Origin of the sequence: Amycolatopsis sp. NPDC048633 (assembly GCF_040650695.1) — a bacterium.
In the GTDB taxonomy this organism is placed as follows: Bacteria; Actinomycetota; Actinomycetes; order Mycobacteriales; family Pseudonocardiaceae; genus Amycolatopsis.
Genome location: NZ_JBEZHS010000005.1, coordinates 346,030 through 402,243, shown reverse-complemented (window position 1 = coordinate 402,243; position 56,214 = coordinate 346,030). Strand labels below are relative to the sequence as shown.

Genomic DNA, 56,214 nt, shown 5'->3' with positions numbered 1-56,214 from the left:
TCGAAACCCTATGCCCGGCGGGCGCTCCTTGACAGCGCCGCGTTCGCGGGTGTTGTCTTAATGTCGTAAGACAATAGGAAGGTGCCGGGTGATCGAGTTCGTCCTGGACGGCCGCTCGCGGGTCGCCACGTACATGCAGCTCGTCGTCCAGGTGAAGCAGGCGCTGCGGGTCGGCCTGCTGCGCCCCGGCGACCAGCTGCCGAAGGTGCGGGATGTGGCCCAGGCGCTGGCGATCAACCCGAACACCGTGCTCAAGGCCTACCGCGAGCTGGTCCTGGAGGGGCTCGCGGAAGGCCGGCCGGGGGTGGGCACGTTCGTCACCGGCAGCCTGGCCGGGCCGTCGCTGGGCAGCCAGGGGCGGCTGCGCGACGAGCTGCTGGCCTGGCTGGAGCGGGCCGAAGCCGCGGGCATGACGGCGGACGACATCGCCGCACTGATCGAGACCACGTTGCGCGGTGCCCCGGTGCCGCACGACCTGTCATAGGGAGTTCCGTGATGGAGCTGGCCGTGCAGACCCAGGGGCTGGGCAAGCGGTACGGGCGGGCCTGGGCGTTGCAGGACTGCGCGCTGGAGGTACCCGCCGGGCGGATCGCCGCGCTGGTGGGCCCGAACGGCGCGGGCAAGACGACGCTGCTGCACCTGGCCGTCGGGCTGCTGCGGCCCGACGCGGGGGAGGTGCGGGTGTTCGGCCGCGACCCGCGGGCCGGCACCTCGGTGCTCGCCGACATCGGGTTCGTCGCGCAGGACACGCCGGTGTACCGGGACTTCACCGCGGCGGAGCTGATCACCATGGGCGGCAAGCTGAACCGCCGCCGCTGGGACGCCGCGCTGGCCCGCGAACGGCTCGCCGCGCTCGGCATCCCGCCGGACAAGCCGGCCGGCAAGCTCTCCGGTGGGCAGCGGGCGCAGGTCGCGCTCGCGCTGGCGCTGGCCAAGCGCCCGCGGCTGCTGCTGCTCGACGAGCCGATCGCGAGCCTGGACCCGCTGGCACGCCGCGAGTTCATGCAGGCGCTGATGGGCGCGGTGGCCGAGAGCGAGACGACCGTGCTGCTGTCCTCGCACCTGCTCGCCGACCTCGAACGCAGCTGTGACTACCTCGTGGTCCTGCAGCAGTCCCGGGTCCAGCTGACCGGACCGGTCGACGAGCTCCTCGAAACGCACCGCACGCTCGTCGGCCCGCGGGCGGGGAGCGAGGCCGTCGCGGGTGTCGCGAAGGTGGTCCGCGCCAGCCACACCGAACGCCAGTCGACGTTGCTGGTCCAGCGCGGCGACGGCCCGATCGATCCACTGTGGACGGAGCACGAAGTGACGCTGGAGGACCTGGTGCTGGCCCACCTCGCCGAGGCCGACGCCCGCGTGACGGCCGAAGCGTGGGGGGTGCCGGCATGATCTGGCTGACCTGGCGCCAGCACCGCAAGCAGGCGCTGTTCACGCTCGTGGCCCTCGGCGTGCTCGCCGCGATCATGGTGCCCACCGGCTTGGCGATGCACGCGAAGTACGACAGCCTCGGCCTGGCCGCCTGCCGGGCCGCGCTCGGCGGCGCGTCGATGATCACGCAGACCGAGCCGGTGTCGCACTGCGCGAGCCTGGCGCACCAGTTCGAGCAGCAGTTCGGCGGCATGGTGTTCGTCGCGGTCCTGTTCGTCGTCCTGCCGGTGCTGGTCGGCGTGTTCTTCGGGGCGCCGCTGATCTCCCGCGAGGTCGAGCAGGGCACCCACCGTCTCGTGTGGACGCAGGGCGTGAGCCGCCTGCACTGGGTGCTGGTGAAGTTCGGCCTGGTCGGCGGGATCACCGCGGTGCTGGCGGTCGGGTACGCGCTGGGCGTGTCGTGGTGGTTCCGGCCGCTTGTCTCGGCGAGCACCGGCCGGCTGGGGTACATCTCGTTCGACGTCCAGGGTGTCGTGCCGATCGCGTACACGCTGTTCGCGCTGGCACTGGGCGTCTTCGCCGGGGCGTTCTGGCACCGGGTCCTGCCCGCCATGGGGATCGCGCTGGTCGGCTTCACGGTGGTCCGCATCGCGATCGAGGTCCTGGCCCGGCCGCGGTACCTGCCGGCGCAGACCCTCACGTTCTCCCCGGACGGCGACCAGACCCCCAACCTGGCCTCGGGGGACTGGGTGCTTTCGCGGGGCGTCCGCAACGCGGCGGGGGAGATGGTGTCGCCGGGCGCCGAGATCGGGCCCTGCGGCCCCGGCGGCTGTGGCAACAACGAGGCCGGTCCCGGCTCCTACAACTGGATGCAGTACCAGCCGGGCGACCGGTTCTGGACGTTCCAGAGCATCGAGACGGGACTCTTCGTCCTGCTGGCGGCGGCTCTCGTGTTCTTCGCGCTGCGCCGGGTGCGCACGATCGCCTGACCATTTTCCACCGGGCATCCCGCCGGGTGGTGAGTTGCTCACGACGGTGTCGGCGCCCTGCGGCCGTTCGGGTGGTCTGCCGAGGGAAGCGGGCGAACGGGGCCCGGAGTGCCGGCGAGCCGCCGTAAGGTCGCTCACGGTGAGGGAGCACAACGGATACTTTTCCGCTGGGCGCGCGGGGGATTCGGAACCGTGGCGGGTGTGCCTGCTGGACTCGTCGGGCCGGGCACTGGGTGCCGGCATGCTGCTGGGCGAATCCACGGTCCTGACCTGCGCGCACGTCGTGCGGGCCGCCGGGGAGGAAGCGCTTTCGCCCACCGACGTCCCGGCCGGTCAGCTCGTCGTCCGCTTCGTCGGCCTGCCCGGGATGCCGGAGGCGTACGCCGGCGTCCGGCCGGAGTGCTGGGTGCCGCCGCTGACCGACGGCCGTGGGGACATCGCGCTGCTGGAGCTGAGCGAGGCGTTCCCCGGCGTGCCGGGCGCGCCGCTGGTGCGCCTCGGCGCCGTCCGCGACCGGGTGGTCCACACCTACGGTTTCCCGCCGCCGCACCGGCACGGCGTGTGGGTGAACGACGCCGAGCTGGCCGGCCCGGCCGGTGCGGGCAGTGAGTGGATCCAGCTGAACTCGAAGCTGCCCGGGGAGCGCGTACGCCGCGGGTTCAGCGGCGCCGGGGTGATCGACAAGGCCACCGGCGCGGTGCTCGGCATGGTCGTCACCGAATACACCGACGAACGGCTCGGGCTCGCCTACCTGATCCCCGTCGAGACGATCGTCCGGCACGTCCCGGAGGTCGCGCGGTGGGTGGGCGAGCCACCGCGGCCGCCGTCCGGCCCGCTGGTCGTCGTGATCGGCGACCGCGACTCGGCGGTGGTCCGGGACTTCCTGGCCCAGGTCCGGCGCGAGCGCCGCGGGTCCCCGCCGGGCCGGGGCGAGCGGCTCGCCGCGATCGTCGACGCCACCGGGAAGACCGCCGACGAGGTCGCCGAGAACGTCAGCGCCGGCATCAGCACCGAGGAGGTCACCACGGTGCTCGCGACCAACCCGGAGGACGTCGCCGTCGCGGTGGCCGGGGTCGACGCCTCACGCGCGCCGGAGGAGGTCCTGACCGGCGCGGTGAAACCGTTGATGGACAAGGGAGCCACCGTGCTCGTCCAGTTCAGCGGGCCGGACTCGCCCGGCGTGCACCTGGCCCGCCGCTGGGAGACCGAGCGGAACGCGCGGCGGCTGGACCGGCTGGCGCTGCTGGTCGAGATGGTGGAGCACGAGGAAGAACGGACGCGGGAACGCGCCACTCAGGTCGGCACGCGCGCCCACCCGGCGGCCGAGGTGCCCGGCCCCGCCGCGGACCTGCGCCTGCGGCTGGCCGCTCTGCGCTCAGCGGGCGAGCGCATCGACCCCGGCCGGGTCCGGCGCGCGCTGACGGTGACCGAGCGCGACGCCGAGGCGGCCCGCCGGGCGCTCGTCCGGCTGTACGCCGACCTCGACGCGCACGCGGCCCGGCACGACGAGCTGCACGGACGGCTGCGTGGCTACAACGCGAAAGCGACCGAGGCGGGCTTGATGGAGGACGAGGAGCTGGCGGAGTCGTACCGCCCGGCGATGGCGGCGCTCACCGTGGTGCCCGGCGACCTGGAGGCCGCCGCGGAACTGGTCGAGCGTTACGTGCGTGCGGTCCGCCAGCGGCTGGCGGGCTCATGACCGCCGAGCCGGTGTGGTGTCACGGGCAGCCCGTCGGGCCGACGGGGTTCTGCGAGGTGTGCGGCCACCGAAGAGTGCCGGTCGAAGCGCCTTCAGCCGCGCTGAGCACGCCCGCTCCGGAGAGCACCCGGCGCAGCGTCGAGCTCTGGGGTGGTGAGGCCGACTTCCAGTCGCTGCCCGCGGTCGAGGTGCCGGATCCCGAGAAGCTCGTCCTCGCCGATCCGGACTACCCCGAGCAGCACCGGTTCTGCGGCCGCTGCGGGGAACCCGTCGGCCGCGCCTACGCCGGCGAACCCGCGTTCGCCGAAGGGTTCTGCGAGAACTGCGGCGAGCGGTTCTCCTTCCTGCCCAAGCTTTCCCGCCAGGAGCGCGTCGGCGACCGCTACGAGGTCCTCGGCTGCTTCGCCCGCGGCGGGCTCGGCTGGGTGTACCTGGCCGCCGACACCGCACTCGGCGGCCAGCACGTCGTGCTCAAGGGCGTGATCAACAGTGAGAGCGCGGTGCTGCGCGCGCTCGCGCGGGTCGAGCGGGACGTGCTGATCCGGCTCGACCACCCGAACATCGTGCGGATCAGCGACTTCGTCGAGCACGTCCCGCCCGGCGGCGGCGAGCCGGACACCTACCTGGTGATGGAGTACGTCGGCGGCCGGTCGTTGCGCGACCTCCTCGTCAAGGGCCCGCCGCCGCACGTCGAGCACGTCATCGTCTACGGCAGGGCGATCCTCGGCGCGCTGGACTACCTCCACGGCGAGGGCCTGCTGTACTGCGACATGAAGCCGGAGAACGTGATCCACGGCGACAAGCGCGTCAAGGTCATCGACCTCGGCGCGGCCCGCGCGATCGACGACCCGGCCGGCCCGAGCGTCGGGACCGAAGGGTTCCAGGTGGCGGCGCACGAGCTCACCCGGCACGGCCTGACCGTCCGGTCCGACCTGCACACCGTGGGCCGGACGCTGCAGGTCATGCTGGACGCCGCGGGCGAGGCCACCGACCCGGACCGCGTCGCCGGCGGCGTCGACTCCCTGCGCCGGGTCCTCGAGCGCGCGGTCGCGCCGTTCGAACGGCGGTTCGCCACCGCGTCCGAAATGGCCGAGCAGCTCGACGGCGTGCGCCGGGAAATCCTTTCGCTGCGCGACGAACGGCCGCGCCCGATGCCGTCGGCGCTGTTCGAGGACACCGCCGAACTGCTCGACGACGGCCTCGGGGCGGTGCCCGGCCTCGACCGCTGGGTCAGCGCCGCGCCCCGTGGCGAAGAGCCGGCCTTCGGGCTGCCGCGCGCCGCCGACGGGGCCGGCCGGCTGCCGATCCCGCGGGTCGCGCCGGACGACCCGGCAGCGGAGTTCATCGCCGCCGCGGGTGCGCCCGGACCGCACCGCTGGCTGGACAAGCTCGCGTTCTTCGGCGAACGCTCGGTCGAGATCGAGTTCGCCCGGATGCGGGCGCTCGTCGCGGTGGGCGACTCCGACCGCGCGGCCATGACCTTGTCGATGGCCGAAGAGTTGCTCGGGGCCGAGGCCGCGCGCGACTGGCGGGCGGCGTGGCACCACGGGCTGCTGGCGCTCGTCCGCGGCGACGCCGAGCCGGCCACGGCCGCGTTCGACCGGGTGCACCGCGCGTGGCCGGGCGAGCTCGCGCCGAAGCTCGCGCTCGGCTTCTGCGCCGAACTGCGCGGCGACACCCGGCAGGCCGAGCGCTGCTACCGCTCGGTGTGGCACCGCGACCACGGCCAGGTCAGCGCCGCCTTCGGCCTGGCCCGCAGCCACCTGCGGGATCGGGGCCGCGACGGCGCGGTCACCCTGCTGGACGCCGTCCCGCCGATCTCCCGCCACTACGACGCCGCGCGGATCGCCGCCGTGCGGATCCGGGTGGCGCGCCTGCCGTACGGGTCGCCGAGCCAGGACGACCTCGCCGACGCGGCGCGGCGGCTGCCCGAGCTCTACCTCGACGGCGAGGCCCAGGACCGGCTGGAGACGCTCGTCCGCGAGGCCGCGCTGGACGCGCTGGGCACCGGCGGCGAACCGGGCTGGCACGGCGGTGCGCTGCTCGGCGAGCGCGTCACCGACCGCGGGCTGCGCACCCTGCTGGAACAGTCCCTGCGCCGGCTCGCCGAGCGGGCTCGGGACCGCGACGAACACGGCGTGCTCGTCGACCTCGCCAACTCCGTCCGGCCGAAGACGAGAAGGTGATCGGATGCCCGAGACCCCGTCGTTCGCACTCCAGCTGAGCCAGAACAAGTACCTGGCTCCCTCGGACGAGCGGATGGACGCCGTCCTCACCGTGCGGGTGGGCGACGCCGGGGCGACGGCGGCAGCCGATCCGCCGCGATCCGCCGAACTGCTGCTGGTGGACTGTTCCAGCTCGATGGACTGGCCGCCCACGAAGATCGAGGCGGCGCGGCACGCCTGCCGGGTGGCCGTCGACTCCCTGCGCGACGGCGTGCTGTTCGGGGTGGTGGAGTGCACCGCGCACGCCCGGCTGGTCTACCCGGCGACAGCGGAGCTGGCCGTGGCCGGCGACCGGACCCGGCACGAGGCGAAGACGGCGGTCTCCGGGCTCATCGCCGGCGGCGGCACCGCGATGAGCCAGTGGCTGGACCTGGCCCGGGAGCTGTTCGACCGCAGTCCCGTGGCGATCCGGCACGCCGTGCTGCTCACCGACGGCAAGAACGAGTCCGACCGGATGGGCGCGCTGGACGCCGCGCTCGACCGCTGCCGGGGCGAGTTCGCTTGCGACGCCCGGGGAATCGGTGACGACTGGGAGCCGCGGGACCTGCAGCGAATCGCGGCCGCGCTGCGCGGCAGTGCCGACGCGGTGCTGGAGGACACCGAGCTGGCCGGGGACTTCCGGTGGCTGGTCGAGCAGGCGATGGGGCGGACCGTGCCCGACCTGCGGTTGCGGCTGACCACGATGCCCTACAGCCGGCTGCGGTTCGTCAAGCAGGTCTTCCCGACCGAAGTGGACCTCACCGCGCAGTGCCGCGCCGCCGGCCGGGTGCTCGAGCTGCCCACCGGCGCGTGGGGCGACGAGCAGCGCGAGTACCACCTCTGCCTCGACGTCGAAGCGGCGGAGCTGACCCGGCACGAAGACCGGCTGCTGGGCACGGTCACCCTGCTCGAGGGCGCGGACGCCGTGGTGAGCGAGCAGCTCCCGGTCGTCGGCTACCTGACCGACGACCTGGCGCTGTCGAGCGTGCCGGACGAGAACGTCGCCCGCATCACCGGGCAGGCCGAGCTGGGCCGGGCGGTCCGCGCGGGCTGGGACGCCTTCGAGCGCGAAGACCGGGCGGAGGCGGCGCGCGAATGGGGCACCGCGTACCGGCTGGCGTCCGACCTCGGCAACGCGGAGATCCTTAAGCGCCTGGGCCGGCTGATCGACGTCCGCGACGACGGCGCCGTCGCGATCAAGGAGGGCGTCCGCCCGCGCGACGGGTTCTCGCTCGTACTCGGGTCGACCATCTCGACCTACACCGCCGAACCCGTCGCCGCGGTGGCACGGGCCGACGAGGGGGGCGCGCCGCGCGTGTGCGTCCATTGTGGACACAAGGCGCGGCCCGCGGCGAAACGCTGCGGGCGATGCGGCGAACCGTTCGAGGATCCGTCGTGAGCACCACGCGGAAGACCCTGTGGTGGCTGCGGTTCGGGCTGATGGCCGGCAGCGCCGTGGTGCTGGTGACCGCGCTGGCCACCTTCCTCGGGGTGCGGGCCAGCATCGCCGAGGTGCGCGAGCGGACCGCGCCTGCCGTGCTCGAGGTGTCGCTGGCCAAGGAGGCGCTCGTGGCCGCCCACGGAGCCGCGGTGACCGCCTTCGAGCGCGACCAGGTGCGTCTGACCGGCCCCAGCGAGCAGTACGAGGACGAGATCGCACTGGCCAGCCAGCAGCTCGCCCATGTCGCGGAGCACAACGCGGCCGGCGAGCAGGGCAGCCAGACGCTGCAGCTGATCGAAGGGCTGGTGCCCGCGTACAACAGCTTCATCGGGCAGGCCGACGCCCACTTCCGCCAGGACGACGGCCGCCCGCTCGCCGCGAGCAACCTGCAGTCCGCGTCCGACCTGCTGACCGCCGAGGAGAACGGCATCCTCGCGCGGCTCGACACCCTGGCGGCCGCCCAGCGCGCCGCGCTGGACGAGCAGCTCGGCACCGACTGGCTGGATCCGGCGATCACGCTGCTGTGGGCGCTGCCGCTGCTGCTTCTGCTCGCACTGCTGGTGTGGACCCAGCGGTTCCTCGCCCGGCGCTTCCGGCGGACGGTGAACTCGGCGCTGTTCGCCGCGACGGCGGCCCTGGTGCTGCTGGGCGCGGGGACGGCGCTGCTGCTCGGGGTGCAGTCCGATGCCCGGGACAGCGGTGTCGCGCTGGAACAGACGGTGGATGCGCGCTCCGCCGCGACGACGGCCGTCGCGGCCCGGGCCCAGTCGACGCTCGCCCGGGTGCTGGTCGCCTCGTGCAGTACGAGGGGAGCGGGCGCCTGCGGCGACACGGTGACCGCGTTCGCCGCGGCGACGGCCTCGCCGCCCGCCGTCCCGCCCGCGGCTCTGGCCGACGTCGACGAGGCGGCGCTGCTGGGTGCGGGACTCACGGAACCGGGCTGGAACGGGCTGCTCGGCTACGGGATTCCCGTGCTGGCCGTGGGAATCGGGGCGCTGGTCGTGGGCGGCCTGCAACCCCGGCTCGACGAATACCGGTTCCGGGGAGCGAGAATTCGATGAGGAGACGCTTCGCCGTCGTCGCGCTGGCCGCCGCTTTGCTCGTCGGGGTGCCCGCGTGCTCGACCGGGTCCGGCGCGGAGGTCGTGACCGTGCTCGGGTCGTGGACCGGCGACGAGCAGGCCGCGTTCCAGCGCGTGCTCGACGGCTTCACCCGGGAGACCGGGATTCCGACGCGGTACCAGGGCACCCGCGCGCAGAACCAGGTGCTGCGCGGCGACCTGCAGCAGGGCACCCCGCCGGACGTGGCGGTGCTGTCCAACCCGGCCGAGCTCGCCGGGTACGCGCGCTCGGGCGACCTGAAGCCGCTGGACGCCGTCCTCGGCGCGGAGGCGGCCGAGACGTACAGCCCGTCGTGGCTGAAGCTGCAGCAGCTCGGGCTCGGCGCGATGTACGCGGTCGCGGTCAAGGCCGACCTCAAGAGCATCGTCTGGTACACGCCGAAGACGTTCACCGGGCCGGAACCGGCGACGTGGGACCAGCTCCTGACGACATCGCGGCAGCTTGCCGCGAGCGGGCAGCGTCCGTGGTGCCTTGGCATGGGTGCCCCGCCGAACTCCGGGTTCCCGGGCACCGACTGGATCGAGGACATCCTGCTGCACAGCGCCGGCCCGAAGGTCTACAGAGACTGGGCCGCGGGCGAGCTGCCGTGGACCGACAAGGCGATGTGGGCCGCGTGGCAGAGCTGGGGCGACCTGGTCCTGGCGCCGGACGCGGTCCGCGGCGGCAGCACGGCGGCGTTGCTGACCTCGTTCGCCGACGCCGGGAAAGCGATGTTCGCCGACCCGCCGGGCTGCGCGTGGGAGCACCTCGGCTCGTTCGCGATCGGCGGGTACTCCGCGCTCCCGGGGCCGCCGGTGCCCGACCGCGACTTCCGGTTCTTCCCGTTCCCGGGCGCGGGTGCGGCCGGCCCGTCCGAGGTCTCGGCCGACCTCGCCGGGCTGTTCCACGACACCCCGGCCGCGCGCAAGCTGATGGTGTACCTGGCCAGTGAGGCGGGCCAGCGGATCTGGCCGTCGGGCGGGACGACCTTTTCGGTGCACCGGAAGCTCGTGGACCAGGACGTCTACCGCAGCGACGTCACCAACCGGATCGCGACGACCCTCGCGCGGGGCACCGACCTGTGCTTCGACGCGTCGGACCTGATGCCGTCGGCGATGAGCAGCGCTTTCTACCAGGCGGTGCTGGAGTTCCTGGCTCACCCGGACCGGCTGGACGTGCTGCTCGGCGAGCTGGAACAGGTGCGGTTGGGCATCGCCCGGGAGCAGTGGCTGGATTTGAGTTGTTGATCTTCGTCCAAGGAGGTTTTCGGTGCCGGACTTCGTGCGTTTCCCGCTGGCCGACGGCGGATCGGTGGTCGTCGAGGTGGAGGCGGAGCCGGGCCTGGAGCACGCGTCGGCGCCCTCGGGCGTGCTCCGCAAGGCAACAACGACGTTCGAGCACGCGCTGAACGAAGTCCGCGCGGCGGCGGGCGCGGCCCTGGCCCAGTTCCGCGACCTGGGCCCGGACGAGGTCGAGCTCAAGTTCGGCGTGAAGCTCGACGCCCAGGCGGGCGCGGTGATCGCGCGCACGGGGCTGCAGGGCCAGTTCGAGGTGAAGCTGAAGTGGGTGCGCGGGGAGGCGTCCACTGAGGACAGTGTGGAGGAGGAACCGGCCAAGCCGGCTAGCGGTCCCGCTCCTGGCTCGGCGGGCGACCCGGCGGCGAGTGGAGCCGACCCGGTCTCGCCGAACGTGCCGTAGCCCGCCCGCGTGCTCGACCCGACTGCCTGGCCTTTTCGGCCGCTCCGACGAACGGCGGATTTACAACGTTGTATCCACTAAGTAGAACGGACCTTTACAACGTTGTAAAGACGAGCGGAGGCCATCCCGTGTCGCTGAGCCGCAGGCAGTTCGTCACCGGAGCCGGAGTCGCCGCCGCCAGCGTGCTGGCCGGTGCCCACGCACCCGCAGCCCAGGCCGCCGCCGCGCCAGGTGGCCTCTACACGCCGAACGCCGCTCCGCTGAAGCCTGCCGCCTTCCTCAAGCTGCCGCCCGGGGCCGTCACCGCCCGGGGCTGGCTCGCCGGTCAGCTGAAACTGCAGCTCGACGGCCTCTGCGGGCACTACGCCGAGACCTCGCACTTCCTCGACTTCGCCACCAGCGGCTGGGTCCACCCCGAGCGCGCCGGCTGGGAAGAGGTGCCTTACTGGCTGCGCGGCTACGTCGACCTTGCCGCCGTCACCGGCGACGCCACCGCGAAAGCCACCGCCGCCAAGTGGGTCGACGCCATCCTCGCCACCCAGCAGTCCGACGGCTTCTTCGGACCCACCGCCCTGCGCACCGCGCTCAACAACGGTCCCGACTTCTGGCCGTACCTCCCGCTCCTGCAAGCCTTGCGCTCCTGGCAGGAGTACACCGGCGACACCCGCGTCATCCCGTTCCTGACCCGGTTCCTCCGCTACATGAACGCCCAGGGCAAGAGCGCGTTCGACTCCAGCTGGGTGTCCGTGCGCTGGGGCGACGGCCTCGACAGCGTCTTCTGGCTCTTCAACCGCACCGGGGACGCCTTCCTGCTCGACCTCGCCGACAAGATCCACGCCTACGGCGCCAACTGGGTCGGCACCCTGCCCAGCCTGCACAACGTCAACATCGCCCAGGGCTTCCGGGAGCCGGCGCAATACGCGCTGCGCTCCGGCGAAGCGCGCCTGACCCAGGCCACCTACCAGGACTACGACACGGTCATGGCCACCTACGGCCAGTTCGCCGGCGGTGGCTTCGCCGGGGACGAGAACGCGCGGCCCGGCTTCGGCGACCCGCGGCAGGGCTTCGAGACCTGCGGGATCGTCGAGTTCATGGCGAGCCACCAGCTGCTCACCCGGCTGACCGGCGACCCCGTCTGGGCCGACCGCTGCGAGGACCTCGCCTTCAACTCCCTGCCCGCGTCGCTCGACCCGGCCGGGCGCGCGATCCACTACATCACCAGCGCGAACAGCGTCGACCTCGACAACGTGCCCAAGAGCGAAGGCCAGTTCCAGAACGGCTTCGCGATGCAGGCCTACCTGCCGGGCGTCGACCAGTACCGCTGCTGCCCGCACAACTACGGCATGGGCTGGCCGTACTTCACCGAGGAACTCTGGCTGGCCACCCCGGACAACGGCCTCGCCGCCGCGATGTACTCCGCCAGCAGCGTCACGGCGAAGGTCGGCGACGGCACGTCGGTGACCATCACCGAGGACACCACCTACCCCTTCTCCGAGACGGTCACCTTCACCGTCCGGACGCCGAAGCAGCTGGCGTTCCCGCTGTATTTCCGGATTCCCGCGTGGTGCGCCGCGCCGCGGCTGGTCGTGGCCGGTGCGGCGGTCGCGGCGACGGCCGGGCCGTCGTTCGTGAAGGTCGACCGGACCTGGGCGAACGGCGACGTCGTCACGCTCACCCTGCCCCAGCGCACGACGACGCGGACCTGGTCGGCGAACCACGGCTCCGTGTCGGTCGACCACGGCCCGCTGACCTACTCGCTGAAGATCGGCGAGAACCACCAGCAGATCGGCGGAACCGCGCAGTTCCCGGAGTACGCGGTGCACGCGACGACGCCGTGGAACTACGGCCTCACCCCCGGCGCCGCGCTGACCTTCTCGGCGGTCGGCGGCGCGTTGCCTGCCAACCCGTTTACGCCCGACACCGCGCCGGTGAAGATCACCGCGCCCGCCCGGAAGATCGCCGAGTGGACCGCCGACGACCAGCACGTCGTCACGCCGCTGCAGGCGTCACCGGCGCGCAGCGAGGCGCCGGTCGAAACGGTCACGCTGATCCCGATGGGCGCAGCCCGCCTGCGCGTCACGTCGTTCCCGACGGCCGACCCGAACGGCCAACAATGGTCACCGGGTGGCGGGGGAGCGGGCTTCCGGATCGTGAACCGCAACTCCGGCAAGGTGCTCGGTGTCGATCAGATGTCCACTGCGGACGGTGCGCGGGTGGTGCAGTTCGCGGACAACGGCACCGACGACCACGTCTGGCACCTCGTCGCGAACGGCGACGGCTGGTACCGGATCCGCAACCACCACTCCGGCAAGGTGCTCGGTGTCGATCAGATGTCCACTGCGGACGGTGCGAAGGTCGTGCAGTTCACCGACAACGGCACCGCGGACCACCTCTGGCAGCTGGTCGACAACGGCGACGGCTGGTGGCGGCTGAAGAACCGCAACTCCGGCAAGGTCCTCGGCGTCGATCGGATGTCCACTGCGGACAGCGCGCAGGTGGTGCAGTTCGCGGACAGCGGCACCGCGGACCACTTGTGGCGGCTGCGGTGAAGAGCGCTAGCGCTTGACGCCGACGATCCCGGCCACGCACTTCGCCGAGCCCGACAGGGGCGTGAGCCGGGGGCCGTCCGGCCACCACTCGTCGCACACCGCCAGGCCGGGCTCGGAAGTCGCGTTCGGCTGGAGGGGCTCCAGGCCCGGCAGCATGGCTTCGATCTCCACCCGGGTGCGGAACCGGCCGGCGCCGAGCGGGCCCTGGGTCAGGATGTTCTCGATGCGCTTGGCGATCGGGGTCAGCTCCGGCACCTCGGGGTCGAAGAAGTGCGACAGCACCACGTACGAGCCCGGGGCCAGCGCGTCGATGTACTCCCGCATGATCTCGGCCGCGCCGTCGCCCTCGAAGTGGTGCATCGTGCCGACGTGCAGCAGCGCGACCGGCTCCGAGAAGTCGACGTGCCGGCGCACTTCCTCGTGGCCGAGCACCGCGTCCGGCTTGAAGATGTCCGCCTCGACCATGTGCGTGAAGTCGTTCTCCACGAGCAACGCCCGGCCGTGCGCGAGGACCACGGGGTCGTTGTCGATGTAGACGACCGTGTTGTCCTTGTCGATGCGCTGGACGATCTGGTGCGTGTTCTCCGCCGTCGGCAGCCCGGACCCGCAGTCGACGAACTGCCGGATCTTGGTCTGGCTCGCCAGCATGCGCAGCGCGCGGTTGTGGAAGCCGCGGTTGCCGCGGGCGATGTCGACCGCTTCCGGGACCGCCGCGCGGATCTTCTCCATGACCACGCGGTCGACTTCGTAGAAGTTGTGGCCGCCGAGGAACCCGTCGTAGATCCGCGCGATGCTCGGCCGCTCGGGGTCGAGGCCCACCGGCTTCTGGCTCGGCGACAGTGCGGACGGGGAGTCGGACATGGCGACCTCGCAGGACTTCGGCGGGTGGCGTGGGACAACCCAGCGTAGTAGTCCGCGTCCGGGCGGTGAACCCGAGGTCAGCCGCTCGGGCGAAGGCGCTGGTCAGGAATGTCGTCCCGGGCGCGCTCGGCGCGTTCACGGCGCAGCCGGGCGAGGTGCTGCTCGATCCGGCGGTCGAGGTCCCGTGCGGCCTCGGACAGTTCCGTCAGGTCGCGACGGGACGCCGGGTGGCCGACGGCCCCCGTGTCCACTTCGTCCCCTGTCCTGTCCACTACCGGCACCTCCCGGGTCGGATCGGCTCTGACCTCGTCGAAGCGTTACTGCCCCAACCGCGGCTCGCCAAAACAACCACAGCAGTGAGCCTGCGCACGGCCGGTGCCGCCGTCCGGTGGACCGGCGGGGAAATCCCTGGTGTCAATTTTGACCAAGTGGTAGAAATTCAAGGAACCCCGTGACCTCCAGGAGCTGGTGATGAGCGAGCTTTCCGTGCAGCTGTATTCGGTCCGTGACGCCTTCGCGGCCGATCCCGCCGACACCCTGCGGCGCCTCGCCGCCCTCGGCTTCACGCAGGTGGAGCCCTACGGCGTCGTCGAGAACGTCGAGGCGCTGCGGGTCGGGCTGCCCGCGAACGGGCTGACCGCCCCGACCGCGCACGCCCGCCTGATCGGCGCCGACCAGGCGGCCGTCTTCTCCGCGGCGGCCGAGCTGGGCATCGGCCTGGTCATCGACCCGCTGGTCAAGCCGGAGCAGTGGCAGGACCCCGCCGACATCGCCGCCACGGCGGACGCGCTCAACGCCGCCGCCAAGGTCGCGGCCGAACACGGCGTGCAGGTCGGTTACCACAACCACTGGTGGGAGCTGGAGTCCCGGATCGACGGCCGCAGCGCGTTCGAGGTGTTCGCCGACCAGCTCGACCCGGCCGTCGCGCTGGAGGTCGACACGTACTGGGCGACTGCGGGCGGCGAAGACGCGCCCGCCCTGCTGGGCCGCCTCGGCGACCGCGTCAAGGCGATCCACGTCAAGGACGGCGGCCTCGCCACCGACGCCACCGGCCAGGTCCCGGCCGGGCAGGGTCGCGTGCCCGTCGCCGACGTGCTCGCCGCCGCGCCGGCCGCGCTGCGTGTCATCGAGTTCGACGCCTACGACGGCGACCTCTTCGAGGCCATCGCCGCCAGCCGCGCCTTCCTGACCGGCGCCGGCCGATGACCGGCGGGCCGGTCGGCGTCGGGATCGTCGGCGCCGGCGTCATCAGCGGCACCTACCTCGAGAACCTGACGAGCTTCCCGGACGTCCGCGTGCTGCGGGTCGCCGACCTCGACACCGAGCGCGCCGCGGCCCGCGCGGCCGAGTACGGCGTCCCGCACTCGGGCACGGTGGCCGAGCTGCTCGACGACGCCGAGGTCGAGCTCGTCGTCAACCTGACCATCCCCGCCTCGCACGTCGACGTCGGGCTCGCCGCCCTCGAAGCGGGCAAGCACGTCTGGGCGGAGAAGCCCCTCGCGCTCGACCGCCAGACCGGCCGCAAGCTCCTCGATCGCGCACGGGAGAAGAACCTGCGCGTGGCCAGCGCGCCCGACACCGTCCTCGGCGCCGGGCTCCAGACGGCGCGCCAGGCCGTCGACGCGGGCCGGATCGGGCAGCCGCTCACCGCGCTGGCCCTGTTCCAGGTGCCGGGGCCGGAGAGCTGGCACCCGGCGCCGGAGTTCCTCTTCCAGGCCGGCGGCGGGCCGCTGCTGGACATGGGCCCGTACTACCTGACGACACTGGTGCAGCTGCTCGGCCCGATCCGGCGCGTCACCGGTGCCGGCGGGCGGGCGCGCGACACCCGCGTCATCGGGTCCGGGCCGCGGGCCGGCACGGAGTTCCCGGTGACGGTGCCGACCACGGTCACCGCGCTCGTCGAGTTCGAGACGGGCGGCTCCGCCCAGCTCGTGCTGAGCTTCGACTCGGCGCTCAAGCGCGTCGGGTTCGTCGAGCTGACCGGCACGCTCGGCACCGCCGTGCTCCCGGACCCGAACCGGTTCGACGGCTCGACGGCGTTGCACCTGCTGGGGCACGACGAACCGGAAGAGCTGACGCCGCAGGGACACGCGGCTTCGCGGGGCACCGGCGCGCTCGAGCTGGCGCGGGCGATCCGCGCCGGCGTGCCCGAACGCGCGTCCGGTGAGCTGGCCTACCACGTGCTCGACGCGATGCTGGCGATCGACGAGTCCCTGACCCGGGGACAGACCGTCGAGGTCGCGAGCACCGTCGACGTCCCGCCCGCGCTGCCGGCGGCCTGGGACCCGTACGCGAAGACCCTCTAGAACGGGACGGTGAGCAGGTTCTGCAGGTAGAAGCGCAGCGATCCGACCAGGTCCACCTCGCCGGGGACCGTCAGCCATTGCACCTGCAGGCCGTCCATCAGCGCGATGAACGTCAGGGTCGCCAGCCGGGGGTCGACGCCGTCCCGCAGCTCGCCGCGGGCGGCCAGGACCGCGAACGACTCGTGCACGCCTTCGCGCGCGGCCCGGTAGTGGCGCACGAAGTACTCGTGCGCCGGGTGGTCCGGGGCGACGGCCTCGGCGGCGAGCCGGGAGTAGAGGTCGACGATCCCGGGGTGGCGGACGTTGTGCTCGGCGAGCGCGACGAAGTGGCGCAGGACTTCGAGGCCGGGCGGCACCGTCAGCTGCTCGCGCTCGGAGTCCTCGGTGTCGCGCCGCTCGAGCACGGCGGCGAGCAGCGCTTCCTTGGTGGGGAAGTAGTACAGGAGGCCGGCGTGCGAAATCCCGACGCGCTTGGCGATCTCGCGCAGCGACGAGCCCTGGTAGCCGAGCTCGCCGTACGCCGCGGCCGCCGCCGTGATGATGTCCTCGCGGCGGATCCGGCCTTTCAGGTAGCCCCCGGTCACGGGGTCGTGGTGGTCTCGGCGGCGTGCACGGCACCATCATGCCGCAGCGGGGTTTCGCACAAACGACGTGAGCGGACGAACAAATCGGTTGTGCGAATGTTCCCGGCTTGCGAGTATCGCGGCGTGAAGAGTGCGGAGCGGCAACGGATCATCGTGGAGCGGCTGCGCGACGCCGACCTGGTGGCCGTCGCGGACCTGGCGTCGGCGACCGGCGCGTCGGAGATGACCGTGCGCCGCGACCTCGACCACCTGGCCGCGAGCGGGGTCCTGCGGCGGGTGCACGGGGGAGCCGTCCCGGCGGCGCCGTCCGGGATCGAGCCGCCGTTCGCCGCCCGCGCGACGGCCGAGGTCGCGGCGAAGCGGGCCATCGCGACCGCCGCGGCCGAGCTGATCCGCGACGGCGAGACGATCGTCCTCGACAGCGGCACGACCGCCCTGGAACTGGCGCGGCTCCTGCGCGGGCGCGCGGTCACCGTGATGCCGCTTTCCCTGCACGCGGCCCACGAGCTGGCCGACGACCCGGACGTCCGGCTGCTGCTGCCCGGCGGCGAGCCGAGGCCGGGGGAGCAGGCCCTGGTGGGCCCGCTGACGCTGGCGTCGCTGCGGGCCCTGCGGTTCGACGTCGCCGTGCTGAGCCCCTGCGCGTTCGGCCTCGACGCCGGGCTGACCGCTTTCGACCTGGGCGACGCCGAGGTCAAGCGGGCGGCCCTCGACGTCGCCACCCGGGCGATCGTGCTCGCCGACGGCGCCAAGTGGGGCCGCGCCGCGCTCGCCCACGTCTGTCCCGCCGACCGCGCGGACGTAGTGATCACCGACCCGGGCGCGCCCGAGGACCAGCGCGCGGCGCTGGCCGCCCTCGGTGTGCTCGTGCACGTCGCCGTCCCCTTGGAGAACCGATGACGACCGCTCCGCCCCGCCCGCGCGCCGCGCGGTTCGCGACCTTCATGTTCTTCGGCCTCAACGGGTTCGCGATGGGCATGTGGGTCGTGCACATCCCGAACGTCGAGCGCGCGACCGGCATCTCGCACAGCACGCTGGGCGCTTTGCTGCTGGTGCTCGGCGGCGCGGCGTTCGCGGGCATGCAGATCTCCGGCCCGCTCGTCGACCGGCTCGGCCACCGCCGCCTGGTCCCGGCGGCCGGGGTGCTGCTCGGGCTGGCCGTGTGCGCCCCGGGGTTCGCGAACTCGTGGTGGACGCTGGGGCTTTCGCTGATCCTGTTCGGCTTCGGCAACGGCGCGATCGACGTCGGGATGAACTCGCACGCGGTGGTGGTGGAGCGGGCCTACCCGCGCCCGATCATGGCGGCGTTCCACGCGATGTGGTCGATCGGCGGCGCGTTCGCCGCGGTCATCGGCGCGGCGACGCTCGGTGCCGCCGTGCCGACCGGCGTGACGCTCACCTGCACCGGCCTGCTGTGCGTGCTGCTTTCCCTGGCGTCCGCACGGTTCCTGATGGAGCCGTCTGACGCGCCTGCCGCCGTCACGGACGCGGCCGAGGCCGCTCCTGGCCGCCGCCGCACCCCGGGTCGCGTGGTCTGGCTGCTCGGCCTGCTGGCGCTGGCGCTGATGCTGTCGGAGGGCGTGGCGAACGACTGGGCCGCGCTGCACATGGAGAAGGTCCTGGGCACGTCGTCCTCGACGGCGGCGCTGGCGTACGGCGCGTTCGCGGTGGCGATGACGACCGGCCGGTTCCTGACCGACCGCGTCGCGGCCTGGGCGGGCCCGGCGGCGATCGTCCGCTACGGCGCGGCACTGGCGGCGGTCGGCCTGTCCATCGCGGCGGCGGCCCCGTGGGTGCCGCTGTCGCTGGTGGGCTGGGCGCTGTTCGGGCTGGGTCTCTCGGGCGGCGTCCCGCAGCTGTTCACGGCGGCGGGCAACCTGGACACGCGGGCGTCGGGCGCGCTGATGGCCCGGGTGGTCGGGCTGGGCTACGTGGGCCTGCTGGCGGGGCCGGCGCTGATCGGCGGGCTGACGCGGTGGATGCCGCTGAACGTCACCTTCGCGGTGCCGGTGGTGCTGTGCGTGCTGGCGGCGGTGTTCGCCGGGGTGCTGAGCCCGAAGCCGGAACCGGCGGAGCAACCCGTCGGCTGATCTCGCCGAGGTCCGCGAAGGCCACCTTGAGGGACTCTGAGTCCCTCGAGGTGGCCTTCACGGCTTTCCGGGGCAGTGCGCCGGTGCACCTGTAGTGAAGTGGCTAGTGTCGACAGTTTGTTTCATCTGACCTCCTTGCTCGATTCCGATCCTTGACATTGTCGGTATCACAGTCGCAGACTCTCCCGAAGTGTCGACACCTTGCGATCCGCAGTGCAGCCATCGGCAAGGAGGAGCGGTTGTGAACCACCCAGAAAACCCGGACGAGGCGAGGACCCGCTGATGTCCGTCCCGAACATCTGCCTGGACGCGCGGGACCTGCTGCTCGGGCACAAGGCCCGGCGCGGCGGCGGGTTCTCCACCGCGTGCCTCGACCTGAACCTGCAGATCCACGACGAGGAGTTCGTGGTCATCGTCGGCCCCAGCGGGTGCGGCAAGACCACCTTCCTCGAGGCCGTCGCCGGGCTCGTGCCGGTCGCCGGCGGCGCCCTCGAACTCGCCGGCCGGCCCATCAAAGGGCCCGGGCCGGAGCGGTCGCTGGTCTTCCAGCACGCCTCGCTCTACCCGTGGCGGACCGTCCTCGACAACGTCCTCTTCGGACCCCAGGTCCAGGGCAGGCTGACGCCGGAGACCCGGAAGCGCGCCGAGGAGCTGCTCGAGATCGTCGGCCTGGCCAAGGTCGCGAAGAAGTACCCGCACGAGCTGTCGGGCGGCATGCGCCAGCGGGTCAACCTGGCGCGCGCCCTGGCCACCGACCCGACGCTCCTGCTGCTCGACGAGCCGTTCGGCGCGCTCGACGCGCAGACCCGCGAGAACCTGCAGGACGAGCTCCTGCGGATCTGGCAGGCGGACACGGTCACGAAGAAGACCGCGATGTTCGTGACCCACGACGTCAACGAGGCCGTGCTGCTCGCCGACCGCGTGCTCGTCTTCTCCCCGTCCCCCGCGCACGTCGCGCTGGAAGTGGTCATCGACGTGCCCCGCCCGCGCGACGCCGCCTGGCGGCGCAGCGCCGAGTTCCTGGCCTACGGCGACAAGATCCTCTCGGCCCTCCACCACGAACCCGCCCCAGCAGCTTCGGAGCCGACCCATGACAACAGCGTCACTCCCGCGCACGACGACCGCACCGACCCCACCACCGGCACCGTCGGCGAGCTCCGGCTGGGCGCGGCGACACCGTAGCGGGCTGCTCGGCACGGCCGGGATGGCGATCGTCCTCGTGCTGTGGCAGCTCGCGACGGCGCTCGGCCTCGTCGACGTCTCCTTCAGCAGCAACCCGCTGCGCATCGCCGCGGCCGAGGCGAAGCTGTTCGGCTCCGGCGAGATCTACCCGGCGCTCGGCGCGACCGGCCTGGAACTGCTGTGGGGCCTGGGCATCACGTTCGTCCTGGGCATCCCGATCGGGCTGGTGCTCGGCCGCAGCCGGATCCTGCACGACATGACCGAGCCGATGGTCAACATCCTCTACTCGGTGCCGTACGTGATGTTCCTGCCGATCATCATCTTCTGGTTCGGCATCGACAACACCTCGCGCGTGATCGTCATCGTGTGGGCCGCGATCCTGCCGCTGATCATCAACATCACCGCCGGCGTGCGGAACCTCGACAGCGACTACACCCGCGTCGCGACCGTGTTCTGCACGCCGCGGCTGAAGTTCTTCTACGCCATCGCGTTGCCCGCGACGCTGCCGTACATCCTCGCGGGCGTGCGGCTGGCCGTCGGCCGGGCACTGGTCGGCGCGATCGTCGCCGAGCTGTTCCTGGCCAGCCAGGGCCTCGGCTACTTCGTGCAGACGCAGACCTCCAACTTCAACATGGACTCGGCGATGGCCGGGATCGTCATCCTCGCCGTGCTCGCCCTGCTGCTGAACTGGGCCGTCCGGCTGGTCGAACGCCGTTTCACCCACTGGGCAGGTGCAGAATGAAGAAACTCCTCCTGGCAGCCGCGCTCATGCTCGGCCTCACCGCGTGCGGGGGCGGGGCCGGCGGCACGGTCACCGCCGACGCGAGCGGCGCGCTGCCGGTCACCATCGGCTACACCGCGCTCGGCGCGGGCTACTCCGACCTCTACACCGCGCAGGACTACGGCATCTTCGCCAAGCACGGCCTGAACGTGAAGCTCAGCCGGCTCAACGACAGCTCCCAGCTGGTCGCCGGGCTGGCCAGCAACAGCGTCCAGATCGGCGTCGGCGTCGCGGCCGACACCGCGGCGGCGATCATGAAGGGCGCGGACCTCAAGTACGTGGCGATGTCCGAGCCGCACTACAACCTGGAGATGTGGGCGAGCCCCGACGTCAAGTCGGTCGCCGACCTCAAGGGGAAGAAGGTCGCCATCACCTCGCCCGGCTCGGAAAGCGACTTCGGGCTGACCGCGCTGCTGGAGTCGAACGGCCTCAAGCGCGAGGACGTCACGGCGGTGTTCGTCAAGGGCGTCCCGGCCGAGGTCGCGGCGCTCGGCAGCGGCGCGGTGTCGGCGATCCTCACCCAGCCGCCCAACGGCACCGAGAGCCGCAACAAGGGCGCGCACCGGCTCGCCGCGTTGTCGAACATGCCCTTCCCGCTCGGCGCCTACACCGTGCAGTCGAAGTACCTGCAGAACAACCGCGAGGTCGTGAAGCGGTTCATCGCCGCGGAAACCGAGGCGCTGCAGTACATCCGCGGCCACAAGGCCGAGACGGTGAAGAGCATCCAGAAGTACAGCGGCGTGCAGAGCACCGACCTCGCCTCCTACGCCTACGACTTCTTCCTCGACGTCTGGGCGAAGACCCCGGTGGTGGACGAGAAGGTGATCAAGCAGGCCTTCGACGAAGCCGCGGAGAACGCGAAGACGTCGCCGCCGTCGGACATCGCGAAGTACATCGACAACAGCCTCACGGCGTCATGAACTTCGAAGCCGAGTGGACGAAGTACCTGACCGAACGGGACCGCGCGCTGCTCGCGGCGACGTCGTGGGCGAAGCAGGCCCCGTTCGGTCTGGGCGCCAACCCCGCCGTGCTCGTCGTCGACCTGTACTACGCGGCGCTGGGCCTGCCCCGGCAGGACATCCTCGATGCGGTCGGGGACTGGCCCAGTGCGTGCGGCGCCGACGGCTGGGCCGCCGTCGACCGCACCGCTCCGCTGCTGCGAGCGGCCCGGGACGCCGGGGCCCCGGTGATCTACTTCCACGCGACACCGTCCAGTTACGGCCGGTGGAACCGCAAGCCGGGCTCGACACTCGCACCTAAGTCCACTGTGGATCCGAACGCGATCGTGTCCGAAGTGGAACCGTGGGCCGAAGACATCGTACTGGAGAAGATCGGCCCCAGCTGCTTCCACGGCACCCCGCTCGACACCATCCTCCGGGCGGGCGGTCACGACACCCTGCTCGTGGCCGGCGAGGCTACGAGCGGGTGCGTGCGCTCCACCGTCGTCGACGCCTGCACCCGGGGCTACCGGGTCGGCGTCGTCGGCGACTGCTGTTTCGACCGCTTCGAGGCTTCGCACTGGCTGAGCCTGTTCGACCTGGACCAGAAGTACGCGGACGTGCTCACCGCGGAGGCGGCGATCGGCCACCTCCGCCAGACCTCGCGAAGGATTCCGGCATGACCGACCTGCGGAAGTGGCTCGCCGAAGCCGAGGCGGCCGGGGAGGTGCAGACCGTCGAAGGCGCCCACTGGGAGCTCGAGATCGGCGCGCTGTCCCAGGTCAACTACCGGCGTTCGCACCCCAAAGCCCTGATGTTCGACTCGATCAAGGACTACGCTTCCGGTTCGCGCGTGCTGTCCGGCTCGGTCAGCAACCCGCGGCTGCTCGGCTCGGTGCTCGGCCTCGGCTGGGACAACACCGACGAGGACCTCGTCGAGAAGCTCGCCGTCAAGCCGGGGGAGTGGATCTCACGCTCGGGCGACTTCCGCGCGGAGACCGTTTCGGACGGACCCTTGCTGTCCCATGTGGACGACGAGGTCGACCTGCTGAAGTTCCCGGTGCCGCGCTGGCACGAAGGCGACGGCGGCCGCTACATCGGCACCGGCTGCGCGGTGGTCACCCGCGACTACGACACCGGCCGGATCAACCTCGGCGCGTACCGGATGCAGGTGCAGGACGACGGCCGCGCGGTGAGCGTCAACATCGAGGCGGGCAAGCACGGCGCCCAGCACCTGCGCCGCTGGTTCGAAGCCGAGGGCCGGGCGCCGATCGCGGCGTCGCTGGGCCACCACCCGGCGTACCTGGTGGCGGCCGGCGTCGAGGTCCCCGGCGACGTCTCGGAGTACGACTACGTCGGCGCGATGGCCGGCGCCCCGGTGCGCACGATCGCCGGGCTCGCGACCGGGCTGCCGCTGCCGCACGACGCCGAGATCGCCATCGAAGGCTGGGTGCGGCCGGACGACAAACGTCCGGAAGGCCCGTTCGGCGAGTGGACGGGGTACTACTCCGGCTCCCGTGACCCGATCCTCACCATCGACGTCGAAAAGGTGTACTACCGCGACGACCCGATCCTGCTCGGCGCGCCGCCGGGCAAGCCGCCGCACGACTATTCGTACATGCGCACGGTGATGAAGTCCGCGATCATCACCGACTCCCTGCGCAAGACCGGGCTTCCGGGCCTACGGGGGGTCTGGGCGCACGAAGCGGGCGGCGGACGGTCGCTGCTGATCGTCGCGATCGAACAGCGTTACGCGGGGCACGCGCGCCAGGCCGCGTACCTGACTTCGCAGCTGCCGAGCGCGGCGTACATGAACCGGTTCACGGTGGTCGTCGACCACGACGTCAACCCGCGCGACCTCGGCGAGGTCGTCTGGGCGATGTGCGGGCGGACCGACCCGTCGCTCGACATCGAGGTCATGAAGCGGACGTGGGGCAGCCGGGTCGACCCGCTGACGCTGCCCGGTGCGGTGCCCTTCAACAGCCGCGCGATCATCGACGCCTGCCGGCCGTTCGAGCGGCTGGCCGACTTCCCGGAGGTGGCGGAGTCGAGCCCCTCGCTGATCGCCGACGTGAGCCGGCGCTGGCCCGAGGTGCTCGGTTAGTGACGGCGGTCGACCTGCCCGATCTCCGGCGGGAGCTGCTCTTCACCGCGCTGCGCGGGGTGGAGGGCAGCTCGTCGCTGGCGTTCACGATCTTCCAGGAGATCGCGGTCGGCATCGTCGAGGGGCGCCTGCCGCCGGGCCACGAGGTGAACTCGGCCGAGCTGGCCCGCCGGTTCAGCACGTCGCGGACGCCGGTGCGGGAAGCGTTGCTGCTGCTGGAGCGGGAATCGCTGGTGATCGTCCCGCCGCGCCGGCGGCCGTACGTGTCCCCGGTGGACATGACGCAGGTCCGCGAGATCTACGAGATCCGGGCTTCGCTGTACGCGCTGGTCAGTGAGCTGCTGGTGGCGCGGGCGTCCGACGCGGAGATCTTCGGGTTGCGGCGCTGGCAGGGACTGCTCTCGGCGGACGCTTCGGCGGGCGACGTCGACGCCTACTTTTGGCACAACGTCGGGTTCCGCAACGCCGAGGTGGGCTTGGCCAAGAACGGGGAGCTGCAGCGCCGGCTCAGTTCGCTGGGCCTGCAGATGCACCGGTTCCGGCACTTGAGCCTGTCGTTGCCGGGAAGGTTGCTGCATTCGGTGGCGGACCACGAAAGGCTGGTGAACGCGTACGCGGACCGCGACGCGGGCTTGGCGGCGGCGGTGAGCCGTTCGCTGGTGATGAGGGGCTACCGGGCGATCGAACGCGCCGGCGGCGTGTGAGCCTTCCAGCGGCGCTACCCGGGTCGGCTCAGTCCGGCCGGAGGTCATGAACGACTCGTTCATCGCGCCCGACGTCATGAACGACTCGTTCATGACGTTCACGTGCGCGCCCGACCAGCCTTCGAGACCAGCGCCGCGGCCGGAACCCACAGCTCAGTCCGCGACCTCGAGACCCGGCCACTGGGAAGCCTCGATGGAATGCAGCCCCGTCATGATGATCGACCGCGTCAACGCCACCGCGAGCGCGGCATCCCCGTCGGCGTAGGCCGCCAGCAGGCGCTCATGGTCCGCCACCGACCGGTCCAGCCGTCCCGGCAGCGACAAGCTCACGTGCCGCAGCTGCAACGTCCGCAGTCCCAGCGACCCCAGCAACCGCGTCAGCTGCCGGTTGCCCGCCACCTCCGCCTCCGCCTGCCGGAACGAGACGTTGTGCCAGAAGTACGCGTCGACGTCCCCGCGAGCGGCGTCGTCCCGCAGGTGCGCCTGCCACGAAGCGAGCACCGACAAGTCAGGAGAACCGGCCACGATCAGCTCGCTCACCAGCGCGTGCAGCGAAGCCCGGATCTCGTACAGCTCCCGCGCCTGGGCGAGCGTCACCGGCGCGACCCGCGGCCGGCGGCGGGCCGGGATGTCCACCAGACCTTCGCGCTGCAACGTCAGCAGCGCCTCCCGGACCGGTGTCCGGGAAGTGCTGAACCGGCGGGCCAGGTCGACCGAGTTGACGTCCGCGCCCGGGGGCAGGGAGCCGTCGATGATCCGGCGGGCCAGGTCCTCGACGATCCGATCGACCAGCGAGACGTCCGCGCGCCCGTCGAGCAGCATCCGGCGCAGGACGTCGGGCGGTTCGGTCACGCGTGTTCCTCCGGGTCGGTCGTCGCCACCACCCGCAATACTTCCAGCATCTGCCGCGCCGCGGGGGGATGACTCGCCTCCAGCAGGCGCACGGCCGCGATCCGCCGCCGCGGGGCCGCCGGGGCGATCGCCACCGCGACGACGTCGGGGCGCTGCGCGACCAGCGCGAGCCGCGGGGCCGCGCCGATGCCGATCCCGGCCGCGACCAGGCCCTGCACCGACAAGTAGTCCTCGGCCGCGAAGCCGATCCGCGGCTCGAAACCGGACAACCGGCACAACGTCGTGAACGCTTCGTCGTAGGGCGGCCGGTGACTGCGCACCACCCACGTCTCGCCGGCCAGCTCCCGCAGCTCCACTTCGGACTCCCCGGCGACCGGATGATCGAGGGGCACCAGCACGCACAGCGGGTCGTCGGCCAGGTGGACCCACTCGACGTCGGCGGGCACCGAACGCGGGTCGAAGTCGTAGTCCCAGACCAGGCCGAGGTGGATCGAGCCGTCGCGCAGGGCGGCGGTCATGTCGGACGCGTGCGCCGAGCGCAGCACGATCTTCGTCTCCGGGTACCGGCGCTGGTACTCGCGCACGACGCGGGGGATGAGGTCGGCCCCGGCCGTCGGGAACGCGCCGAGCCGCACCGACGAATGCTGTGCTTTGAGGTCCGACATCTCCTGCTCGATGTGGGCGATCGTGCCGAGCAACCCGGTGCTGCGTTCCGAAAGCAGCTTGCCCGCCTCGGTGAGCTCGATCCCGCGCGGCCCGCGGATCATCAGGGGCACGCCCAGCTGCCGTTCGAGCAGCGCCATCTGCTGCGAGACGGCGGAATGCGTCATGAACAGGGCCTCCGCCGCCGCGGTGAACGAGCCGTGCTCGGCCACCGCGGAGAAGATCTGCAGCCGCCGCGCCTCCAGCACCCCGGTCCCTTTCGTCACCGCCCCAGCAGGTCGGCCGGGTCGGCCCTGGTCAGTTCGCCGTCCCACGGTTCCGGCGCCAGCTCCCATAGTCCCACCCGGGCCAGCGCACGGCGAGCCGTGTAGTCGACGAGGTCCCCGACGGTCCGCGGCCGCGGGTAGAACGCCGGCACCGGCGGCGCGATGATCGCGCCCGCCTCCGTCACCGCGACCATCGACTTGAGGTGCCCCAGGTGCAGCGGGGTTTCGCGGACCATCAGCAGCAGCGGCCGGCCCTCCTTGAGACAGACGTCGGCGGCGCGGCTGACCAGGTCGTCGGTGTAGCCGGTGGCGATCGCCGAGAGCGTCTTGACCGAGCACGGCACGACGAGCATCGCCGCGACCGGGAACGAGCCGGACGCGATCGTCGCCCCGATCTCGCCCGGCCGGTAGGTGACGTCGGCGAGCGCGCGGACGTCGGCCACCGTGAGGTCGCATTCGTGGCGCAGGGTGAGGATCCCGGCCTTGGACAGCACCAGGTGCGTGCGGAACTCCGGCCGCTCGCGCAGCAGTTGCAGGACGCGCACGCCCAGGCACGCTCCGCTGGCGCCGGTGATCGCCACGACCACGTTCCGGGTTTCCGTCACGACCGCCGCCTTCCTCTGTGGACTCGTCCGCTCATCGCAACACGAACGCCCGCCGGAAGCGAGGCCCCGGCTGTCAGTTCTCCTTACGCCTGCTGCCAGGAAAGCGCGCTGGTCCCCCGTGCGACCCCGGCTTAGCGTCAGGACACCAACCCGACCGGTGGAGGTGAGTCGGACGGAAGTCCTCGACACGCACGCGCACATCGTGCCGCCCTCGCTGCTGACCGCGCTGGAACAGGCCCCCTTCGCGGGGTTCTCGGCGCGGCGCACCGAGGTGGGCTGGGTGGTGGCGGTGCCCGGCACCGGCGAGACCCGGCCGATCGGCGCGCGGATGACCGAGCCCGGCGCCCGGGCCGGCTGGCAGCGCCAAGCCGGCGTCACGCGGCAGATCCTTTCGCCGTGGCTGGACATCCAGTCGGCGCCGCTGAACCCGGCCCGCGCCCGGGACTGGGCGCGCACGGTCAACGACGCGATGGCGGAGTCGGCGGCCGGTACTGTCGCCCTCGCTTCGGTGGCCACCGACGACGGCGACCAGGCCGCCGAGGACCTCCTCGAAGCCTGGAAGCGCCCCGAGTTCGCAGGGCTGATCCTCAACACCGACCCGCCCGCCGGCCCGGCCTCGCACGAGCCGTCGTTCGATCCACTGTGGACGCTCGCCGCGGCCGAGGGGATCCCGGTGGTGCTGCACCCGCCGACGTGCGGGCCGTCCGGGGACCTCGCTTCGCTGGGCACGATGGGCAACGTGCACGGCCGGCTGATCGACAACACCGTCGCGATCACCAAGCTGATCCTCGCCGGGGTGCTCGACCGCCACCCCGGCCTGCGGCTCGTCCTCGTGCACGGCGGCGGTTTCCTGCCCTACCAGGCCCACCGCCTCGACGGCGGCTACCGCACCAAGGAAGCCTTCGCCGGCGAGCTCCGGCGCGAGAAGCCGTCCGCGTACCTCGGCGATTTCCACTACGACACCGTCGGGCTGTCCGGCCCGTCGATCGCGTTCCTCGCCGGGCTCGTCGGTCCCGGGAAGGTGCTGCTCGGCAGCGACTACCCGTTCGCACTCGGCGACCCCGAGCCGGTCCGGACCGTGCGCGAAAGCGGCCTCGGCGCCGCGGCGGCCGAAGCGGTCCTGCACACCAACGCCGACACGCTCTTCCGGAGGCCCGCATGAGCAAGCCCTTGGCCGTGCACCGCCGCGGGGCAGGCGAGCCCCTGGTCCTGCTGCACCCGCTGGCGCTGTCCGGCGAGCTGTGGACCCCGCTCGCCGAGGCGCTTTCCGACGAGTTCCAGGTCTTCGCGCTCGACCTGCGCGGCCACGGCGACAGCGCCTGGGACGGCAAGCCGTTCAGCATCGAGGACCTCGCCGACGACGTCGCCCGCACCCTCGACACGCTCGACCTGCCCTCGGCGAGCCTCCTCGGCCTGTCGATGGGCGGCAGTGTCGCGGTGAACTTCGCCGGGCGCCACCCCGGGCGCGTCCGGTCGCTCGTGCTGGCCGACACGACGGCCTGGTACGGCGAAGACGCCGGCACCGCCTGGGCCGAACGCGCCCAGAAAGCCGTCGCCGTACCGCGGGCGAAGCAGGTGACCTTCCAGCTCGACCGCTGGTTCTCCCCGGAGTTCCGCGACCGGCACCCGGAGGAAGCCGACCGCGTCGTCAAGATCTTCCTGCGCACCAACAGCGAAGCCCACGCGGCGGCCTCGATCGCCATGGGCGCCATGGACTCCCGGCCGCTGCTGGCGTCGGTCACCGCGCCCACCCTGGTGCTGGTGGGGCGGCACGACTACGCCACCCCGCCGTCGATGGCCCGCGCGCTCGCCGACGGCATCGACGGCGCCGAGCTCGAAATCCTGCCCGACCTGCGGCACCTGTCGCTCATCGAACGCCCGTTGCTCGCCGGCCGCGTCCGGCAGCACCTGCGCCGCGTCACGGAGACCCGATGAAACCCGCCCGCTTCACCTACCACGCGCCGCGCGAGCTCGACGAAGCCCTCGAGCTGCTGCGCGACCTCGGCGACGAGGCCAAGGTCCTGGCCGGCGGCCAGAGCCTGATGCCGATGCTCAACTTCCGCCTGGCCCACGTCGAGCACCTCGTCGACATCAACCGCATCGGGCAGCGGTGGGGGACGCCGGAGTTCGGCGAAACCACGATCACGATCCCCGCCCTGGTCCGGCAGCGGCAGCTCGAACGCTCGGCCGAGGCCGCACGCCTGCTGCCGGTCCTCCCCGAAGCCCTGCGCCAGGTCGCCCACCCGCAGATCCGCAACCGCGGCACCATCTGCGGCAGCCTGGCCCACGCCGACCCGGCCGCCGAGCTGCCGAGCGTGCTCACCGTGCTGGACGCGCAGTTCACGCTCGCCTCGGCCCGGGGCGTCCGGACCGTGTCCGCGGCGGACTTCTTCCTGTTCCACCTCACCACCGCGCTGGAGCCGGACGAGCTGCTGCTGCAGGTGAGCGTCGAGCGGCCCGGCGCCGACCAGTACTCGGCGTTCCGCGAGTTCGCGACCCGGCGCGGTGACTTCGCGCTGGCCGGCGTCGCCGTGGTGTGCGAAGTGGACGACGGTGTCGTCACGGCGTGCCGGATCGCGGCCGCCGGAGTGGCGCCGACCCCGCACCGGCTCACCGACACCGAGCTGCTCGTCATCGGGCAGCCCCTCGGACCCGACCTGGGCGCGGCCGCTGAGGCCACCGCCCGCGCCCAGGTCGACCCCACCGGCGACATCCACGCGAGCGCCGAGTACCGCGCCCGGCTCACCGGCGTGCTGGTCAAGCGCGCGCTGGCCGACATCCAGCAGAAGTGGGAGAAGGCCCATGCTTGAGCAAGCGACCCGGCAGGTCCGGGGCACGGTCAACGGCGAGCCGTTCGACGAGGTCGTCGACCCGCGGCTGACCCTGGCCGACTTCCTGCGCGAGAAGCTGCGGCTCACCGGCACGCACCTCGGCTGCGAGCACGGCGTCTGCGGGGCGTGCACGGTGATCGTCGACGGCGCCGCGACGCGCGCGTGCCTGATGCTCGCCGTGCAGGTGGACGGCGCGGCAGTCGAGACCGTCGAAGGCCTGGCCACCGACGGCGAGCTGGCGCCGCTGCAGCAGGCGTTCAAGCGCAACCACGCCCTGCAGTGCGGGTTCTGCACGCCCGGGTTCCTGATGAGCGTCACGGCCGCGCTGCGCGAGGACACCGTCCGCGACGAAGCCGAGGCGCGTGAGGTGCTGAGCGGGAACATCTGCCGCTGCACCGGCTACACCGGGCTCGTCCAGTCCGTTTTGGACGTCGCGAACGGACGGTCCGATGCCTGAGGCCATGATCGGGCAGCGGCTGCCGCGCCGCGAGGACCAGCGGCTGCTCACCGGCCGCGGCCGCTACCTCGACGACCTCGACCTGCCCGACGCCCTCGCGGCGGCCTTCCTGCGCTCGCCGCACGCGCACGCGCGGATCACGGCGTTCGACGCGAGCGAAGCCCGCGCGCTGCCCGGCGTCGTCGCCGTGTTCTCCGGCGCCGACCTGATGGAGATCCAGAAACCCCTGGCGCCCAAGGTGCTGCACCCGCAGCTGCGGGACTACCCGCGGCTGCCGATGCCGCCGGAGGAGCTGCACTACGTCGGCGAACCCCTCGCCGTCGTCATCGCGGAGTCGCGGTACCTCGCCGAGGACGCGCTGGAACTGATCGACGTCGACTACGAGGTGCTGCCCGCCGTCGGCTCCACCGCCGCCGCGCTGCGTCCCGGCGGCCCGCTGGTCCACACCGGCGACGAGTCCAATGTGGCCGTGTTGCTCACCCAGAGCGCCGGAAACGCGGTGGAAGCCCTGAGCACCGCGCCGCACACGCTGAGCGAAGAGTTCTACCAGATGCGCGGCGGCGGCCACTCGATGGAACCGCGCGCGGTGGCCGCGCGGTTCGAGCCGGCGACCGGGCAGCTGACCATCTGGGACACCACCCAGTCGCCGCACTACGCGCGCCAGCAGCTGTCGATGATCTACGAGATGGCCGAGGACGACCTGCGCGTGATCGCCCCGCCGGACGTCGGCGGTGGCTTCGGCCCGAAGGCCCAGTTCTACGGCGAAGAAGTCGTGATCCCGTGGGTCGCGAAGAGGCTGCGCCGCGCGGTGAAGTGGGTCGAGGACCGGCAGGAGAACTTCGTCTCGGCCATGATGGAACGCTCGCAGACGCACCGGATCGACGTCGGCTTCGACGCGGACGGGCGGCTCCTGGCGGTCAAGGACGTGATCGAGCACGACCAGGGCGCGTACTGCGCCGGGCTGCAGGTCCCGTCGATCACGACGTCGACGGTGCCCGGCCCGTACAAGGTGCCGAACATCGACATCGAGCTGCGGGCCTGTTACACGAACATGGTCCCGACCTCGTCGGTGCGGGGCGCGGGCCGGCCGCAGGCGGTGTTCGTGATGGAACGCATGATGGACCGGATCGCGGCGCACCTCGGCCTCGACCCCGCGGAAGTGCGGCGGCGCAACCTCATCCAGGCCGACGAGTTCCCGTACCAGGTCGGCATCATGTTCCGCGACGGCAGCCCGCTGACCTACGACAGCGGGAACTTCCCGGCGCTGCTGGAAGGCGCGCTCGAGCGCATCGGTTACGACGAGGCCCGCCGCGAGCAAGTTCGCCTCCGTGAGGAAGGCCGGTACGTCGGCATCGGGCTCGCGGTGTACGTCGAGGGCTGCGGCCTCGGCCCGTACGAAGGCGCGAAGATCCGCGTCACCAACCGCGGCCGGATCCTGGTGACGCTCGCCGCGGCGGGGCAGGGCCAGGGCTACGAGACGATCTACGCCCAGATCGCCGCCGACGGCCTCGGCCTCGACATGAAGTACATCGAGGTCACCACCGGCGACACCGCGCGGATCCCGTTCGGCCAGGGCACGTTCGCCTCACGCATCACGGCGACCTGCGGGCCGGCGGTGTTCGACGCGGCGAAGCAGATGCGGGCCCGGCTGCTCGACACGGCGGCGGTGCTGCTCGGCTGCGACGCGTCCGAAGTGGACTTCGACGGCGACCACGCCTGTCTCGGTGGCGACCGCGAGAAGTCCGTTTCCCTGCAACAGCTCGCGCAGGTCGCGAACATCGGCAAGCACGGCATCACGCTGCCGCGCGGGATCACCGCCGGGCTGGAGACGGCGAGCTACTTCTCGCCGGAGCGGGCGGCTTACGCCAGCGGCGCGCACGCGGCGCTGGTCGAGGTCGACCCGGAGACGGGCGGGATCACCATCCTCAAGTACGTCATCGGCCACGACTGCGGGAAGGTGATCAACCCGCTGCTGGTGGACGGCCAGGTGCTCGGCGGGTTCGCCCACGGCCTCGGCAACGCGATGTACGAGGAAGCCGTCTACGACGACGAGGCCACCCCACAGGCCACGAGCTACCTCGACTACGCGCTGGTGTCCTCGGCCGAGGTACCACCGGTCGAGCTGTTCCACATCGAGTCGCCCAGCCCGCTCAACCCGCTCGGCGCGAAAGGCGCGGGGGAGGGCGGCACGGTCCCGCCGCCGGCCGCGATCGCCAACGCCGTCGAGGACGCGCTGCGCCCGCTCGGCGCCCGCGTGACCCGGGCGCCGGTCACCCCCGCCCGCATCGTCGACGCCCTGCTCGCCGCCGCCTCAGTTGCCGACTCAGTAGTCGACTCAGTTGCTGAAAAGAGGGTCTCCTGATGCTCATCGAGAACTCCTTCGAGGTCGCCGCCGACCCCGACGAGGTGTACCGCTTCCTGCAGGACGCCCACAACGTCGCCGCGTGCTTCCCGGGTGCGGAGCTGACCGAGGACCTCGGCGACGACTCCTACCAGGGCAAGGTCAAGATCAAGGTCGGCCCGGTGACCGCGGCCTACCAAGGCGTGGCGAAGGTCGTGGAGCGCGACGCGGTCGCGCGCACGGCGGTGCTGCTCGCCGACGGCAAGGACACGCGCGGCTCCGGGACGGCCAAAGCGCGCGCGACGATGCGCGTGACGCCGTCGGGCGAGGGCGCGAACGTCGTGCTGGCCACGGATCTGACGATCTCGGGCAAGCTCGCGCAGTTCGGCCGCGGGATCATGGCCGACGTCTCGGGCCGGATGGTCGGCGAGCTGGCGTCCCGGGTGCGGGAGCGGATCGAGCAGGGCGACGAGCCCGCCGCCGCACCGACGCCGGCCGAACCCGCCGCACCTGTGCCGGCCGAGCCGCCGGTGAGCAAGCCACGAGCCGAAGTCCCGCCGATGAAGGCGTCCGACCTGATCCGCACGGTGCTCGCCGGGATGCTCGAACGCTGGGCCGCCCGCCTCCGCGCGCCGCGTCCCGTCCGGTGAGAACCCAGGAGTTCCGATGACCACGCGCATCACCGTCCCGGCACCGGCCGAGCCCGTTCCCGTCTTCGACGTCGGCATCGACGACAAGGTCCGCGTCGGCAGCGCGGTCGGGCTGGGGATCCAGAACATCCTCGGCATGGCGGGCCTGCTGATCTTCCCCGCGCTGATCGGCACGGCGTTCAAGCTGTCCGCCACCGACACCGCCTACCTCTACGGCGTCACGTTCATGACGTCCGGGCTGGTGGTGATCCTGCAGTCGGTCTTCCTGCTGCGGCTGCCGATCATCCAGGGCCCGTACGCGGGTTCGCTCGCCGCGCTGCTGGCCGTCGGGCACGGGCGTGGCGGGCTCGGCGCGGCGTTCGGGTCGATGGTCGTCGCCGGGCTGATCTGGTGCGTCATCGCGATCCCGCTCAAGCGGTTCGGGCCGATCACCTACCTGGCCAAGTTCGTGCGTGACCCGATCATTTCCGGTGTGCTGGTGCTGATCCTGGCCACCCAGCTGACGAGCACCGCGCTGCCCAACTGGATGGGGACACCGACGAGCCCCGGCTTCCCGTGGGTGAACCTCGTCGCGGGCGGCGTCGCGGCGGCGCTCGTCATCGCATTGACGTTGCTGCGCCGCGGAAAACTGCTGCGCCGCGGTGCGGTCCTGGTCGCCGTGGTCGTGGGCACGCTCGTCTACGCGCTGCTGGCGCCGACCAACTTCGGCGCGGTGGGGGAGAACCTCGGCTTCACGGCGCCGCGGATCTTCCCGTTCGGCTTCGAGGTGCACGGCGACCTCGTGCTGATCTTCTTCATCACGCTGCTGCCCGCGATCGCCGAGAGCATCGCCACCTACGACATCGTCGCGGACTGGGGCGGGCAGGAGCTGTCGGCCCACCGCGTGGCCCAGGGCGTGTTCGGCGAGGTCCTCGGTAGCACGGTCGGCGCGGTGTTCGGCGGACTGTCCACTTTGGCCTACCCGGACAACATCGGCCTGCTGCGCGTGACGAAGGTCGGCTCGCGGTACGTCACGCTGGCCACCGGCGTGATCCTGCTCGTGCTGGGCGGGCTCGGCCCGTTCGACCGGCTGCTGCAGGCGGTCCCGCTGCCGGTGCTGGCCGCGGCGGGCACGGTGCTGTTCGGCGTGCTGTTCGCCAGCGCGATCGACGTCCTCTCGGGCGTGCACTGGTCGCGCGACAACCTGATGCTGGCCGGCTTCCCGTTCATCACGGCGATCGGCGGGCTGTTCGTCCCCGCGCCGACGCTCAAGGCGATGCCGGCGCTCGTCCAGCTGATCCTCGCGCAGCCGCTCATCCTCGGCACGGTGCTGCTGGTCGTCCTGAAGCTGGCGTTCGGCCTCACCGGTGGTGGGCGAGCGGCTGGTGATCCCGCTCCGCCCCGGTAGCCGGTTCGGTGTGGACGACCACCGCGGCCAGCCGCGCGACCGCGTGCACCAGCCGGTGCTCCACGGCGTGCGCGAGCGCGTGGGCCTCTCGGACCGTCAGGTCCGCCGCGACGGTCACCGCCAGCTCGGCCCGCAGGTGGTGGCCGATCCACCGCATCCGCAGGTCACGCGCGCCGAGCACGCCGTCGACTTCGAGCGCCGTCCGCTCGGCCAGCTCCACCGACGCCGGGTCGACGGCGTCCAGCAGCCGCCGGAACACCTCCTTCGCCGCGTCGCGCAGCACGAACACGATCGCGACCGTGATGCCGAGCCCGACGATCGGGTCCGCCGCGGGGAAGCCGAACGCCACGCCGGCCGCGCCCGCGACGACGGCCAGTGACGTGAAGCCGTCCGTGCGGGCGTGGACCCCGTCGGCGACCAGCGCGGCCGAGCCGATCTCCCGGCCGACCTTGATCCGGTACCGCGCGACGATTTCGTTGCCGGCGAAGCCGATCACCCCCGCCACCGCGACCACCCACGGGTGACCGACCGGCCGCGGCTCGACCAGCCGCAGGACGGACTCGTACCCGACGAGCATCGCCGAAGCGGCGACGACCAGCACGACGACCACCCCGGCCAGGTCTTCCGCGCGGCCGAGGCCGTAGGTGTAGCGCCGCGTCGCGGCCCGTCGCCCGAGCAGGAACGCGATGCCGAGCGGGACGGCGGTCAGCGCGTCGGCGAAGTTGTGGATCGTGTCGCCGAGCAGCGCGACCGACCCGGTGACGAGCACGAGCACCAGCTGCGCGACGGCGGTCGCGAGCAGCGCGGCGAACGACCACGCCAGCGTGCGCAGGCCGCGCCGGCTGGTCTCGAGGGCGTGGTCGACGCGGTCGGCGGAGTCGTGGCTGTGCCCGTGCCCGTGTCCCATGGGGTGAGCCTATCTGCGTATGCACGCAGATACGCAAGTAGTAAGGTTCGCCGCATGCACGCGTCGTCGCCGGAGTTCGACATGCCCACCGACGAGCAGGTCCACCTGGCCGCGGAGTCGTTCCGCCTGCTCGCCGACCCGACCCGCATCAAGGTGCTTTGGGCGCTGCTGCAGGGCGAGTCGTCGGTGGCGTGCCTGGCGGAGCTGGCGGGCGCGGCCCCGACGGCGGTCAGCCAGCACCTGGCGAAGCTCAGGCTGGCCGGCCTGGTGAAAGGCCGCCGCGAGGGAACGTTCGTCTACTACTCGGCGGCCGACAACCACGTGCGCGGCCTGCTGGCCCAGGCGCTGCACCACGCGGACCACCTGGACCGCGACCTCCCGGCCGAGCACGCCCACCACCCGCGGACGGACTAGCGCTCGAGCGGAGCCGCGAGCCGCGCGACGAGCTCCTCGGCGATTGCCCCCGCCCCGCGATGCAGCTCTTCGGGGGCGAAGGCCTCCTCGGGGCCGATCCTGATGCGCCCGGGACTGGTCAGGCTGAACGTCGCGTGGTGGGCCGACGCCTCGGCGATCCCGGTCGTCGCGGTGACCGGGTCCAGCCCGATCCCGGGAGCCAGGTGGCCGGACCCCGGGAGGCTGATGGCCAGCAGCGTCCGCAGCCGGACCGCGACCTGCCGCGCCAGGCCCTCCTGATCGAGAACCGCTCCGGGCAACGGGAACCAGCACGTCCGCTGTCCGTCGCGCACCACGGCGAGTCCACAGTCCTCTGCGCGGGAGTCGGTCGAAAACGCCCACGCCGCGTCCTCGGACGATCCGACGCTCAAGGACTGCGTCGGCGAGAAGAGCCCATCGGCCCTTCCGAGGGTCGCCAGTTCGTCGCACGTCCGCTCGAACTCCGGTACGCCGTGTCGTGCCGCCGGAACGAGATGCACCTCGACGAGCGGGCGCTGCGGCTGGTAGCCCTGCGGGAGCAGCTCCGATCGCCACGAGACCGCCAGGGACTGCCGGGTCAGGTGGCGGAGCAGGTGGTCGACGCCGTCCGCCGTCAGCGCGGGGACCAGGAACTGGTCGGCGCTGTGACCGTGCAAGAACGCGGGGAGGTCGCCGATCTTCCGGCCGGGCAGGATCGCGGGGAGGAGCTTCGGGGGCCGATCACCCTGGAGAAGGTCGCGCAGCGCCGACGCTTCGGCCTGGTCGCCGAGGTCGGCTCCGTCGCCGAGGCGCCGATAGCCTTCCGACGCCACGACGATGACGAAGTCGGCTTCAGTGAGGTTCTTCAGCGCCCAGGCGTACTCGCCGGCTCCCTGGTCGAGTTCGACGTCGACCCCGTTTTCCCGCAGAAGAGCCGCGAACCGCCGGACCGCGGCACAGTGCTGGTCGGTGTCCCGGGTGTAGGAGATGAAGGCACGGGGCGGCGTCATCGGAGGATCCTCTCAGCTGATCGGCTCCTGCAGCTCCGTCACCCAGCCCGAAGGGTCCTCGGGGCAGTCGAGGTACAGCTCCCGCTGCGGCCCGGCCGACGTGAACCCGTGGTCGGCAACCCACCGGACCACCGCCTGCCAGCTCGGCAGCACGCCGTCGATCGCGCCGCGGTGGACCAGCGTCGCCGCGCGGACCGCCGGCAGGTCCACCACCGTCAAGCCGTTGAGGTCGCCCGGCCCGGCCGACGCCGGAACCGCCGCGTGCACGACGACCTCGTCCTCCGCGCGCTGCTCGTAGTAGCACGTCAGCCGGCCCGCCGGGGTGACGTCGGCGAGGGGGAGGCGGCGGCCGAGCTCCGCGCACAGCGGCCGGACCACCGGGCCGATCGCCTCCGGCGCGAACCCCGCCGCCACGCCCGTCAGCTCGACCACCCGCAGCGCGGGGAGCTCCTTGACGACGACGTCGTGCGTCGTCGGCCGGCCTTCGTCCTCGATCGTCCGCAGCCGGGCCTCGACCTGAACGAGCCGCGCGGCGCCTTCGGCCAACGCGGCTTCCAGCTCCGCGCGCCGCAGCGCGAGCATGCCGCGCACCTGCTCGACCGTGACTTCGTCGGTCAGCAGCGTCGCCACCTGCTCGAGGGTGAACCCGAGGTCCTTCAGCGCGACGATCCGGTTGAGCCGCGCCAGCTGGCCTGCGTCGTAGCTGCGGTAGCCGGTCGCGGGGTCGACGCGCGCCGGCCGCAGCAGGCCGAGCGCGTCGTAGTGGCGCAGCATCCGGACCGACACGCGGCCGTGGCGGGCGAAGTCGCCGATGGAGAACACGCATCCGATCATTCCGCAGGCGGGACGAATCCGCCGACGACGTCCGCGGCGAGCTCGGCGAACGTGATCGCGGTGTCGTCCTCGTGCGCCGGCCCGACCACCTGGAGCCCGACCGGCAGCGCGCCGCCGGCCGGGGCGCTCACCGCCGGCAGCCCGGGCAGCGACGCCTGCGCGACCCAAAACACCTGGTCGTCGTAGCGGTGCCGGTCGTCGTGCGGGAACGCCGTCGTGAACACGGTCGGGCAGAGGAAGACGTCGACGTCCGCGAAGTACCGGCCCCACGCCACCCCCAGCGTCGCCCGGAGCCGCTCCTGCTCGGCCACGCCGTCGGGCTCCCGGCCTTCCTGTGCGGCGAAGAACAGCTCGACCTGGAAGCCGAACGCCTCCGCCTGGACGACCGGATCGACGTCGTCCGGCCAGCCTTCGACCACCCGCACTCCGGCCCGGGCGAGCGCGTCGACGGCGTCGGACAGGACCTGGCCCACCTCGTCGGTCACCGGGCAGCCCGGATCGTCGAGCACGACGCCGACGCGGAAGTCCGCGAGCCGTGATCGCCGCGACCGGGCTCCCGGTTCGCCGGTGACGCTCAGCGCGAGGCGCAGGTCGGCGGCCGAGCGGGCCAGGGGGCCGACGGCCGACGGGAACTCGCGGACGGGATCGGCGAAGGGCCCGGGCGGCTGGAAACCCCGCAGCGGCACGGTTCCCGGCGTCGGCTTGAGGCCGTAGACGCCGCAGTACGCGGCCGGGATCCGGATCGACCCGGCCAGGTCCGAGCCGTACTCCAGAAAGGACAGTCCGGCCGCGAGCGCGGCCGCCGCCCCGCCGCTCGACCCGCCCGGCGTCAGCTCGGGGTCTCTAGGGTTCACCGTCCGGCCGTAGACCGGGTTCTCGGTCCGGCCGAAGTCGGCGAGCATGTGGTGCACGTTCGACTTGCCGACGACGATCGCGCCCGCGCCCTCCAGCCGTTCGACGACCGTGGCGTCCTCGTCGGCGACGCTGGTCGCGAACGCCGGCTCGCCCCAGGTGGTGGCCATCCCGGCGACGGCGAAGGCGTCCTTGACCGTCATCGGGACGCCGTGCAGCGGGCCACCGGTCGTCATGTCGGCTTTCGAAGCAGCCTCGAGCGCGAAGTCGCGGCGGGTCGCGACGACGGCGTTGACCTCGGAGGCGTCGATGCGGGCGAAGAGCTGTTCGGTCAGCTCGCGGGCCGAGAGCACGCCCCGGCGGAGGTCGGCGGCCACCTCGGTGGCGGTGCGGAAGAACGTCATGGGTCCGGGATAGCGGCTGACACGGTGTCAGGGTCAACTGTCGAGTCCGGTACCGGCGTGCCCAGGACGGGTTCGGCGCGGTGCCGGCCGAGGTGCGCGACGACCGACGAGCAAACGCGGATGCTGGCCTTCCTCGGCCGGGCGTGGGCGCCGGTTGTTTCCGCGTCGCGCCACGGTGGTAGCCCCCAGTGATCGCCGTCCGAGTCGCGGACGGCGCAGTGTGGCGGAGGGAAAACCGATGCCGACCACAGCTCGTATGACCGCACCGCCGGCCCCGCCCGAGCCGATTCCGTCCGATCCCGTCGCCCCGGACCCGTCGTTGCCGGGCCCGGATCCGGACCGGCCGGCTCCGGAGCCGGGTACGCCCGTGCCGGACCCGTTGCCGCCGGAAACGGAACCCGGTCCGGCACGCCACTGACATACGAGTCCGAGATCATATGAAACTCATATGATCTCGTGTACGGTCGTGGCATGACAACAGCGCAGAACTACCGGCGGATGGTCAACGCTGGGAACAAGCTCGTCGTGGGGCTCCAGCGGATGGGGGTCGCGTTCGGCCCGATGCAGCTGCTCACGGTCCCCGGACGGCGCACGGGAGTGCCGCGCACGTTCCCGATCGCGGTCATCCCGATCGGCGGCGACCGCTACATCTTCCAGGCCTATCCGAAGGCGGCCTGGGTGGCGAACGCCCGCGCGGCGGCCGAGGTGACGCTCACCCGCGGCCGCCGCACGTCGCCGGCCCGCCTCATGGAGGTCCCGGTGGAGGAGCGCCGCCCGCTCCTGCGCGAGCTGGTGGCGAACAGCCCGGCCAGCGTGGGAAAGCGGCTGGTGACAACGGGTCTCGCGGAGGCGGCGACCCCGGACGCGGCGGCCGCGGCGGCGGAGCGCATCGCGGTGTTCAGGGTCGAGTCGCTCTGAGCCGGTGGTCGAGGTCGAGCTGTTTGCCGGCGACCGATCTCCGGGCCCGGCGTCACCAGCCGGTCGGCTCGACCTCGCCCACGAACGCCCGCAGCACCTGCTCGGCGACTCTGGCGTCACCACGCGCTTGTGTTCTAGCATGTCGTCAGAACGATGACAAGATGCGAGTCGTCGAAAGGATGACGAGTGGACGCAAGCGATCCCGCCGACGCGCTGCGCCGGATCCACGAGGTGGTCGCGGCCGCCCGCGCCGGCTCGGCGGACCCGGATCGGCTGCTGTCCGCGCTGGCCGGCCTCCGGGTGCTGCGCGACGAGCTCGCCGGCTGGGAGCCCGAGCTGATCACGGCGGCCCGGGCGGCGGGTGCCAGCTGGGTGGCGCTGGCGCCTGCACTGGGCGTCGCGAGCCGTCAGGCCGCGGAACGGCGCTACCTGCGGCTGCAGCCGTCGAACACGGGGGAGAAGACGGGCGAGGCCCGGGTCGACGCGGAGCGTGACCGCCGGGCAGGCGACCGCGCGGTCGCCGACTGGGCGCGCCGCAACTCGGTGGTCCTGCGCCAGCTGGCCGGCCGGGTGAGCGCGCTGGACGGCCTCGGCCCGGCAGCCCAGGAGAGCGCGGACCGCCTGGGGGCGGCCTTGGGCGGCGACGACCCCGCGACGCTCCTGCCGCCCTTGGCCGCGGCTCAGCCGCACCTGGCTGTCGAGCACGCCGGGCTGGCGGAGCAGCTCGGGGAGATCTCGGACGAAGCGGACCGCCTTCGCCGGGACGCGGCGGGGAACCGGCGGACGAAGGACTGAGACGGAGCCCGACTCTACCCACGGCCGGTTGAACGGTGTCTGAGCCCGCGCGGCAGCGGGTACCACCCCACCATGGACGACAAGATCCCCGACCGGACGGAAACCCGCGCCGAGCTCCTCCCGGAAGAGCAAGCCGCCGACAGCGCCGACCCCGAGGCCCAGGCCCGTGAGGTGCTGAAAGACTCCGACCGCCGCACCGAGGACCCCGAGCCGACCATGCGCCGCCGCCCCGAGGAAACGGCCTGACTACACCGCCGTCAGCTCCGCGGGCGCCCGCGACTCGCCGCGCAGCATCAGCACCGCGAGCAGCCCGAACGCGGCCACGATGGCGAAGAAGTAGAACCCCCACGGATACGCGACCCCGGCCGTGACCAGCGCGCCGGTCACGAACGGCCCGAGGATCGACCCGAGCCGCCCGACCGCCGACGTCAGCCCGAGTGCCGTGCCCCGTGCCTGCGCCGGGAACGCCTGGGCCACGTACCCGTAGATCAGCACCTGCGCGGAGAACACGAACACGCCGGTCAGCAGCACGACCGCGTTGAGCACGAACGCGTTCCCGATCTTCAGGCTCAGCGCCGCGAGCAGCACCGCACCCGCGCCGAACCAGATCCGGGCGATCGGCCGGATGCCGAACCGGTCGGCGATCGTGCCGGCCAGCACCAGCCCGAGCACCGCGCCGATGTTGAGCACCAGCAGCAGCGTGATCGACGTCGAGATCGGGTAGCCCGCGGTGCGCATCAGCTGCGGCAGCCACGTGTTGAGCCCGTAGACCAGCAGCAACCCCATGAACGAACCGGTCCACACGGCGATGCTGATCCGCCGGAACCGCGCGCCCAGCAGGTCGCGCAGCCCGACGCGCTCGGTCGCCGCGTCCTCTCGGGACGCGAGGTAGGCCGCCGATTCGGGCAGCTTCCACCACATCAGCGGCACGGCCAGCAGGCCGACGATCCCGCCGCCGTAGAACAGCAGGTGCCAGTCGTCTTTCGCGTACAGCGCGAGGATCGACGTCAGCACCGCGCCGACGTGGTAGCCCGTCATCGTGAACGTGCTGGCGCTGGCCCGCCGCCGGGCCGAAAGGTTCTCCGACATCACGGTCAGCGCCACCGGCATGCACGCGCCGAGGCCGAGCCCGGCGACGAACCGGAAGATCCCGAACGTCGCGACGTTCGGCGCCACCGGCGTCAGCAGGGTGAACAGCGAGAACAGCAGCACCGAGCCGATGAGCATGCCGCGGCGGCCGAAGCGGTCGGTGAGCGGACCGAGGAACGCCGCACCGACCGCCACGCCGACCAGCGACACGGTGGCGACCGCCGTCGCGCCGGCCGCGGTGAAGCCGAGGTGGCCGCTCTTCAGCAGGGTCGGGATGGTGGCGCCGAGCGCGACCAGGTCGTAGCCCTCGAGCAGGACGGTCAGCCAGCAGAGGACGGCCGTCCACACGGTACGGGCGGGAGACGTCGTCATCGTCGTACTCCTCAGAAGGGGTAGCCCGCGATGTCCGCGCGGACGGTCAGCCACTGGGTTTCGGTGAAGGCCTCGATGTTGGCCTGGGCGCCGCCGAAGCGGGAGCCGTTGCCGGAGTTGCCGACGCCGCCGAACGGCGCGGTGGGCTCGTCGCCGACGGTCTGCTCGTTGATGTGCACCTTGCCCGAGCGGACCTCGTCGGCCAGCGTCATCGCGGTGCCGACGTCGCCGAGGATGCCGACCGACAGGCCGTACTCGGAGTCGTTGACGATCCGCGCGGCCTCGTCGAGGTCGCGGTAGGCGCGCACCGGCGCGACCGGGCCGAAGATCTCCTCGCGCCAGGCGGGGTTCTCGTCGGAGAGTCCGAAGAGGACGGTCGGCGGGTAGAACGGTGCGTCGGGCTTCCCGCCCGCGACGACCTGTGCGCCGGCCGCGACACTCCGGTCGACGACGTCGGTGACGTGGGCGAGCTGGCGGGCGTCGATGATCGGGCCGAGCGCGACGTCGCCCGCGGCCGGATTGCCCACCGGCAGCCGGCGCGCCTTCTCGGCCAGCGCCTCGACGTATTCGTCCACTTGGGACTCGTGCACGAGGTGGCGTCCGGTCGTCATGCAGATCTGGCCCTGGTGGAGGAACGAGCCGAACGCGCCGGCGGACGCGGCCTTGGCGACGTCGGCGCCCGGCAGCACGACGAGCGCGTTGTTCCCGCCCAGCTCCAGGTGCACGCGCTTGAGCGCCCGCGCGGCGGCCTCGCCGACCTTGCGCCCGGCGGCCGTCGAGCCGGTGAACGACACGACCGACACCTCCGGGGCGTCGACCACCGCGGCGCCGACGGCGGCGTCCCCGGGCAGCAGGTGCAGCAGGCCTTCGGGCAGCCCGGCCTCTTCGAAGACGCGCACGATGCTCACCCCGCCGGACACCGCCGTGCGCAGATCCGGCTTGAGCAGCACGGCGTTGCCGAGCGCGAGGGCCGGCGCGACCGAGCGGATCGCCAGGATCAGCGGGAAGTTGAACGGCGAGATCACCGAAACCACCCCGGCCGGGAGGCGCCGGGCCAGCGACCAGCGCGGTTCGCCGGTGCTCAGCACCTCGCCGCGCGGATGGGTGGGCAGGGCCGCGGCCTCGAAGCAGATCCCGGCCGCCATCTCCGTCTCGATCCCGGCCTTGGGCCGCGTCGAACCGGCTTCGCGGACGATCCAGTCCTGCAACTCGGCCGCGTGCTTCTCCCACAGGTCCCCGGCGCGGCGCAGCACCGCGGCGCGCTCGGCGGGCTTGCGCCGGGCCCAGTCGCGCTGAGCCGCGGCGGCGGCCGAAGCGGCCTTCGCGACGTCGTCCGGCGTCGCGATGCCCACGCTGCCCAGGATTTCCCCGGTGGCCGGTTCGACGACCGGATGGGTCCCGCCGGTACCGCGGACGAAGTCGTCGTCGAGCAAGGTCATGATCACTCCGGTGAGGTCGGTTCGGTGTCGACCTGGATCAGCCGCGGGCCGTCCGGGGTCGTCTTGAGCTGGGCGTACAGGTCGTCGAGGCCGGTGACGGTGGTGGCGGAAACGCCGTAGCCGGCGGCGATCGCGGTGAAGTCCAGGCCGGGAATTTCGGTGCCGGGCACGTCCGGCGTCCCGAGCACCTCGCCGAACCACTGCAGCGCGCCGTAGACGCCGTTGCGCAGGATCACGAACGTGACCGGGACGCGGTAGTGCGCCGCCGTCCACAACGCCGTGATGCCGTAGTTCGCCGAGCCGTCGCCGATGACGCCGACGACCGGGCGGTCCGGGCTGCCCATGGCGACGCCGACCGCGGCGGGCAGGCCGAAGCCGAGCCCGCCGGCGGCGGGGAAGAAGTACGAGCCTTCGCGGCGCAGGTCCAGCTGCCGCCACCAGGCCGAGTTCGTCGATGTCGATTCGACGACGTAGCGGGTGTCGCCGGGCTGGGTTTCGCGCAGCGCCGCGAAGACCTGCTCGGGGTGCAGCGCTTTCTCGCCGGTCTTGGGCTCCGGGTTCGCGACGAAGGCGCCGGTCGACGTTCGTGCGGGCACCTTGGCCAGCAGGGCCTCGATCACCGGTGCGGGGTCGGCGACCAGCGCCTCGCCCATCGGCGCGCGGGCCGCCGCGCCGAAGTCGTCGGTCACCTGGACCAGCCGCGTGCCCTCCGGTAGGTACGAGCCCGGCACGTACTGGTGGTAGCGGAACACCGGCGCGCCGAGCACGAGCACGAGGTCGTGCCCGGTCAGCGCGGCCGAGACCGGCGCGATGCCGGCCGGCAGCACGCCGCGGAAGAGCGGGTGCCGGTTGGGGAAAGGCAGCCGGTGCGGCGACGGCGCCACCCAGGTCGGCAGGCCGAGGTGCTCGGCGAGCGCGACGGCCCGGTCGAACAGGCCCACCGCGTCGAGGTCGCCGCCCAGGACGAGCGCGGGGTTGCGGGCACTGGCGACCTGCGCGACCAGGTCGTCCAGCTGGGCCGGTGACGGGTTGAGTCCTCTTCGGACGTCGCGGTCCAGGGTGACGGCGGCGTTCGCGTCCAGTTCGGCGGCCCAGTCGTCGTAGGGCACCGAAAGGTAGCTCGGGCGCCGGTGCAGCTCGGCTTCGAACACGGCCTGCGCGAGCGACCGCGGGACGTCTTCGGCGCAGCTCGGCTCGCCCGACCAGGCGACCAGGGGCCGCATCAGCTGCGTGGCGTCGACGTTGGCGAGCATCGCCTCCATGCCGATGGCCGCCCGCACCTGCTGGCCGGCCGTGAGCACCAGGGGAGAGCGCGAGTAGACGGCGTTGGTCAGCGCGCCCATCGCGTTGCCCGAGCCGGCGGCGGCGTGCAGGTTGACCAGCACCGGGCGGCCGGTCGCCTGGGCGTAGCCGTCGGCCATCCCGACGACGGCGCCTTCGTGCAGGCCGAGGACGTAGTGGAAGTCATCAGGCAGCTCGGCGAGGAACGGCAGCTCGTTGGAGCCGGGGTTGCCGAAGATCGTGGTCAGGCCACGGCGGTGCAGGAACTCGTGGGCGAGCCGGCGGGCGGTGGGCATGCGCGGGTCCTCCTCGGGCGGGTTGCCCAGACCCTAGGGAGGTCCCCGGCTGTGTTCCAATAAATGTTGGCTCGGTCGTTCATAGATGGGATCGATGATGCGGGACTTCGACCTCAACCTGGTGCGCACGTTCGTGCTGCTCTACGAGACCCGCAGCGTGACCGCGACGGCCGAGTCCCTGCACGTCACGCAGCCGACGATCAGCTACAGCCTGCAGAAGCTGCGGCGCCGGTTCTCCGACGAACTGTTCCGCCGCACCGGCGGCGGCCTGGTGCCGACGACGACCGCCCGTGCGCTCTACGAACCGCTGCACAGCGCGCTGTCCGGCATCGAGACGGCGGTCAGCGGCGCGTGGTCGTTCTCGCCGTCGACGGCCCGGGCGGCGTTCACGCTGTGCCTGTCGGACCTGGGGGAGATCTCGCTGCTGCCGCGCCTGATGGCGGCGCTGCCCGCCCAGGCGCCGGGCGTGACGCTGACGGTCCGGCCGCTGGACGTCGACCGCGCGGCCGACCAGCTCGGCCGCGGCGAGATCGACGCGTTCATCGCGTCGCCGCTGATCAGCTCCCAGCGCGTGGCGAGGGTTCCGCTGTTCTCCGAGGGCTACCTGGGCATGGTCGCGGCCGATCACCCGCGCTTGGGTTCCGCGGTCGAGTTCGAGGAGCTGGCGGCGGAACGCCACGTGACGGTGTTCGGCCCGACCGGCCACGACGGCCCCCGCCGCGCTCTGGAGGCACACGGCTTGCTCGACCGCGTGGTCCTGGAGGTGACGCGCTTCGCGGCCCTGCCGTACCTGGTCCAGGACGGCGAGCTGGTGGCGATGGTGCCGCGCCTGGTGGCGGAGATGTTCGCGGCGCAGCACCGGGTCCGGCTGGTCGAACTGCCGCTCGAGGTCGAGCCGGCGCAGGTGTCGGTGTACACGCGCCACACGCACGCCCGCAGCCCGGCACAACAGTGGCTTGTGACATTCATGCGCGAGGTACTGGGTTAGCTGGCGTCCTCGAGAAGACTGCGAAAGGACTCCGTGACAGCCAGGTCGCGGGGCTTGGCGGCTGGACCGTCTTCGAAAGCTGTCTGTCCGAGCAGAGGCAGTTGCCGGGAGTCTTTCGGCTGCTCGCGGGAGAGCGTTTCGAGAGCCGCCATCGCGGCCGAGTAACCAGGGCGAAGCTCTTCAGGAAGTTCTTCGAGAGGAATAAAGGACAAGATTTCGTCGAGCTCCCAAAGGGGCTCGTGACGTGCCAATTCTTGCGCTTTGCCGACCTCGTCGTTCAGCCATTCGCCAAGCTCCTCGTAGATCGCCGCGGTGATTTCTTGCTCGAGCGTCTGCAAGCGCTCTGACGCTCCACGAACCTCCAGGTCGGTCAGTACGTCTTCCAGGTAGTTGAAGGCCGACCATCGCTCGATGAGCTCGTCGTTGGCGTCCCATTCATACCGAATCATCTTGTCGAGCAGTTCTCCCGACAAGCGTAACCGAGTGTCCTCGGGTATGAACTCGCTCGCTTCGACGCCGGAGGCAAGAGAAGCGAGGCTGTTCGAATCGTCGTACAGATCGGAGTCCAGGACGTCGTTCTCGATCGCTCCCACCGCGAATTCGGCGAGTTCGTGCGAGGCGATCACTGTCGCTATCTCAAGGCAGCTCTCCGGGTCGGCGGCGTTGTCGACGAGGACGGTCGTCAGGGAATCGCTACGGTCGAGCATCAGGTTCAGCAGGAAGGAGCCGGGGTGATCGGAGGCCAAGGTGGCCAGACGGTGGATCCGCGGCGCGTCCGTGACGCTGTCCAGGAGCTTGTCAAGGGGAGCCCGGTTCGAGAGGACCCGAACCTGCAGATAGTCGCGGATGGACGGGTTGTCGAAGTCCACAAGCAGCTGGGTCGGGAACTCGACTTCGAACAGCGCGAGTTCCCGCCAGGTCTCGATCATCGAACCGTCGAGCACCTTCATCGCGCGGTCGAAGAGCCGCCGGCTGTCGTCCTGCCCGAGCGCTGTGCGGTAGTGGGCCCAGGCTTTGTGCAGGAAGTCCAGTTCCGCGTGCCCGTTGAAGGTGAAGAGCGCCTCGAGCAGGTGGACAGCGGGCTCGTCGAGATCCTCCTCGACGGCGTGCGCCCAGATCCGCTCCGGGTTCTCGAAGTTGAGGAGCAGCGCCTTCGCGACGTCCTCAGTGTCGTCGCGGGCCGCGAGGCGCAGAGTTCCTTCGACGAGCCGGGGATTGAAGTTGCGATGCCGGACCAGCTCCAGCCAGCGAGACGGGTCTGCGAACCTCCGCTTTTCGGCGGTCGTGAGCTGCGAGTAGTAGACGTGGTTGTACAGGATGTTCGCCCGGACGCCGCGGTTCAAGGTACCCATCCGGACGTCGCACGTCACCGGCTCGAGATCGCCATCGTCCAGGCTTTCGTAACGGCGTTTGGCCTCTTGGAGGATGTACTCGCGAGTAGTGAGGAGCAGGAGCTTTCCGGGCGTTTTCCGGACCCTGCGCATAACTCGGAGAAGACGGCGGTCCTCGTTCTTCCCGAGCTGGTGTTCGAGGGTGATCTGGCCGAGGAAATCGTCGTAGAAGAACAGCTGCGGTGTGCCGTCCAACCAAGCCCTGTCGATCTCGTCGACGTCGCGGGACACGTCGACAACCTGGTACCCGTTCTCGAGATGGAGCCGGGCGAGCATCTTCGCGATGGTGGTCTTGCCAACTCCCGGGATCCCGGCGAGCAAGCAGATTGATTCCCGGCCGAGCAACCTCCGGGCGGTGTCGAACACGGGAGTCGGGACGAACGTCTTCGCGGCTTCGTCGAGCTCGTCGACCAGGTCGGCTGACCGGATCAGCGCGTCCTGGCGTAGAACTTCCTGCAGGACGGTCGTGTTGGAAAGCCACAGCCGGAAGTGCTGTCGCACGAGGCCAGGACGTTTGCGGAGCTCCTCGGCGATCTGCTCCGCGCCATAGAGGTCCCCGGTGGTGCGGACGAACGGTGAAAGGTCCTCGAGCAGGGTGTCCTTCGCGTCCACCGTCAGCTCGACGCTCGTCGCGAGGATGTATCGGGCAGGCTGAAGGGCCGCGATCTTGGGGCGTTCCTTGTCCCGCATGTGCGCGAGCAGCTTCGTCCTGCCGGTGCGCGCCCAATGCTTGCACTGGATCACTACCGACGAGCCGTCGTCGGCCATGTGCCGGAGGTCGACGCCGCCGTCGGCGCCTCGCGCGAAGATCTCGATCCTCAGGCCCAGCATCTCCTCGAACAGGTCCCGGCAGAGCACTTCGAAGTCGTAGTCACTCAGCCGCCCCAGGTCGAACGAGTCCATCGGCCCATTCTGCCCAGCGGTGTTCAGCCCGCGTCGCAGCGGGCGCCGTTGAGGGTGAACGCCGTGGGCGCCGGGTTGCCGTGGTCGAAGGCGCCGTTCAGGCCGGTGCTGACGGTCGCGCCCGGCGCGAGGGTGCTGTTGTAGGACTCGGCGTTCACGGTGACCCGGGTGCCGCTCTGGCCGTACTTGCCGTCCCAGCCGTGGGTGACCCGCTGACCGGCGGCGAACGTCCAGGAGAGCGTCCACGGCGACAGCGTCTCGCCGCCCTTATTGGTGATGGCGACTTCCGCGGTGAAGCCGTCGTTCCACTGGTCCGACAGGGAGAAGCGCACGACGCACGTCGCGGCTTCGGGCGGGGGCGGCGGCTGGGACTCGGCCGACGACGTCGCGGTCTGCCGCAGCACGGTCGGGATCGGCGTGGGGCTCGGTCTCGCCAGGGACGGCGTCGTCGAACGCGTCGTCGTCGCCGGCGCGAGCGGGCCCGGGGGCGCGGCCGCCTGGCGCTGGGGCGAGCTTTCGGACGTGACGGCGATGAGCACGAGGCTGCCGAGCACCACAACGGCGCCGGCGATCCCGAAGATCCACCGGATCCGCCGCCCCACCCGCTGCTGGCCCGCCGCGGCCTCGCGCGCCCGCTGCTCGAGCCGTTCGCGGTAGCCATCGCCGGTGTCCTCCTCGCGAGCCGCCGTGGCCGGGGCCGGCCCGCCGAGCGAGCGCGGGGTCGCCCCGGTCTCCCGGAGCAGCTCGGCGACGGAGATCTCGTCGTCCCGCCGCCGATCGGCGCGCGCCATCCGGAACCTCCCGTTCTGCGGCCCGACCGGCGAATCCTAGGAATGCCGGGGCGGTCTTGTAAACCGCGTGCACGCGGCGTGCACTCCCCGTGCATGTCGCGGCGGTTTCCTGGACCGGTGGCCGGACCATCCCGGCCCGAGCCCAGGAGGTTCCCGATGTCCGACAAGAAGATCATCGCCGTCGTCGGTGCGACCGGTCAGCAGGGCGGCGGCCTGGCCCGCGCGATCCTCGACGACCCGGAGCAGCGGTTCGCCCTGCGCGCGATCACCCGAAACCCGGACTCCGCGGCCGCGCAGGCACTGGCCGCGCGGGGCGCCGAAGTCGTCGCCGCCGACCTCGACGACGAATCGAGCGTCACGAAGGCCCTCGAAGGCGCGTACGGCGCTTACCTGGTCACCGCGTTCTGGGAGTACAACTCGGTCGAACGCGAGCAGCACCAGGCCCGCGCGCTGGCGGCGGCCGCGAAGGCCACGGGGCTGCGGCACGTGATCTGGTCGACCCTGCCGGACACGCGCCTGCACCTGCGCGACGACCGCGTGCCGACGCTCCACGAGCGGTACAAGGTCCCGCACTTCGACAGCAAGGCCGAAGCGGAGGCGTTCTTCGTCGAGGCGGGCGTGCCGACGACGTTCCTCTCGACGACCTTCTACTTCGAGGCCTTCGTCGACTTCTTCCGCCCGGTCCGCGACGACGACGGCGTCCTCGCGCTGCACCTGCCGATGGGCGACCGGCGGCTGCCGGGCATCGCGGCGGAGGACATCGGCCGGACGGCGTTCGGCGTCTTCGTGCAGGGCCCGTCGCTGGCGGGGGAGACGATCAGCATCTCCGGCGAGAACCTGACCGGCGAGGAGTACGCGGCGGCGTTCGCCAAGGAGCTCGGCACCGACGTCGCCTACCGGCCGATGAGCGTCGAGGCCCTGCGTTCGTCGGGCTTCCCGGGCGCCGACGACCTGGCGAACATGTTCTTCTACTACGCCGAGCACGAAAGCGCGTTCGCCGGCGCGCGCGACCCGGAGGCGGTGCGGAAGCTGAACCCGCGGCTGCAGGACTTCGCCACCTGGCTCGCGTCGCGGCGGGAGGCCTTCCAGGGGCTGTGACGGAATACGGGTCCGCGGCTGCCGGTTGCGCTCTGCGTGACCGATGCGATGCGGTTCGAAGTCCTGGGCCCGGTCCGGGCGTGGCGCGGTGACGTCGAGATCGAGCTGGGCCCGCCCCAGCAGCGGGCGGCCCTGGCGGTGCTGCTCCTGCAGGAGGGCACGCCGCTGTCGCCGTCCCAGCTGGTCTCGGCGTTGTGGAGCGGCGCCGAGCCACGGGCGGCGGTCGGCATGGTGCGCTCGTACGTGTCGCGCCTGCGGCAGGCGGGAGTGCCGATCGAGTCCGCGGGCGGCGGCTACGCGATCCGGCCGGAGTCCCTGGACGTCACGGAGTTCCAGCGCCTGCTGTCTTCAGCCGACCCCGATTCCTTGCGCGCGGCGCTTCTTTTGTGGCACGGCACGCCGTTGACCGGGGTGAACGGCGACTACGCGGAGGCCGCCCGCGTCCGTCTCGCGGAGCTGCGCTCGACGGCCCGGGAGACGTTGGCGGAGGCCGACATCGCCGCTGGCCGCCACGCCGAAGCGACGGCGGCGTTGACGGACCTGATCGCCGAGCAGCCACTGCGCGAGCGGCCCCGCGAGCTGCAGATGCTGGCGCTGTACCGCGCGGGCCGCCGCCTTGGACGTCTACGCCCGGACACAGCGCCTGCTGGAATCCGAACTGGGCATCTACCCCGGCCCCGAGCTGCGGGAGATGCAACGCCGCATCCTCGCGGCGGACCCTTCACTGGCCCCGATGTCCCGCCCGTCCCAACTACCGCCGGACCTCCCGGAGTTCGTCGGCCGCGCTGCCGAGACTTCAGCGCTGTCCGAAGCTCTGACCAGGTCTCCGGCCCCGGTGATCGGCATCGAGGGCCTGGCAGCGATAGGCAAGACGGCATTGGCGGTCCACCTCGGCCACACCCTGACCCCGAGCTTCCCGGACGGCCGGCTGTTCCTGGACATGGCGGCATCGGCGGACCCGCTGTCCGAGCTCCTGCGCGGCATCGGCGTCACGGATCTCCCGGCGTCACCGAGCGAGCGCGCGTCCCTGTGGCGAACCCGAACAACAGGCCGCCGCCTGCTGGTGATCCTGGACAACGCCCGCCCGGCCGACAACATCCGCGCCCTGCTCCCAGGCACGAACGGCCCAGCGCTGATCATCACGGCGCGCCAACGCCTGTACGACCTGGCGCACGCACACTGGACGAAACTGGGCGGCCTGGATCTCGCGGACTCGCTGGCCCTGTTTTCCCACCTCCTAGGCCCGGAGCGCGTCAGCCGTCAGCCATCGGAGACCCGGTTGCTGGCCTCCCGCACGGGAGGTCTCCCTCAGGTGATCCAGGCAATCGGCGCGCGCCTGTCGGCCCGCCCGGACTGGACCATGGCAGAGGCGCTGGAGAGGGTAGGGCGCCCGGCGCCGGGTGCGCCGGCAAGGCCCCCGGAGTGCGAGGCGATAGAGAAGCCGTACGAGTCGGCGCTGGCGGAGCTGTCCCCCTGGCAGTCTCGGGCATTCGAGCTGCTGTCAGCGTTCCCGACATTCTCGACAGCGACGGCATCCGAGGTCCTGGAACTGGGTCCCGCGGACACGACGAACCTGCTGGAGTCCCTGGTGGACGTGCACTTGCTGGACCCGTCTGGGACGGAGCGCTACAGCTACCAGGAGCCGGTCCGCATGTTCGCCCGAGGCCGGGCTGAATCGATGCAGCGAAACCCATCCATGATCCCAGAGCGGCCGCAGCGACAGATCCAGACCCCCCTGAAGCAGGGCGCGGGGGAGCCGTATACTCTTTCTTCAGCAGGTCCGAGTGGCGGAATGGCAGACGCGCTAGCTTGAGGTGCTAGTGCCCTTAACGGGCGTGGGGGTTCAAGTCCCCCCTCGGACACACGCACTATCTACACCCGGGCTGGTCGTCGCATAGACGGCCAGCTCTTTTGGTTCGTAGCGTAGCTCCAGGTTCAGGGCTCGGTACAGGCGGCTCATGCCAGCCGTCGTTGCGTCGGCCAAGGTTCCGCAGACGTCGCCGAGAGCGTCGATCCTCGCGTAGATCTCGGCGCGGCTTACCGTCGAGTCGGCTGGAACGCTCTCGATCTGGGCTTTCGCGGCGGCCCGTTCCGCCTGTGCCTGGTTCATCGGGTCGACGAGCGCTTCGGGCTCGACGCCGGCCGCGATCGCGGCCTGATACCGCTGAAGCCTCGCTTCCGCGTCCGTCAACCGGTTTCGCGCCGCTTCGAGCGGACCACCATTGGCCTGACTTCCGTCCGATCCGAGCAGCGCGGCCGCCGTTCGGTCGCGGTGGTCCGGGTGGAACAGCTCATGAAGCCATCCGTTGATCGCCCCGACGACCACGCCCTCGCGCAGGTTGACCGTCTTTGGGTGGTCCGCCAGTTTCGGTGAGCCGGGCGCCATGGTCCGTGAGGTGCAGCGGTAGTAGGCGCCTTTCCTGATCGTGGCGCCTTGCATCTTCCGGCCGCAGACTCCGCATCGGACCAGCCCGCGCAGCAGATACGCCCGTGCGGTCTTTCGGGCGCCCCGCTCGGCCTTGCGAGCCGTCTTCAATCCACCCGCCGACTTCGACCGGCGGAGGAGTTGCGCTTGCGTGAACGTCTCCACAGACACGATCGCCGGATGTGCCTGCACGCGCGACCGCACGATCCGGTCGGGAGCAGCGCGCTTGAACCGCACCACGTGGCCCGCGGCGACGTCCTCAGGGTCAAGCAACGTCTCGTGTTTCGTCCAGCGCCCGAAGATCGCGTAGCCGGTGTATCGCGGGTTGTCCAAGATCGCCCGTACCGAGCTACCTTGCCAGCCGTCCGCGAGCCGGTGCCGGTTCTGATCCCGCCGATGCGCGGAGGGGCAAGGAATGCCGTCCCGGTTGAGGAGATTGGCGATCGCTCGGTCGCCGTTGCCGTCCAGGTACTCGGCGAAGATCCGGCGCACCACGTCCGCCGTCGTCTCGTCGGTCGCCAACGCGCGCAACTTGAACCCTTCGGCAGCCTTCCGCGGATTCGGGTGAGGACCACTGTCGACGACGATGTACCCGTACGGCGCCCGGCCGCCTTGGTGTCGTCCTTCGTTGATCACCTGCGCGTCCATTGCCGCGCGGACGCGCGCCTGAACGTGCTGGCGCTCCGACTCGCTCATTCCGCCGAGCACGCTCATCAGCATCTTGTGAGACGGGTTCCGCGCGTCGTACTTTCCGCCCAGCTCCGGCACCCACAGATCCACGCCGTACGCGGCGAACTTCGGCGCGATAAGCGAGAACTGGTTGCCGAACCAACAGCGCGTGCCCTCACCGACCACGATCGCGTCCCACCCGCGTCGCGGGTCCTTCAACGCTGCGAGTAGCCGCGCGCCTTCCGTCCTCCGTTCCCACGGGACGGAGCGCGACTGGCCAATGTCGAAGAACTCCGTCACGATCTGCCCGCCGAGCGGCTCGACGAACTTGCGCGCGTTCCCGAACTGCCAACCGCGCGAGGTTTCCGGGTCCTGGTTGTCCTCGGTCGAGCACCGCCCGTAGGCCGCCATTGCGCCGATCCCGTCGTCCACCACGTCGGCGATCTCCAGACCCAGGATGTCGTCCAGGGTCGACCACGGGTCGCTGATGATTTCAGCTGTCACGGTTCACCTCCTCCGCCGGAACGTCCAGGACCGGCACCTCAGTAACCTCGATCAGAACGGCCAGTAGTGCACGCGCAACAGCAGGCGTCAGCTCAGGCAATCCCGCAGGTAGGATAACCCGGATCGGCGGATCTTCGGAACGAGCGGCGCTCATCGCTGATCGTCCTCGTCTGTCGCCCCGGTACCAGCGGTCGCGCGGTCGATGGCGCTCCTGATTTCAGCCATAAGGTACCCGCGTACCTGCCGTGTCTCGCCGTCTTCGCTGGTCACGCGGTCTCGCGTCGGTCGGCATCCCGCGTCGGTCATCTGCTGCGCGAACGTCTTCCCGTCGATCTCCAGAGCGCTCAACAGCTCGGCCGTTGGTACGAAGTCCCTGCCGTCCGGGCTCAGGTCATCGCCCAGGTACTCGACGAGCGACGCGAGCACCTCGGGCAGCTCACCAGGTGACTGAATCGCGTCAACCGCGTGACCTGCGCCGATTGCCTTCACCACGGCTGCGTGGTCGAGTACCGGCATGGTGTCCTGTCCGGCCGCGTGTCCGGTGAGCGTCCCAGCCGCTTCGCGCAGCGTCCGGCCCTGCTCGCAGATGGTCCGCCAGTCCTCGTTCGGCATGTAGTACGTCCGAACCGTCATGGCCAGCACATCCGCGCCGGCTGACGTGTCGCCGTCCGGCCGCAAGATGCCCACTCCCTTGTGAGAGGGGAGCAGCCGAGACGAGTCGAACCCGCGCGTGTTCATCTGCTCGCCGAGCACGATGTTCGAGTCGCGCCAGTCCATCACCCGCAGCGCGAACCGCGACCCGAGCACCGCCCGCAGCCCGGAGGGGATCGTCTTCGAGTCCGGTCGCTGTGTCGCCAGTACGAGCACGATCCCGGCGGCCGGTCCCTTCTTCGCCAGCCACGTCAGCAGCTCGCCGACGTACTCGCCTGCGGTGAGCTTCTTTCCTTGCACGTCAACGGGTGTGCGGTCTTCTAGGGGAACCTGAACCTCATCGATGAAGATAGCCGTAATGGGCATGTTCAGCGCCTTGTCGCGGGACATATCCGGCGTGACCTTCGATTCCGGACACGTGAGGTCGTCCAGGTCGCGCATCCGCCGGAACCGCGCCTGAACCTCACCGACCAACTCAATCAGCCAGTCCACAAGCGCCAGAACGTGTTCGGGTTCATCGCCGGACATGAACCGGTGCGCCACCAGGCCAGCCGCGTCCCAATCCTTCCCGGCTTTGAAGTCCGCCACGTACAGGCGCACCCAGGCATCCAAGATGAGCCCGGCCGCCGCGAGCCGGGCGGCAAAGGTCTTGCCCTGCCGGGGGATGGCACCGACCAGGAGGGACGTCCACACCAGCGGCAGGTCAATTAGCCGGTCCCGCGCATCCCGTCCGAACGGAATCGGTCGCCACGCATCCCACTGCGCCACCCCGAGCAGCGGCGTCCGCAACGGCGGCGAAGCGTACGGGTCCTCATCAGCCACCCACATCGACACCCGTCCGGCGTGCCCACCGTTGCCGCGGACCCGTTCGACGATCAGCTGGACCTCATCGACGGCGAGCGCTGACGCGAGTGCGTCTCGATTCTTCACCACGTCGGCCGCCTTGCGGGTGGCAGGAAGGTCGACGGTGACCGCCCAGCCGTCGCCGACACGCGTCGCGCGTTCGACGAGCCGCAACGCCTCGTCCTTGCCGATCAGCTTTGCGTCCCGGAACGCGTCCACCAAGACCTGCGGGTCCATCGTCCAGGTCAACGTCCGCGGCCCGGCAAGCGCCGGCTTGCGACCGGGGCTGCCGTCCTTCCTGCGCCCGAGGATCGCGAGCGCCACGGACGCGGCGGCTCCGCCGATCCACAGAGGATCAGCGCCGTACACGAGGTTCACGACAGCTGCCGCGAGTGTGGCAACGACCACGACGGCACCGGTGACCTTCCACCGGAACAACGTGAGCGCCCGGATCTCCGTGAACTTGTCGGCCAACTTCTCCGACTCTTCGGCCGCCGTCCGGTAGTCCCGGACGGTGACCCACCCGCGCCACCACCGCACTCCTACGACCAGACCGCGAACGACCGCGCCGGCGTACCGCCACGGCGACTTCACCAGCCCGACGACGGCGTCTTTGCCAGCTTGGACGGCCTGCGGCTTGCTCTTCAGCCACAACGGCACACGCGGCGAATGCCGCCACCACAACACGAAGCG

General features: G+C 71.6%; 50 protein-coding genes, 1 tRNA gene and 1 pseudogene (1 of these 52 only partly in view). 35 read left to right on the top strand and 17 right to left on the bottom strand.

All coding sequences use genetic code 11. From position 1 onward, the window contains the following. Positions 1 to 88: 88 nt before the first annotated feature. From AB0C38_RS14205 to AB0C38_RS14160, 10 genes are all read left to right on the top strand, one after another. A complete protein-coding gene (locus AB0C38_RS14205) occupies positions 89 to 484 on the top strand; it encodes a GntR family transcriptional regulator (protein WP_360671896.1) in 396 nt (131 codons plus the stop codon). A gap of 11 nt (positions 485 to 495) precedes the next feature. After that, positions 496 to 1,389 (top strand): ABC transporter ATP-binding protein, encoded by an 894-nt coding sequence (locus tag AB0C38_RS14200; RefSeq protein ID WP_360671893.1) that lies wholly within the window; start codon positions 496 to 498, stop codon positions 1,387 to 1,389. After that, complete coding sequence (locus tag AB0C38_RS14195; RefSeq protein ID WP_360671891.1) at positions 1,386 to 2,357, top strand: transporter; 972 nt, start codon at positions 1,386 to 1,388, stop codon at positions 2,355 to 2,357. Before AB0C38_RS14200 ends, AB0C38_RS14195 begins: the two co-directional genes overlap by 4 nt. A 241-nt stretch (positions 2,358 to 2,598) precedes the next feature. Continuing rightward, positions 2,599 to 4,056 carry a trypsin-like peptidase domain-containing protein gene (locus AB0C38_RS14190; protein WP_360671888.1) on the top strand — a complete coding sequence of 486 codons (1,458 nt, stop codon included), beginning with the start codon at positions 2,599 to 2,601 and terminating at the stop codon, positions 4,054 to 4,056. Positions 4,057 to 4,130: 74 nt separating this feature from the next. Continuing rightward, entirely contained in the window at positions 4,131 to 6,242 is a 2,112-nt protein-coding gene (locus AB0C38_RS14185) for a tetratricopeptide repeat protein (RefSeq protein ID WP_360671885.1), read from the top strand. A 4-nt stretch (positions 6,243 to 6,246) separates the two neighbouring features. Continuing rightward, complete coding sequence (locus tag AB0C38_RS14180) at positions 6,247 to 7,659, top strand: vWA domain-containing protein (protein ID WP_360671883.1); 1,413 nt, start codon at positions 6,247 to 6,249, stop codon at positions 7,657 to 7,659. Continuing rightward, a complete protein-coding gene (locus AB0C38_RS14175; protein ID WP_360671880.1) occupies positions 7,656 to 8,762 on the top strand; it encodes a hypothetical protein in 1,107 nt (368 codons plus the stop codon). Before AB0C38_RS14180 ends, AB0C38_RS14175 begins: the two co-directional genes overlap by 4 nt. Further along, the gene (locus AB0C38_RS14170) at positions 8,759 to 10,048 is read left to right on the top strand and encodes an extracellular solute-binding protein (RefSeq protein ID WP_360671877.1); all 1,290 of its coding nucleotides are present in this window, start codon (positions 8,759 to 8,761) and stop codon (positions 10,046 to 10,048) included. The genes AB0C38_RS14175 and AB0C38_RS14170 overlap by 4 nt, the downstream gene beginning before the upstream one ends. Before the next feature lie 22 nt (positions 10,049 to 10,070). Continuing rightward, on the top strand, positions 10,071 to 10,499 hold the full coding sequence (locus AB0C38_RS14165) for a CU044_2847 family protein (protein ID WP_360671875.1): 429 nt from the start codon (positions 10,071 to 10,073) through the stop codon (positions 10,497 to 10,499). Between the two features lie 128 nt (positions 10,500 to 10,627). Then, positions 10,628 to 13,048, top strand: coding sequence for a beta-L-arabinofuranosidase domain-containing protein (locus AB0C38_RS14160; RefSeq protein WP_360671872.1), 2,421 nt, complete (start codon positions 10,628 to 10,630; stop codon positions 13,046 to 13,048). Between the two features lie 6 nt (positions 13,049 to 13,054). Here the strand turns inward: AB0C38_RS14160 and AB0C38_RS14155 are convergent, their stop codons facing one another. Then, positions 13,055 to 13,909, bottom strand: coding sequence for an SAM-dependent methyltransferase (locus AB0C38_RS14155; protein WP_360671869.1), 855 nt, complete (start codon positions 13,907 to 13,909; stop codon positions 13,055 to 13,057). A 77-nt stretch (positions 13,910 to 13,986) separates the two neighbouring features. Then, positions 13,987 to 14,181 carry a hypothetical protein gene (locus AB0C38_RS14150; protein ID WP_360671866.1) on the bottom strand — a complete coding sequence of 65 codons (195 nt, stop codon included), beginning with the start codon at positions 14,179 to 14,181 and terminating at the stop codon, positions 13,987 to 13,989. Positions 14,182 to 14,380: 199 nt separating this feature from the next. Between AB0C38_RS14150 and AB0C38_RS14145 the strand changes: the two genes are divergently transcribed. Both AB0C38_RS14145 and AB0C38_RS14140 read left to right on the top strand, forming a co-directional pair. Continuing rightward, on the top strand, positions 14,381 to 15,115 hold the full coding sequence (locus AB0C38_RS14145) for a TIM barrel protein (protein WP_360671863.1): 735 nt from the start codon (positions 14,381 to 14,383) through the stop codon (positions 15,113 to 15,115). Continuing rightward, the gene (locus AB0C38_RS14140) at positions 15,112 to 16,215 is read left to right on the top strand and encodes a Gfo/Idh/MocA family oxidoreductase (protein WP_360671861.1); all 1,104 of its coding nucleotides are present in this window, start codon (positions 15,112 to 15,114) and stop codon (positions 16,213 to 16,215) included. The genes AB0C38_RS14145 and AB0C38_RS14140 overlap by 4 nt, the downstream gene beginning before the upstream one ends. Here AB0C38_RS14140 and AB0C38_RS14135 read toward each other — a convergent pair. Beyond that, positions 16,212 to 16,799, bottom strand: coding sequence for a TetR/AcrR family transcriptional regulator (locus AB0C38_RS14135; protein ID WP_360671858.1), 588 nt, complete (start codon positions 16,797 to 16,799; stop codon positions 16,212 to 16,214). The genes AB0C38_RS14140 and AB0C38_RS14135 overlap by 4 nt on opposite strands. Positions 16,800 to 16,922: 123 nt before the next feature. Between AB0C38_RS14135 and AB0C38_RS14130 the strand changes: the two genes are divergently transcribed. The 8 genes from AB0C38_RS14130 to AB0C38_RS14095 all read left to right on the top strand — a co-directional run bounded on the left by AB0C38_RS14130 (position 16,923) and on the right by AB0C38_RS14095 (position 24,598). After that, the gene (locus AB0C38_RS14130) at positions 16,923 to 17,699 is read left to right on the top strand and encodes a DeoR/GlpR family DNA-binding transcription regulator (protein ID WP_360671855.1); all 777 of its coding nucleotides are present in this window, start codon (positions 16,923 to 16,925) and stop codon (positions 17,697 to 17,699) included. After that, positions 17,696 to 18,889, top strand: coding sequence for an MFS transporter (locus AB0C38_RS14125; protein ID WP_360671852.1), 1,194 nt, complete (start codon positions 17,696 to 17,698; stop codon positions 18,887 to 18,889). Before AB0C38_RS14130 ends, AB0C38_RS14125 begins: the two co-directional genes overlap by 4 nt. Positions 18,890 to 19,171: 282 nt before the next feature. Beyond that, positions 19,172 to 20,071 carry an ABC transporter ATP-binding protein gene (locus AB0C38_RS14120; RefSeq protein ID WP_360671849.1) on the top strand — a complete coding sequence of 300 codons (900 nt, stop codon included), beginning with the start codon at positions 19,172 to 19,174 and terminating at the stop codon, positions 20,069 to 20,071. Positions 20,072 to 20,093: 22 nt separating this feature from the next. Continuing rightward, positions 20,094 to 20,813, top strand: a complete 720-nt coding sequence (locus AB0C38_RS14115; RefSeq protein WP_360671847.1) for an ABC transporter permease — start codon at positions 20,094 to 20,096, stop codon at positions 20,811 to 20,813. Beyond that, positions 20,810 to 21,772, top strand: coding sequence for an ABC transporter substrate-binding protein (locus tag AB0C38_RS14110; RefSeq protein ID WP_360671844.1), 963 nt, complete (start codon positions 20,810 to 20,812; stop codon positions 21,770 to 21,772). Before AB0C38_RS14115 ends, AB0C38_RS14110 begins: the two co-directional genes overlap by 4 nt. Continuing rightward, positions 21,769 to 22,473: an isochorismatase family protein gene (locus AB0C38_RS14105; RefSeq protein ID WP_360671841.1), complete on the top strand. Its 705-nt coding sequence runs from the start codon at positions 21,769 to 21,771 to the stop codon at positions 22,471 to 22,473. The genes AB0C38_RS14110 and AB0C38_RS14105 overlap by 4 nt, the downstream gene beginning before the upstream one ends. Continuing rightward, complete coding sequence (locus tag AB0C38_RS14100; protein WP_360671838.1) at positions 22,470 to 23,894, top strand: UbiD family decarboxylase; 1,425 nt, start codon at positions 22,470 to 22,472, stop codon at positions 23,892 to 23,894. Before AB0C38_RS14105 ends, AB0C38_RS14100 begins: the two co-directional genes overlap by 4 nt. After that, positions 23,894 to 24,598 (top strand): GntR family transcriptional regulator, encoded by a 705-nt coding sequence (locus AB0C38_RS14095; protein ID WP_360671835.1) that lies wholly within the window; start codon positions 23,894 to 23,896, stop codon positions 24,596 to 24,598. The genes AB0C38_RS14100 and AB0C38_RS14095 overlap by 1 nt, the downstream gene beginning before the upstream one ends. A 153-nt stretch (positions 24,599 to 24,751) precedes the next feature. Here the strand turns inward: AB0C38_RS14095 and AB0C38_RS14090 are convergent, their stop codons facing one another. From AB0C38_RS14090 to AB0C38_RS14080, 3 genes are read right to left on the bottom strand one after another with little or no spacing between them, the layout of a single operon-like run. Next, positions 24,752 to 25,450 carry a GntR family transcriptional regulator gene (locus AB0C38_RS14090; protein WP_360671832.1) on the bottom strand — a complete coding sequence of 233 codons (699 nt, stop codon included), beginning with the start codon at positions 25,448 to 25,450 and terminating at the stop codon, positions 24,752 to 24,754. Then, complete coding sequence (locus AB0C38_RS14085) at positions 25,447 to 26,379, bottom strand: LysR family transcriptional regulator (protein ID WP_360671829.1); 933 nt, start codon at positions 26,377 to 26,379, stop codon at positions 25,447 to 25,449. The genes AB0C38_RS14090 and AB0C38_RS14085 overlap by 4 nt, the downstream gene beginning before the upstream one ends. Then, complete coding sequence (locus tag AB0C38_RS14080; RefSeq protein WP_360671826.1) at positions 26,376 to 26,984, bottom strand: UbiX family flavin prenyltransferase; 609 nt, start codon at positions 26,982 to 26,984, stop codon at positions 26,376 to 26,378. The genes AB0C38_RS14085 and AB0C38_RS14080 overlap by 4 nt, the downstream gene beginning before the upstream one ends. A 163-nt stretch (positions 26,985 to 27,147) precedes the next feature. On the opposite strand from AB0C38_RS14080, the gene AB0C38_RS14075 reads away from it, so the two are divergent. The 7 genes from AB0C38_RS14075 to AB0C38_RS14045 are packed head-to-tail and all read left to right on the top strand — an operon-like array spanning position 27,148 to position 34,650. Beyond that, positions 27,148 to 28,146, top strand: coding sequence for an amidohydrolase family protein (locus AB0C38_RS14075; protein WP_360671822.1), 999 nt, complete (start codon positions 27,148 to 27,150; stop codon positions 28,144 to 28,146). Next, on the top strand, positions 28,143 to 28,919 hold the full coding sequence (locus AB0C38_RS14070; protein ID WP_360671820.1) for an alpha/beta fold hydrolase: 777 nt from the start codon (positions 28,143 to 28,145) through the stop codon (positions 28,917 to 28,919). Before AB0C38_RS14075 ends, AB0C38_RS14070 begins: the two co-directional genes overlap by 4 nt. Beyond that, positions 28,916 to 29,794: a xanthine dehydrogenase family protein subunit M gene (locus AB0C38_RS14065; RefSeq protein WP_360671817.1), complete on the top strand. Its 879-nt coding sequence runs from the start codon at positions 28,916 to 28,918 to the stop codon at positions 29,792 to 29,794. Before AB0C38_RS14070 ends, AB0C38_RS14065 begins: the two co-directional genes overlap by 4 nt. Continuing rightward, positions 29,787 to 30,272, top strand: coding sequence for a (2Fe-2S)-binding protein (locus AB0C38_RS14060; protein WP_360671814.1), 486 nt, complete (start codon positions 29,787 to 29,789; stop codon positions 30,270 to 30,272). Before AB0C38_RS14065 ends, AB0C38_RS14060 begins: the two co-directional genes overlap by 8 nt. Continuing rightward, positions 30,265 to 32,634, top strand: coding sequence for a xanthine dehydrogenase family protein molybdopterin-binding subunit (locus AB0C38_RS14055; RefSeq protein ID WP_360671811.1), 2,370 nt, complete (start codon positions 30,265 to 30,267; stop codon positions 32,632 to 32,634). Before AB0C38_RS14060 ends, AB0C38_RS14055 begins: the two co-directional genes overlap by 8 nt. After that, positions 32,634 to 33,263 (top strand): SRPBCC family protein, encoded by a 630-nt coding sequence (locus tag AB0C38_RS14050; protein ID WP_360671808.1) that lies wholly within the window; start codon positions 32,634 to 32,636, stop codon positions 33,261 to 33,263. The genes AB0C38_RS14055 and AB0C38_RS14050 overlap by 1 nt, the downstream gene beginning before the upstream one ends. Before the next feature lie 16 nt (positions 33,264 to 33,279). After that, positions 33,280 to 34,650: a solute carrier family 23 protein gene (locus AB0C38_RS14045; protein WP_360671806.1), complete on the top strand. Its 1,371-nt coding sequence runs from the start codon at positions 33,280 to 33,282 to the stop codon at positions 34,648 to 34,650. Here AB0C38_RS14045 and AB0C38_RS14040 read toward each other — a convergent pair. Next, on the bottom strand, positions 34,604 to 35,557 hold the full coding sequence (locus tag AB0C38_RS14040) for a cation diffusion facilitator family transporter (RefSeq protein ID WP_360671803.1): 954 nt from the start codon (positions 35,555 to 35,557) through the stop codon (positions 34,604 to 34,606). The two genes, AB0C38_RS14045 and AB0C38_RS14040, sit on opposite strands and share 47 nt — an antisense overlap. A 54-nt stretch (positions 35,558 to 35,611) precedes the next feature. On the opposite strand from AB0C38_RS14040, the gene AB0C38_RS14035 reads away from it, so the two are divergent. Then, positions 35,612 to 35,971: a metalloregulator ArsR/SmtB family transcription factor gene (locus AB0C38_RS14035; RefSeq protein ID WP_360671800.1), complete on the top strand. Its 360-nt coding sequence runs from the start codon at positions 35,612 to 35,614 to the stop codon at positions 35,969 to 35,971. On the opposite strand, the gene AB0C38_RS14030 is transcribed toward AB0C38_RS14035, so the two are convergent. Genes AB0C38_RS14030 through AB0C38_RS14020 form a run of 3 tightly spaced genes read right to left on the bottom strand, consistent with a single transcriptional unit; the run spans position 35,968 to position 39,068 of the window. Beyond that, complete coding sequence (locus AB0C38_RS14030; RefSeq protein WP_360671799.1) at positions 35,968 to 36,978, bottom strand: SEFIR domain-containing protein; 1,011 nt, start codon at positions 36,976 to 36,978, stop codon at positions 35,968 to 35,970. The genes AB0C38_RS14035 and AB0C38_RS14030 overlap by 4 nt on opposite strands. A 12-nt stretch (positions 36,979 to 36,990) precedes the next feature. Continuing rightward, the gene (locus AB0C38_RS14025; RefSeq protein ID WP_360671796.1) at positions 36,991 to 37,800 is read right to left on the bottom strand and encodes a MerR family transcriptional regulator; all 810 of its coding nucleotides are present in this window, start codon (positions 37,798 to 37,800) and stop codon (positions 36,991 to 36,993) included. A gap of 8 nt (positions 37,801 to 37,808) precedes the next feature. Continuing rightward, entirely contained in the window at positions 37,809 to 39,068 is a 1,260-nt protein-coding gene (locus AB0C38_RS14020; protein WP_360671794.1) for an amidase family protein, read from the bottom strand. 471 nt (positions 39,069 to 39,539) lie between these two features. Between AB0C38_RS14020 and AB0C38_RS14015 the strand changes: the two genes are divergently transcribed. The 3 genes from AB0C38_RS14015 (at position 39,540) to AB0C38_RS14005 (ending at position 41,027) form a co-directional block, all read left to right on the top strand. Next, the gene (locus AB0C38_RS14015; RefSeq protein ID WP_360671791.1) at positions 39,540 to 39,986 is read left to right on the top strand and encodes a nitroreductase/quinone reductase family protein; all 447 of its coding nucleotides are present in this window, start codon (positions 39,540 to 39,542) and stop codon (positions 39,984 to 39,986) included. 186 nt (positions 39,987 to 40,172) lie between these two features. Continuing rightward, positions 40,173 to 40,781, top strand: a complete 609-nt coding sequence (locus tag AB0C38_RS14010) for an HSP18 transcriptional regulator (protein ID WP_360671788.1) — start codon at positions 40,173 to 40,175, stop codon at positions 40,779 to 40,781. 72 nt (positions 40,782 to 40,853) lie between these two features. After that, a complete protein-coding gene (locus AB0C38_RS14005; protein ID WP_284742728.1) occupies positions 40,854 to 41,027 on the top strand; it encodes a hypothetical protein in 174 nt (57 codons plus the stop codon). Here the strand turns inward: AB0C38_RS14005 and AB0C38_RS14000 are convergent, their stop codons facing one another. Genes AB0C38_RS14000 through mdlC form a run of 3 tightly spaced genes read right to left on the bottom strand, consistent with a single transcriptional unit; the run spans position 41,028 to position 45,258 of the window. Then, positions 41,028 to 42,242, bottom strand: coding sequence for an aromatic acid/H+ symport family MFS transporter (locus tag AB0C38_RS14000; protein ID WP_360671785.1), 1,215 nt, complete (start codon positions 42,240 to 42,242; stop codon positions 41,028 to 41,030). Between the two features lie 11 nt (positions 42,243 to 42,253). Next, positions 42,254 to 43,681, bottom strand: coding sequence for a benzaldehyde dehydrogenase (locus AB0C38_RS13995; RefSeq protein ID WP_360671782.1), 1,428 nt, complete (start codon positions 43,679 to 43,681; stop codon positions 42,254 to 42,256). Between the two features lie 2 nt (positions 43,682 to 43,683). Then, positions 43,684 to 45,258, bottom strand: a complete 1,575-nt coding sequence (gene mdlC / locus AB0C38_RS13990) for a benzoylformate decarboxylase (protein WP_360671780.1) — start codon at positions 45,256 to 45,258, stop codon at positions 43,684 to 43,686. Between the two features lie 97 nt (positions 45,259 to 45,355). Here mdlC and AB0C38_RS13985 point away from each other — a divergent pair, with 97 nt between their 5' ends. Further along, a complete protein-coding gene (locus AB0C38_RS13985) occupies positions 45,356 to 46,246 on the top strand; it encodes a LysR family transcriptional regulator (RefSeq protein ID WP_360671777.1) in 891 nt (296 codons plus the stop codon). Here the strand turns inward: AB0C38_RS13985 and AB0C38_RS13980 are convergent. Both AB0C38_RS13980 and AB0C38_RS13975 read right to left on the bottom strand, forming a co-directional pair. Next, positions 46,243 to 48,540: a restriction endonuclease gene (locus AB0C38_RS13980; RefSeq protein WP_360671774.1), complete on the bottom strand. Its 2,298-nt coding sequence runs from the start codon at positions 48,538 to 48,540 to the stop codon at positions 46,243 to 46,245. The two genes, AB0C38_RS13985 and AB0C38_RS13980, sit on opposite strands and share 4 nt — an antisense overlap. A gap of 23 nt (positions 48,541 to 48,563) precedes the next feature. Beyond that, positions 48,564 to 49,331, bottom strand: a complete 768-nt coding sequence (locus AB0C38_RS13975) for a cellulose-binding domain-containing protein (RefSeq protein ID WP_360671772.1) — start codon at positions 49,329 to 49,331, stop codon at positions 48,564 to 48,566. A 156-nt stretch (positions 49,332 to 49,487) separates the two neighbouring features. Here AB0C38_RS13975 and AB0C38_RS13970 point away from each other — a divergent pair, with 156 nt between their 5' ends. From AB0C38_RS13970 to AB0C38_RS13960, 3 genes and pseudogenes are all read left to right on the top strand, one after another. Next, entirely contained in the window at positions 49,488 to 50,429 is a 942-nt protein-coding gene (locus tag AB0C38_RS13970; protein ID WP_360671769.1) for an NmrA/HSCARG family protein, read from the top strand. 48 nt (positions 50,430 to 50,477) lie between these two features. After that, a pseudogene (locus AB0C38_RS13965) lies at positions 50,478 to 52,242 on the top strand (AfsR/SARP family transcriptional regulator). Then, a tRNA-Leu gene (locus AB0C38_RS13960) sits at positions 52,208 to 52,291 on the top strand. Before AB0C38_RS13965 ends, AB0C38_RS13960 begins: the two are co-directional and overlap by 35 nt. Here the strand turns inward: AB0C38_RS13960 and AB0C38_RS13955 are convergent. Continuing rightward, positions 52,273 to 54,027 carry a recombinase family protein gene (locus tag AB0C38_RS13955; RefSeq protein WP_360671766.1) on the bottom strand — a complete coding sequence of 585 codons (1,755 nt, stop codon included), beginning with the start codon at positions 54,025 to 54,027 and terminating at the stop codon, positions 52,273 to 52,275. The two genes, AB0C38_RS13960 and AB0C38_RS13955, sit on opposite strands and share 19 nt — an antisense overlap. Positions 54,028 to 54,177: 150 nt before the next feature. Continuing rightward, on the bottom strand, positions 54,178 to 56,214 hold the 3' portion of the coding sequence (locus AB0C38_RS13950) for a cell division protein FtsK (RefSeq protein ID WP_360671763.1). Its footprint extends 99 nt past the window's final position; only the last 2,037 of its 2,136 coding nucleotides appear in the window; its start codon lies off the right edge, out of view; the stop codon is at positions 54,178 to 54,180.

What these genes read in the sequence shown, in the direction of transcription:
- AB0C38_RS14195 (WP_360671891.1), top strand. Translation starts at nt 1,386, where the DNA reads ATGATCTGGCTGACCTGGCGCCAGCACCGCAAGCAGGCGCTGTTCACG.
- AB0C38_RS14005 (WP_284742728.1), top strand. Translation starts at nt 40,854, where the DNA reads ATGGACGACAAGATCCCCGACCGGACGGAAACCCGCGCCGAGCTCCTC.
- AB0C38_RS14020 (WP_360671794.1), bottom strand. Translation starts at nt 39,068, where the DNA reads ATGACGTTCTTCCGCACCGCCACCGAGGTGGCCGCCGACCTCCGCCGG.
- AB0C38_RS14105 (WP_360671841.1), top strand. Translation starts at nt 21,769, where the DNA reads ATGAACTTCGAAGCCGAGTGGACGAAGTACCTGACCGAACGGGACCGC.
- AB0C38_RS14050 (WP_360671808.1), top strand. Translation starts at nt 32,634, where the DNA reads ATGCTCATCGAGAACTCCTTCGAGGTCGCCGCCGACCCCGACGAGGTG.
- AB0C38_RS14145 (WP_360671863.1), top strand. Translation starts at nt 14,381, where the DNA reads ATGAGCGAGCTTTCCGTGCAGCTGTATTCGGTCCGTGACGCCTTCGCG.
- AB0C38_RS14015 (WP_360671791.1), top strand. Translation starts at nt 39,540, where the DNA reads ATGACAACAGCGCAGAACTACCGGCGGATGGTCAACGCTGGGAACAAG.
- AB0C38_RS14170 (WP_360671877.1), top strand. Translation starts at nt 8,759, where the DNA reads ATGAGGAGACGCTTCGCCGTCGTCGCGCTGGCCGCCGCTTTGCTCGTC.
- AB0C38_RS14125 (WP_360671852.1), top strand. Translation starts at nt 17,696, where the DNA reads ATGACGACCGCTCCGCCCCGCCCGCGCGCCGCGCGGTTCGCGACCTTC.
- AB0C38_RS14180 (WP_360671883.1), top strand. Translation starts at nt 6,247, where the DNA reads ATGCCCGAGACCCCGTCGTTCGCACTCCAGCTGAGCCAGAACAAGTAC.
- AB0C38_RS13975 (WP_360671772.1), bottom strand. Translation starts at nt 49,331, where the DNA reads ATGGCGCGCGCCGATCGGCGGCGGGACGACGAGATCTCCGTCGCCGAG.
- AB0C38_RS13970 (WP_360671769.1), top strand. Translation starts at nt 49,488, where the DNA reads ATGTCCGACAAGAAGATCATCGCCGTCGTCGGTGCGACCGGTCAGCAG.
- AB0C38_RS14155 (WP_360671869.1), bottom strand. Translation starts at nt 13,909, where the DNA reads ATGTCCGACTCCCCGTCCGCACTGTCGCCGAGCCAGAAGCCGGTGGGC.
- AB0C38_RS14140 (WP_360671861.1), top strand. Translation starts at nt 15,112, where the DNA reads ATGACCGGCGGGCCGGTCGGCGTCGGGATCGTCGGCGCCGGCGTCATC.
- AB0C38_RS14065 (WP_360671817.1), top strand. Translation starts at nt 28,916, where the DNA reads ATGAAACCCGCCCGCTTCACCTACCACGCGCCGCGCGAGCTCGACGAA.
- AB0C38_RS13995 (WP_360671782.1), bottom strand. Translation starts at nt 43,681, where the DNA reads ATGACCTTGCTCGACGACGACTTCGTCCGCGGTACCGGCGGGACCCAT.
- AB0C38_RS13980 (WP_360671774.1), bottom strand. Translation starts at nt 48,540, where the DNA reads ATGGACTCGTTCGACCTGGGGCGGCTGAGTGACTACGACTTCGAAGTG.
- AB0C38_RS14100 (WP_360671838.1), top strand. Translation starts at nt 22,470, where the DNA reads ATGACCGACCTGCGGAAGTGGCTCGCCGAAGCCGAGGCGGCCGGGGAG.
- AB0C38_RS14120 (WP_360671849.1), top strand. Translation starts at nt 19,172, where the DNA reads ATGTCCGTCCCGAACATCTGCCTGGACGCGCGGGACCTGCTGCTCGGG.
- AB0C38_RS14055 (WP_360671811.1), top strand. Translation starts at nt 30,265, where the DNA reads ATGCCTGAGGCCATGATCGGGCAGCGGCTGCCGCGCCGCGAGGACCAG.
- AB0C38_RS14040 (WP_360671803.1), bottom strand. Translation starts at nt 35,557, where the DNA reads ATGGGACACGGGCACGGGCACAGCCACGACTCCGCCGACCGCGTCGAC.
- AB0C38_RS14070 (WP_360671820.1), top strand. Translation starts at nt 28,143, where the DNA reads ATGAGCAAGCCCTTGGCCGTGCACCGCCGCGGGGCAGGCGAGCCCCTG.
- AB0C38_RS14030 (WP_360671799.1), bottom strand. Translation starts at nt 36,978, where the DNA reads ATGACGCCGCCCCGTGCCTTCATCTCCTACACCCGGGACACCGACCAG.
- AB0C38_RS14000 (WP_360671785.1), bottom strand. Translation starts at nt 42,242, where the DNA reads ATGACGACGTCTCCCGCCCGTACCGTGTGGACGGCCGTCCTCTGCTGG.
- AB0C38_RS14060 (WP_360671814.1), top strand. Translation starts at nt 29,787, where the DNA reads ATGCTTGAGCAAGCGACCCGGCAGGTCCGGGGCACGGTCAACGGCGAG.
- AB0C38_RS14035 (WP_360671800.1), top strand. Translation starts at nt 35,612, where the DNA reads ATGCACGCGTCGTCGCCGGAGTTCGACATGCCCACCGACGAGCAGGTC.
- mdlC (WP_360671780.1), bottom strand. Translation starts at nt 45,258, where the DNA reads ATGCCCACCGCCCGCCGGCTCGCCCACGAGTTCCTGCACCGCCGTGGC.
- AB0C38_RS14110 (WP_360671844.1), top strand. Translation starts at nt 20,810, where the DNA reads ATGAAGAAACTCCTCCTGGCAGCCGCGCTCATGCTCGGCCTCACCGCG.
- AB0C38_RS14045 (WP_360671806.1), top strand. Translation starts at nt 33,280, where the DNA reads ATGACCACGCGCATCACCGTCCCGGCACCGGCCGAGCCCGTTCCCGTC.
- AB0C38_RS13985 (WP_360671777.1), top strand. Translation starts at nt 45,356, where the DNA reads ATGCGGGACTTCGACCTCAACCTGGTGCGCACGTTCGTGCTGCTCTAC.
- AB0C38_RS14200 (WP_360671893.1), top strand. Translation starts at nt 496, where the DNA reads ATGGAGCTGGCCGTGCAGACCCAGGGGCTGGGCAAGCGGTACGGGCGG.
- AB0C38_RS14115 (WP_360671847.1), top strand. Translation starts at nt 20,094, where the DNA reads ATGGCGATCGTCCTCGTGCTGTGGCAGCTCGCGACGGCGCTCGGCCTC.
- AB0C38_RS14190 (WP_360671888.1), top strand. Translation starts at nt 2,599, where the DNA reads ATGCTGCTGGGCGAATCCACGGTCCTGACCTGCGCGCACGTCGTGCGG.